Here is a 55545-nt window from a genome sequence, read left to right on the forward strand (position 1 = left end):
TTTTCTGAAATTGAATGGGAGTAGCAGGCGCGCTACCCTCGTTTGCCTGACACTGCTTCGACCGCGCGAGACCACGACCATGATGGGATGCACACGCCGCCTGCCCCTGATCGCCGCGCTGCTCGGCATCGCCTTCGCCGCGCCTGTGAGCGCCGAAGAGGCTTACGATCCCTGGCCGGGCCTGGTGCAGGATATCCTCAACAACCGTCCGATGAACGACGGCGCTGACGTCATCGCCATCGAGATGCCCTATCGCGCCGAGGACGCGGCGATCGTGCCGGTCACCCTGCGCAGCAAGCTCTCGCCCGCCGACGCCAGGCGCATCCGGTCGATCACGCTGGTGATCGACCGCAATCCGGCGCCGATGGCGGCGAAGTTCGAGCTTGGCGCGGATGCCAATGTCAGCGAGATCTCCACGCGCGTGCGCGTCAACAATTATACCGATGTGCATGCGGTCGCCGAGCTCAGCGACGGCCAGCTCTACGTCGCCAAGACCTATGTGAAAGCGTCAGGCGGCTGCTCGGCGCCGGCCGGCAAGAATGCCGAAGAGGCGCAGAACCGGCTCGGCCAGATGCGCTACCGGCAATTCGCGCGCGAGGACGCGCCTGCGAGCCGCATCCGCGAGGCGCAGATCATGATCGGCCATCCCAACAATTCCGGCCTGCAGATGGATCAGGTCACGCAGCTCTATATTCCCGCCTTCTTCATCAACCAGCTGAAGCTGACGCAGGACGACAGCCCCGTACTGTCGATGGAAGGCGGCATCTCGATCTCGGAAGATCCTAATCTGCGCTTCACCTACGTCTCCAACGGCGCCAAGCGTTTCCGCGCCGAGGCGAAGGATACGGACGGCCATGTGTTCCGGAACGAGTGGGACGTGGAGAAACCGGGGACGTAGCTAGGGCTCGCGCTGCTTTCCCTCTTCCCTTGTGGGCGAGGGTGGATCGCCGCGTAGCGGCGAGACGGGTGAGGGGTGGGTCTCCGCAACGCCTCTCACGCTTGAATGCTCGGATAGATACCCCTCATCCGGCGCTTCGCGCCACCTTCTCCCACAAGGGGAGAAGGGACGAGACACTAGAAACACCTCACCTCGGCTTCGGCCTGCGCCCGTCTCAAATCATTCACCGCCGAATTCGCCTGCTCCGACGTCCTGAACTGGGTGCCGAGATTGCCGCGGACCTGGGACATGCTGAGCGCGGTCTCTGCCGTGACATATCTTTCATAGGGCACGATCGAGGCGACCACGTCGATCGAGCAGGAGCATTGCTCGATCGCCTGCCGCGTCTCGCCATTGGCCTTCATGCAGCCATAGACATATTCTGCACGCGCCGAGGTCGGATAATCATTGGCCTCCTCCGCCCGCGCTGCGATCACGGTCGCTGCGAGCACGACCAGGGCGGCGACACCAGGTCGTACCTGTCCCGCAAAGCTCATGAGATCCTCCCGCTGGTTGCGATGGAAGCTATGCTATGCCTATTGTCCTGAAAAGCACTCTGTCAGAGGAAATGGCTCACAAGTGATGCGAGTTTTGGCACGAATATCGGCGCTTGCCATGGTGCTGGCACTGGGCACGCCGGCCCATGCTGCGGACACCATACGCCTCGCAGTGCAGAAGACCGGAACGTTCTCCTGGGAACTGGCGACGATTCGCGAGGCCGGGCTCGACAAGGAAGCCAATCTGTCGCTGGAGGTCACCGAGCTTGCGAGCCCCGAGGCCGGCAAGATCGCGCTCCGCGCCGGCAATGCCGACATCATGCTGTCGGATTGGCTCTGGGTGTCGCGCGAGCGCGCGCTCGGCGCCAAGCTGATCTTCTACCCCTATTCCAGTGCGCTCGGCGCGGTGATGGTGCCGGCGGCATCGCCGATCAAGACGCTGGCCGATCTGAAGGGCCGCAAGCTCGGCATCGGTGGCGGCCCGATCGACAAGAGCTGGCTGCTGCTGCAAGCACGGATGAAGCAGGACGGCATCGACCTGAAGTCGGAGGCGACGATCGTCTATGGCGCGCCGCCCCTGATCGCCGCCAAGGCGCTCGACGGCGAGATGGATGCGAGCCTGAATTTCTGGAATTTCTGCGCGCAGCTCGAAGCCAAGGGCTTCAGGCGCCTTGCCGGAATCGAGGAGATTTTGCCCAAGCTCGGCGCCAAGGGCGCAGTGTCCGCGGTCGGCTATGTCTTCGATGAGGGCTGGGCCGCAAACCATCGCGACACCGTGGCGCGGTTCATCGCCATGACCCGCAAGGCCAAGCAATTGCTGGTCACATCGGATGCGGCCTGGGACAAGATCGCGCCACTCACAGGCGCGAACGATCCGGCCATGCTCAAGACCTATCGCGACCGTTATCGCGATGGCATTCCGCGCCGGAGCATCAGTGACGAGGAGGCCGATGCACGCGTGCTCTACCGCGTGCTCGCCGAGATCGGCGGGCGTGACCTGGTCGGCCCGGCGGCCGAGCTCGATCCCGGCACCTTCTATCACGCCGCCCCCGGAGACTGAGGTGCTGCGCCTTCTCTCCTTTGCTCTCTTCCTCGCGATCTGGTGGACCGCCGCGCTGTTCGTCGGCGGCGCGAAGCTGCCCTCCCCGCCCGCGGTGCTCAACGTCATCATCGCGGAAGCCGCATCCGGCGCGCTGTTCCTGCATCTCGGCGCGACACTGGCGCGCGTCGCGCTCGCCTTCGTGCTGGCGATGTCGGTCGGCAGCGCCATCGGCTATCTGATGGGACGGGTGAAACTCGCCGACCGGCTCGGCGATCCCTGGCTGATCCTGCTGCTCAATTTGCCGGCCCTTGTGGTGATCGTGCTCGCCTATATCTGGGCCGGGCTCACCGAGGCCGCCGCGATTGCGGCGATCGCCATCAACAAGCTGCCGACCGCGGTGGTGACGTTGCGCGAAGGCACCCGCGCGCTCGACCGTTCGCTCGACGAGATGGCAACGGTGTTCGCGATGCCGCGCTGGCGCGCCTTCCGCCACGTCGTGCTGCCGCAGCTGGCGCCCTATATCGCGGCCTCCGCCCGTTCCGGCCTGTCGCTGGTGTGGAAGATCGTGCTGGTCGCCGAGCTGTTGGGGCGGCCGAACGGCGTCGGCTTCGAGATCGGCATCGCCTTCCAGCTGTTCGATACGCCGCGCCTGCTCGCCTATTCCCTGACATTCGCCGCGGTCGTGCTCGTGATCGAGACTGTTCTGGTGCAGCCGTTCGAGGCCCGCGCAACGCGGTGGCGGCCCCGTGCGGCTTGAGGTCGAGATCACGGGCAAGACCTACAGGAGCGCCGCGGGCGAAACGCACGCGGTGCTGGCGCCGCTGACATTCGCGCTGCAATCCGGCGAGGTCGGCGTGCTGATCGGCCCGTCCGGCTGCGGCAAGAGCACGATGCTGCGCATCATCCTCGGGCTCGACCACGATTTCGACGGCCACGTCGCGCGGCCGCCGGAGGCGCGGATCGGCATGGTGTTTCAAGAACCACGGCTGTTGCCGTGGCGCTCCGTCGAGCAGAATGTGCGGCTGGCTGCACCTGACGTCACGGATGCGAAGCTGTCCGAGCTGTTCAAGATCCTCGAGCTGGAAGCGCATCGCAGCCATTTTCCCGGCGAATTGTCGCTGGGCCTCGCCCGCCGGGTCGCGCTCGCTCGCGCCTTTGCGGTCGAGCCCGATCTGCTCGTGCTCGACGAGCCGCTCGCCTCGCTCGATGACGCCCTCGCCGGCCGTCTGCGCGACGAGATCGCGACGCTGGTGGCAAGCCGCCCGGTCATGACGCTGCTCGTCACGCACAGCCTCGACGATGCCATCCGTCTCGGTGACCGCCTGTTCTTCCTGTCGCCGCGCCCGGCGCGCATCGTGCAGGAGGTGCCGATCGCTACTCCGCGCAGCGAGCGCAACGAGGCTGAGCTTGCCCGGATCAGAGCCGAGCTTGCGGCGTTGCAGCTTGAATCGAAATGACAACTCGTGATCAACTGCGCCATCAGAATTGTTTTGGGCAGAATTGTTTTGGGGAGGTCATCATGCGCCGTCAGCTGATCGCGATCGGCATCCTGTTGGTTGCGATGCCGGGCGCAGCCCTCGCGCAGACCAAGGGCAAGGGCATCCGGCTCTGGAATTTGACGAGCGAGACGATCTCCGGATTCCAGCTCGCACCATCAGGCAAGACCGACTGGGGCCCGAACCAGTGCCTGAACGACAAGGACAAGGAGGTCGACCACGACGAGCGGCTGCGCATCACCGGCGTCGAGCCGGGCCGCTACGATGCCAAGGTCAGCTATCCCAGCTCACGGCAATGCATCGTCCGCGACATCGAGATCAAGGCCGATGCGGTGTTCTCGATCGCCGACAAGGATTTGAAGGAGTGCACCAAGTAGCTGATCACGCCTTGTCGTTCGGGTGCGGATATTCGCAGCGCCAGCGCACCGCCTGCCATTTCGGATGCTCGCCGACCCATTGCGCGATATAGGGCGGCGCGGCCATGGAGCACTGCGCCGGCGAGCCGCCAAAGTTGAACACCAGATGCTGCTCCTCGCAGGTTGCAGGCGAGAGCACCGCACACACTGTCACCACCAGGTCGATCGGGTTCATGCCGGGATCCTCTCGCGGGAACGATTGAGACTAGCACACAGGGCTACGTTTCCGGCAGCGAGAAGTTTCAATCCGGTGTGAGAGATGGGCGGGGAACCCGCTTTGCTAGAAGTTGATGCCAAACACCAGCCGCGCCTGGTGGCGTTCGAAATTGACAAGATCGAGATTAGCCCCCGATCCGGCCGGACGGCCCCAGGCCTGCATGCTCCAGCTCAAGGTGAGCCGCGATTGCTCCGACAGCTGGAAATAGGCGGTCGGTCCGACGAACAGGGCTTGTCCTGAGAACGCGCCGAGACCGATGCCCTCATATTGGCGGAAGTAGCGCATCTCGCCGCCGAGCAGCACGTTTGGGCTCATGCGCACCATGCCGGCGAAGGCCGCGCCGATGGTCGAGCTTTTCTCGGACAGCCCGCTCACCTCGAAGCGCGCCCATTCCGGCTGGTAGATCAGATTGAGCGCGCCGATCGCGAAGTTCGGCACCAGCTCGCGATCGAAGGCGAGCGTGAAGTCGGTGCCGTACATCCGCCCCTTGGCGCCGCTGACCTCGTCGATGCGATCGCCATGGGTTTCGGCGGCAATCGTCATGCCGAACGGGGCGCTCTCGCGCTCGAGCAGGCGATAGCGCAAATCGAGCGATGCGCCCTGGAAGTTGACCTGGCGGCGATCGTCGATGTCAGGAACGCCGGTGATGTCGTGCAGCGTGGTCGCAGCGCCGATCTCGATGCGAAAATTCGGCAGCGGCACGATTTCGATTTCGACCTCGTGCGCGAGCGTCCGATAGGTGCCGCCGCCCTTGCCGAACCGCCCCGTCGTCTGGGTCTGGAATTCGCGCTCGCCGCGATTGCCGACATCGCTGCCGATCATGAAACCGAAGATGTGCTCGGTGTCGAACCCCTCTTCGGCGCTCGCACTTGCCGACGCGAGCGCGGCAAGGCACACAACCATCGTCCTGAATGTAGGGGCCCCCAAGCGCATGCGGAACACTACCACGGCTTCGAGGGCATCCGCCATCGAAGCCGCGGCAGGTCGCAGGTCTTACTTGCGCGCAGCGCAGGCGTACATGTTGATTTCCATGCCGACCGGCACTTCCACGATCTTCGGAGCTTTCCAGGCCATTCGGGGTCTCCCCAATTATTGAGCGCGACATCGCGCCGGGCAAAACCTAGGGCGGCGCCCAATACAGTTCAAGCCTCGATTCGAACGCCGCACGAGTCCGTGCCGATTCTTCGCGGCTGCATTTCGCTCTCGGGCAAGACCAGTTCTCTCGTGGTCAAACGCGACCCGCGCGGGAGCGCCTTGCGCGATGCCGCTGATGTCTCGCCGCGGCTCCGCTTCGCTGTCAGCAGCCCTTGTCGGCGGCCATCGTATTCGGCTTGGCACCTTCGGCGCTCTGAGCCGCCGTGGGCTGGCTCTGCATCTGACGCTGTGCATCCTCCGACGATGCAGCCGTTTCGCCGCTGGCGCGATTCATCGTGCTGGTCGGGGGATGCTGACCGGTGTTGCTCGTCGCGTCGGATGAATGGGATTGCGCCGATCCCACCGTGACAGGACCAGAGCCGGCGTCCTTGTCGCTGGCAGTGCTGCCGGTGTTGCAGGGACCGGCCATCGCCGTGCCGGCGCTCAGCGCCAGGATCGCGCACGCAACAAGAATGGATCGTTTCGTGGTCATCTGCTTCCTCTCCTCGTCTTTCCGCCGCACGACCCGGCGTCGCGCGGATGTCGAGGAGAACAGGTCGAATCGGCCGATGTTCCGATTGCGGGGCAGAATTCCGGCGGCCCGCTTATCGCAGGAGCCGCAGCAATGCGCGGCCGGCCCGCGACTTCAGCTCCTTTGCATCCAGCGTTCCGTCCGCGTCCGGATTCGCTGCGTTGAAGCGCTGCTCCACCACGGCAAGATATTCATCGAGGGTGAGGGTCCCGTCGTGGTCAGGGTCTGCAGCTGCGAGCTCCTTTGCCGTTAGCCGTCCGCGCAACTCACGCGCGTCGAGCGTCCCGTCATGGTCGGGATCGAGCCTGGCGAACAGCGCGGCGGCGGCCTTCTTCACCTCGGCCAGATCGAGCGTCCCGTCATTGTCGGTGTCGTACATCTTGACCGCCCCGCCGGATGCCGACCAGGCCGGACCGGACAGCATTGCGATCGTGAGTGCAAGCGCAACAGAGCGACGCGACATCATGACAACCTCCCTGATCAAAAGCCCCGATTCGCGCGGGATCGAACACGAGATAAGTCCACAAGCCTGCCCCGGTTCAAGCCCCGAATTGCAATCTGCGCACTGCACAACTGACGGAACGGATGCCCGCGATTGCAGCATGGACGCCGCACAACTTCACGCCACGGAATTTTTCCAGCGCCTGCACACAAGTGACTCATCGATCGTCAGGTTTCCGTCAAGTGACCGGCACCGAGATCCAACATATCGGCAAGCCACTTTCGACTTTCGTATTGACGCGTTTTGGTTTCCGACCGAGTGTTGCGATCGCAGCGTCAAAAGGCGCGCATATTGGGAGGAACGGATGAAACGTTTTGCGATGGCCGCGAGCCTCGTCATATCCGCATGCTCGGTTGTGAGCGCCCAGACGACCGATCAACTGGTCAAGGGTGCAACCGATACGTCGAACGTTCTCAACTACGGGATGGGCTACAATCTCCAGCGCTTCTCGACGCTGAACCAGATCAACAAGGACACCGTCAAGAACCTCGTCCCGGTCTGGAATTACTCCTTCAACGACGATCGCAGCGAGGAATCGCAGCCGCTGGTGTACCAGGGCGTGATCTACGTGACCTCTCACAACGCGACCATGGCGGTCGACGCCAAGACCGGCAAGCAGATCTGGAAATCCAAGATCGAATATCCGGCGGAAACGCCGCGCATCGTCTGCTGCGGCATCATCAACCGCGGCGCCGCCCTCTATGACGGCAAGCTGTTCCGCACCACGCTCGATGCCAACGTGATCGCGCTCGACGCCAAGGACGGCAAGGAGCTGTGGCGGCAGAAGGCGGCCGACATCAAGGAAGGCTATTCGATGACGGTGGCTCCGCTGGTCGCGGACGGCGTCGTCATCACCGGCATCTCCGGCGCCGAGTTCGGCACGCGCGGCTTCATCGACGGCTGGGATCCGGCAACAGGCAAGCATCTCTGGCGCACCCATTCGATCCCTTCGCCGGACGAGCCCGGCGGCGACACCTGGAAGGGCGACACCTGGAAGCTCGGCGGCGGCTCGACCTGGATCACCGGGTCCTATGATCCCGAGCTGAACACGGTGTATTGGGGCATCGGCAACCCCGGCCCGTTCAACGCGGCCGTGCGTCCCGGCGACAATCTCTACACCTGCTCCGTGCTGGCGATGGATCCCAAGACCGGCAAGATCAAATGGCACTACCAGTTCTCGCCGAACAATCCGTTCGACTATGACTCGGTGGCCGAGATGGTCCTCGCCGACATGAATGTCGAGGGCAAGCCGACTAAGGTGCTGATGGATGCCAACCGCAACGGCTTCTTCTACGTGCTCGATCGCACCAACGGCAAGGTGCTCGCCGCCAATCCCTACGTGAAGGTCAATTGGGCCAGCGGCGTCGATCTGAAGAGCGGCCGCCCGATCGAGACTGACGTCGTCAAGGATGCGCGCGACGGCAAGAAGGTCACGGTCTATCCGTCGATCCTCGGCGGCAAGAACTGGGAGCCGATGTCGTTCAATCCGCAGACGGGCCTTGCCTACGCCAACACGCTCGCCTTCGGCGGCAGGTACAAGTCGGAGCCGGCCACCTTCAAGCAGGGCGAATGGTATCTCGGCATGGACCTGACCGATCCCTGGGAATGGGGTGACGGCGCGCGCGGCCATCTGAAGGCGATCGATCCGATGACCGGCAAGGCGAAATGGGAAGCGCCCAGCGACATTCCGCGCTTCTCCGGCGTGCTGTCGACCGCGGGCGGCGTCGTGTTCACCGGCGCCTTGACCGGCGAGTTCGAGGCCTTCGATGCCGACAGCGGCAAGAAGCTCTGGCAGTTCCAGACCGGCTCCGGCATCGAGGGACAGCCGGTAACCTGGCAGCAGGACGGCGTGCAGTACGTCGCCGTCACCTCTGGCTATGGCGGCGTCTACTCGCTGTTCTCCGGCGACGAACGGCTGGCCAAGGTGCCGCCCGGCGGTTCGCTGTGGGTGTTTGCGGTGAAGCAGTAACGGCGAGAGACGTTGAGAGACACATCGCACAAGACGGTGGCGGTCATCGCCACCGTCGCGGTTCTGACGGTCGCGCTTGCGGCGACCGTCCGTGCCGCGGATGATTCGAACGGCAATCCGCTGCAGGCGCAGATCGACCACGGCAAGTCGACCTATGCCGAAAAATGCTCGCACTGCCACGGCCCCAATCTGATGAACTCCGGCACCATCACCCCGGATCTGCGCGCCTTTCCCGACGACAAGACCCGCTTCGTCACGACGGTGAAGAACGGCAAGAACAACAGGATGCCGCCTTGGGGCGACATTCTCGACGACGACCAGATCGGCGATCTCTGGGCCTTCATCTCGAGCCGGAGGAAGCCGTGAAGAACTGGCTGGCAACACTTGGTCTCGCCATGATGCTCGCTGCGCCGGCGACCGCGGCGTGGGCGGCTGATCCCCTCAGCATCTGCCTCGACGAGGACCGCCCACCGCTCTCGGCGCACCACAAGGGCAAGCCGGATTCAGGCTTCGACGTCCTTTTGGCGCAGGCGGTCGCGGACCGGATGGGACGGTCGCTCAGGATCCAATGGTTCGAGAGCAAGCTGGATGAGGATTCGAGCCCGCAGCTCGAGGCCAATGCGCTGCTTTCCGACGGGCGCTGCGCGCTGATCGGCGGCTATGCGCTGACGACGGACTCGCTGGTCAAGCCCGGCATGAAGACGGCGCGCCTGCCGGATTTCACCGGGGCCACGCGCGATGACCGGCGTCGCCGCGTTGCGCTCGGCGAACTCGCGCCGACCAGGCCTTACGTCTATTCGCCGATGACCATTGTGCTCGGGGCGAAGGCGCGCGACCGCAAGATCGGCGACATCGGCGATCTCGCCGGGCTTCGCCTCGCAATCGAGAGCGGCTCATTGGGTGATGCCATCCTGATGACTTTCGACAAGGGGCGCCTGATCGACAACATCACCCATCTCGTCCCCGGCCGCGACGACCTCCTTGGCGCGCTCGATCGCGGCGACTACGACGCGACCTTGATCGACCTTGCCCGCTTCGACGCCCACCGCGCCGCGCATCCCGAGACGGCGATCACGGCGTCCGGCTATTATTATCCAATCGGCGCCAATCGCGGCTATGTCGGGCTTGGCAGCGACCCTGCCCTGATCGAGGCCGTCAACAAGGCGCTGAGGGATCTTGCGGCCGAAGGCAGGATCGCCGAGTTCGGCAAGCAGGCCGGCCTGACCTATCTGCCGCCGCGCGAGCCCGCCATCCTTGGGGATGTCTGGACGAAAATCATTCAGCGATAAGGTGGCCGCGCGTGCCGACTGATCGCAACTGCCACTTCGCATCCGACCAAAGCCTAGTGTCGCAACCGTTGTGACCGGCTATGATTGCGGCGAGCGCCGGGCGGCGCCTCACTCCGCCCGGGCAAGAGAGGCCGAGCGCATGAGACCCGATGCCGTCGCGGTGGCCGCCCTGGTCATCCTGCTTTTTCCGATGGGCTATTTCCTGCTGGCCTCGCCTGCATTCCTGCTGGTGAAGCTCGACCTTCCGCCCGTCACGCAGTTGCTGCGCGGGATGTTCGACATCCAATTCAGAATGATCGGCGTGACCGGCGTCTTGGCGACCGTGGCTTTCGTCATCGCCGGTCGACCGCTCTTTGCCATGGCGATCGGCGCGATGGCGGGCCTCGCAATCTGGGGACGCGGTCGGTTCATGCGGCGGATGGATGATGAGCTCAGCGCCCGGGATGCCGGCGATACTGAGGCCGTGCGCCGACTACGCCGGTTGCACTGGAGCGGAATGCTCTGCAACGCAACCCTGGTCGCGGCGCTCGTGACCAGCATTCCCTACGTCGCCATGTCGGCGCAGGCAGGGCCGGCCTAGTTCTCGTCCGCGGCGACGGCGCCTTGCTGCGCCTTGTGGATCGAGGACGGCACCACGCCGAAATATTTCCGGAACACGCGGCTGAAATGCGACGAGCTGGAGAAGCCCCAGGAGAACGCGACATCGGTGATGGTCTTGCCGGCGTGGGCCTCGAGCTCCTGACGGCAGTTCTGCAGGCGCGCCTGCCAGATATAGTCGCTCACCGTGGTGCCGCGCTCCGAGAACAGCATGTGCAGGTAGCGCTTGGAGCAGCCGAGCTCGGCCGAGATCTGGTCGATGCACAGATCGGGATCACGCAGGTGCTCGCGGATGAAGAATTGGGCCCGCACATACATCGCCTCGGGCCCGACACGATCGAACATCGTGTCGGCTTCGCGCAGCGGCAGCAGCAACAGGTCGATCAGCGAATCAGCAACGCCGACCGCACTGTTGGCCGAAAGCTTCGCCGCCTCATCGAAGGTGGCATGGACGAAATCGTGGGCGATCCGCCCTGTCCCTGTCTTGGCCGACAGCTTGCAGGCGGGCATGCGCTGAGACGGGAAGCCACGATCGCGCAGCAGCGCCTTCGGCACGATCACGACGTCGTGGCGCGTGAAGGCGGGGCTCACGATCAAATGCGGGCATGAGACGTCATAGGCGATGATGTCGCCCGGGTTCAATTCGATGTGGCGGCCTTCCTGCTCGAAATAGGACACGCCGTAGGTCTGGAAGTGGATCTTGATGTACGGGTGTTCATTGGCCTTGGCGCGCGCCAGCGTGTGCGCGATGCGGTGCTGGCTCACCTCGATCTGGCAGAGCTTGAGGCGTGAGACGCTGGTGTAGTCGATGCGCCCTTCGAGCGAAGACGCCTCCAGCGGATCGACATCGAAGTGACCACACAGACTCGTCAGCCCGTCGATCCAGCTCTGGATCTGGCGCTTCGGCGTCAGTCCGGTCGTCGAGAGCGTATGAATTGTGTCGGACATTAATCCAGCCACTGATGTGTTCCGGGATTCGACGCGAATCGCAGCCAGCGCCTGCTGAGCCCCTCGGCCATGATTGCGTGACGTTTACCTCGAATTTGAGCGGTCTTTTGAAACGAGCGCCATCGTTCCATTGCCACCCTTGAAAGTTAATCCTCCGCCTTAGTTGCAGCGCCGTCAAGGGGAACCTGAGCGCCGAGCTTGGCGCCGCACCGCACGGAAGCCGCTGAATTCGCTACTGCAAAATCAAAATGTTTGCCCCCGTGCGCTGTCGAGCAAAGCGCCTTCACTCTTGGGCAAGTTTCCCGTTGGCGAAGTCGTTAGGGATTGCAGCAGGAACAAAAAGAACGGGCTGCTCCTGCACGCGGACCCGTAGCTCTCATCCGGAGGAGGAAACAGCACAGCATCGTTTCTGGTCCCCAACATGACCGCCCTGCACGAGCAGACGCCGGACGAGTAGCCCGGCGATTAAGCAATGCTTCGGAAACAATAAACGAGTCCAACGGAGGAATGACTATGCGCAAGGTGCTACTGGCGACCTTTCTCGGCTCCGCGGCGGCTCTCGCCGTCGCGAGCGCGTCAGCCAATGACGAGCTGAACAAAATGTCGCAGAACCCGAAAGACTGGGTGATGCCGACGGGTGATTATGCCAACAACCGCTATTCCAAGCTGAACCAGATCAACGCGCAAAATGTCGGTAAGCTCCAGGTCGCCTGGACTTTCTCAACCGGCGTGCTGCGCGGCCATGAAGGTGGCCCGCTGATCATCGGCAACATGATGTACGTCCATACGCCGTTCCCGAACAAGGTCTACGCGATTGACCTTTCCAACGAGAACAAGATCGTCTGGAAGTACGAGCCGAAGCAGGATCCGAACGTCATCCCGGTGATGTGCTGCGACACCGTTAACCGCGGCCTCGCCTTCGGCGACGGCAAGATCTTCCTGCATCAGGCCGACACGACCCTGGTCGCGCTCGACGCCAAGACCGGTCAGGTCGCATGGACCGCGAAGAACGGCGATCCCAGCAAGGGCGAGACCGGCACTTCGGCGCCGATGGTCGTCAAGGACAAGGTGCTGATCGGCATCTCCGGTGGCGAGTTCGGCGTGCAGGCTCACATGAGCGCCTACGACATCAAGACCGGCAAGCTGGCCTGGCGCGGCTATTCGGAAGGTCCCGACGACCAGATCCTGGTCGACGACAAGACCACTGCACTCGGCAAGCCGATCGGCAAGGATTCGAGCCTCAAGACCTGGCAGGGCGATCAGTGGAAGATCGGCGGCGGCGCCACCTGGGGCTGGATCTCGTACGATCCCGAGCTGAACCTGATCTACTACGGCTCGGGTAATCCTTCGACCTGGAATCCGAAGCAGCGTCCCGGCGACAACAAATGGTCGATGACGATCTGGGCACGCAATCCGGATACGGGCGTCGCCAAGTGGGTCTATCAGATGACGCCCCACGACGAATGGGACTATGACGGCGTCAACGAGATGATCCTGTCGGACCAGTCGATCAACGGCCAGGCCCGCAAGCTGCTGACGCATTTCGACCGTAACGGCCTCGGCTATACGCTCGATCGCGGCACTGGTGAGCTGCTGGTCGCCGAAAAATACGACCCGAAGGTGAACTGGACCTCCGGCGTCGACATGGACAAGAACTCCGCCACCTATGGCCGTCCGAAGGTGCTCGACGCAGCTTCGACCGACAAGGCCGGCGAAGATCACAACGTGAAGGGCATCTGCCCGGCCGCGCTCGGCACCAAGGACGAGCAGCCGGCGGCCTACTCGCCGGACACGCAGCTGTTCTACGTTCCGACCAACCACGTCTGCATGGACTACGAACCGTTCAAGGTGAGCTACACCGCGGGCCAGCCCTATGTCGGTGCGACACTGTCGATGTATCCGCCGCAGGGCGATACCAACATGGGTAACTTCATCGCCTGGGACGGCAAGACCGGCAAGATCGTCTGGTCGAACAAGGAGCAGTTCTCGGTCTGGTCGGGTGCGCTCGCAACCGCCGGCGGCGTGGTCTTCTACGGCACGCTCGAAGGCTACCTGAAGGCGGTCGACGCCAAGACCGGCAAGGAGCTCTACAAGTTCAAGACTCCCTCCGGCATCATCGGCAACGTCACCACCTATGAGAACAATGGCAAGCAGTACGTTGCCGTGCTCTCCGGCGTCGGCGGCTGGGCCGGCATTGGTCTGGCAGCGGGCCTGACCGATCCGACCGCAGGCCTCGGTGCCGTCGGTGGCTACGCGGCCCTCAGCAACTACACGGCGCTCGGCGGCACGCTGACCGTGTTCTCGCTGCCGTCGAACTAGCCTCGTTCCCGTATCGCTCCGGCGCGTGGATCACCTCCACGCGCCGGCTCGCCTCCACTTGATGCTTCGAGGAACACCTCTTGCGTAGAACCTGCTCTGTCATTGCTGCGATGATCTTTGTTGCGTCCGGAGGAATTGCTGTTGCGGACGGCTCGGGCGATCCGACCGCCGTCAAGCAGAACGAAACTGGCGAATGGATGGATAAGGATGGTAACCCGACCTACAAGGTCAATGGCGACTCCGTCGACTGGTACACCTATTCCGGATATCGCCGCTATCACTCCGACTGCCACGTGTGTCATGGCCCCGATGGCATGGGCTCGACCTATGCGCCGGCGCTGAAGGATTCGCTCAAGACCATGAGCTATGCCGATTTTCTCGGCGTCGTGGCCTCGGGCCGCAAGAACATCTCGACCGCCTCGGAGAACGTGATGCCGGCGTTCGGCGATAATCCGAACGTCGCCTGCTACATGGACGATCTCTACGTCTATCTGCGCGCCCGCTCCAACGAGGCCTGGGGCCGCGCCCGACCAGGCAAGCATCAGGACAAGAACGACGCCTATACCAAGAACGAAGACTCGTGCATGGGCAAGAAGTGAACGTTTGCAGCCCGGCCGAGACTTAACTCTTGGCATCCTGCGAGAATTTGAGGAGTTACCGATGAAGACACGTGCCGCCGTCGCTTTCGAAGCCAAGAAACCGCTCGAAATCGTCGAAGTCGATCTGGAAGGGCCGAAGGCCGGCGAAGTCCTGGTCGAGATCAAGGCGACGGGCATCTGCCACACCGACGCCTATACCCTCGACGGGTTCGACAGCGAAGGAATCTTTCCTTCGATCCTCGGGCACGAGGGCGCCGGCATCATCCGCGAGATCGGCGCGGGCGTGACCTCGGTGAAGCCGGGCGATCACGTCATTCCGCTCTACACGCCGGAATGCCGGCAGTGCAAAAGCTGCCTGAGCCAGAAGACCAACCTCTGCACCGCGATCCGCGCGACGCAGGGCAAGGGCGTGATGCCCGACGGCACCAGCCGCTTCTCGTACAAGGGCAAGCCGATCTACCACTATATGGGCTGCTCGACCTTCTCCAACTTCACGGTGCTGCCGGAGATCGCGGTGGCGAAGATTCGCGAGGACGCCCCCTTCGACAAGAGCTGCTACATCGGCTGCGGCGTCACCACCGGCGTCGGCGCCGTCGTCAACACCGCGAAGGTCACGCCCGGCTCCAACGTGGTGGTGTTCGGCCTTGGCGGCATCGGGCTGAACGTGATCCAGGGCGCCAAGATGGCGGGCGCCGACAAGATCATCGGCGTCGACATCAACGACTCCAAGGAGGAATGGGGCCGCCGCTTCGGCATGACCGACTTCGTCAACCCCAAGAAGATCACCGGCGACATCGTTCCGCATCTCGTCACCCTGACCGACGGCGGCGCCGACTATACCTTCGACTGCACCGGCAACACCAATGTGATGCGCCAGGCGCTGGAAGCCTGCCATCGCGGCTGGGGCACCTCGATCATCATCGGCGTTGCCGAAGCCGGCAAGGAGATCGCCACCCGCCCGTTCCAGCTCGTCACCGGCCGCAACTGGCGCGGCACCGCCTTCGGCGGCGCCCGCGGCCGCACCGACGTGCCGAAGATCGTCGACTGGTACATGAACGGAAAGATCCAGATCGACCCGATGATCACCCACACGCTCAAGCTCGAAGACATCAACAAGGGTTTTGACCTCATGCATGAGGGCAAATCCATCCGTTCCGTCGTCGTGTACTAGCCCAAGGACATCACACCCAGGAGGATCGACCCATGACTGTTGCACTCCACCCCTCGATCGACAACGGCGTCAAACAGGGCAGCGGGCACTTCGCCGGCGGCACCCTCGTCTGCAAATGCAAGGACCATCAGGTCAAGGTCGGCGTCAAGGGCGACGTGGCGCACAATCACGCCTGCGGCTGCACCAAGTGCTGGAAGCCGCAGGGCGCAACGTTCTCTGTCGTTGCCGTAGTGCCGCGTCAGAACGTCACCGTGCTCGAGAACGGCGACAAGCTCCAGATCGTGGATCCCTCCGCGGTGATCCAGCGCCACGCCTGCAAGGCCTGCGGCACGCACATGTATGGCCGCATCGAGAACAAGAACCATCCATTCTACGGTCTCGACTTCATCCATCCCGAGCTGTTCCAGGAGCAGGGCTCGCAGGCGCCGCAATTTGCCGCCTTCGTCTCCTCGGTCATCGAGTCGGGCGTCAAGCCTGAGCAGATGGCCGGCATCCGGGCGCGGCTGAAGGAAATCGGGCTCGAGCCCTATGACTGCCTGTCGCCGGCGCTAATGGACGCGATCGCGACTCATGTGGCGAAGGCCAAGGCTGCTTAGGAAGGCTGCTTAGGAAGGCTGCCTGATTAGGAAGGCTGCCTGAGAAGGCCGTCCGAGAAGGTCGCCTGACAAGCCCGTCGGAAATGAGCCCGCCCCCTGCTGGCCGCCAGCGAGGGGGCGGGGGCTCTCAATGACCGCGGCGAGTTCGCCGCCTGCGCACTTTGCGTAAGCGAGCGTGTTCCGCTCCCTCAGTCCTGGTCTCTGAATGACTGCGCAGTGCCGCCCTCTTCCTGCTCGAAGTCAGCGCGCCCTGCGATTCTCCCTCCCTCGACTGAGGATTACTGCTTCGTCCGCGCAGTCCCTCTGGCGGACGAAGCTTTTTTCTTCGCCTCAGATTTGCGGCCGCGCAAGACGCATCGTCGCGCCCTGCTTTTGACAAATCCCGGATGCAATCTCTTCACGTCGAGAACACCCGGCTGTGAATGCCGGCGCGGCGCGAACTCTGCTACGGTCGCGTCGTCACGATGCCGCACGAATTCAATCAATCAAGAACAAACGGGAGGTATCGAGCACATCCGGACATTGCGATTCGCATTGCAGCTTCCTGCCGGGGCCTGCCCGCGCAGGGCAACGGGCCGGAATGCGGTCGCACGACGCAGCGGACATTGCGCCGAGCTGAATCGGCAATGTTGAAATCAGCAAGCTTATGAAGAGCGAGGGACGATCATGATCAAGGTGAAGATCAACGGCCAGGAACAGAGCTGGGACGGCGACCCGGATCTCCCGCTACTCTGGTTCCTGCGCGACGAAGCCGGCCTGACCGGCACGAAATTCGGTTGCGGCAAGGCGCTCTGCGGCGCCTGCACTGTCATCGTCGATAAGGAAGCGGTGCGGTCCTGCATCACATCGATCAACGACGTGGCGGGGCGCGAAGTTACCACGATCGAAGGATTGCATCCGGATGGCGATCATCCCGTCCAGAAAGCCTGGCGCCAGGTCAATGTTCCCCAATGCGGCTTCTGCCAGGCCGGCCAGATCATGCAGGCCGCGGCGCTCCTGATGGACAATCCAAAACCGTCGCATGACCAGATCCGCGAGGCGATGTCCGGCAACATCTGCCGCTGCGGCTGCTACCAGCGCATCGAAAACGCCGTCCATCTCGCATCGACGGGAGTGTGACATGAATTTCATCGACAATCCCGGCAAGCTCCATAACTTCCAAAAACGTGGCTTCGAAAAGAACATCAAGGTCGAGAAGATCTCGCGCCGCAACATCCTGAAGGGGCTCGGCATCACCGGCGGCTTCGTACTTGCCGCACCCGTGATGACGCGCCAGGCCTTTGCCTATGAGACCGGCGCCGGCAAAATGCCCCATGGCGTCGTGGTCGATCCTCGCGTGTTCGTCGCGGTCGCGCCCGACGGCATCGTGACCATCCTCGCCCATCGCTCCGAGATGGGCACCGGCGTGCGCACCAGCCTGCCCCTGATCGTGGCCGAGGAGATGGAGGCCGACTGGTCCAAGGTCAAGGTCCAGCAGGCTCATGGCGACGAGGTCAAGTTCGGCAACCAGGACACCGACGGCTCGCGCAGCACGCGACACTATCTGGTCCCGATGCGCCAGATCGGCGCCTCGGCCCGCACCATGCTGGAGCAGGCCGCCGCCAAGCGCTGGGGCGTGCCTGCAACGGAGGTGAAGGCGGTCAATCACGAGGTCGTCCACAGCGCGAGCGGACGCAAGCTCGGCTTCGGCGAGCTCGCGGCCGACGCCGCCAAGGAATCGGTGCCTGCTGTCGAAGGCCTCAAGCTGAAGGACCCGAAGGACTTCCGCTATCTCGGCAAGGGCGAGGTCGGCATCGTCGATCTCCACGACATCACCACCGGCAAGGCGCGCTACGGTGCCGACGTGCGCCTGCCGGGCATGAAATACGCCGTGATCGCGCGGCCGCCGGTGACCGGCGGCAAGCTCACATCATTCGATCCGGACGCGGCGCTCAAGGTGCCCGGCGTCGAGAAGGTGATGAAGGTTCAGGGTTGGCCGTGGCCATCGAAATTCCAGCCGCTCGGCGGTGTCGCGGTGATCGCACGCAATACCGGCGCCGCGATCAAGGGCCGCGACGCGCTGAAATTGGTCTGGGATGATGGCGCCAACGCCAAATACGACTCGGTCGCCTACCGCAAGGAGCTCGAGGAGGCGTCGCGCAAGCCGGGACTCGTCCTGCGCAAGGAGGGCGATGCGGATGTCGCCCTGAAGAGCGCCGACAAGGTCGTGGTCGGCGAGTACTACATCCCTCATCTCGCCCATGTCAGCATGGAGCCGCCGGTCGCAGTGGCCGACGTCAAGGGCGACAAGGCCGAGATCTGGGCACCGGTGCAGAGCCCCGGCGGCACGCGCGAGGACGTCGCCAAGACGCTCGGCATTCCCGAGGGTAACGTCACCGTCAACGTGACGCTGCTCGGCGGCGGTTTCGGCCGGAAGTCGAAATGCGACTACGCGCTCGAGGCCGCCCTGCTGTCGAAGGAGCTCGGCGCGCCGGTCAAGGTGCAATGGACGCGCGAGGACGACATCCATAACGGCTTCCTCCACACCGTCTCGGTGGAACGGATCGAAGCGGGCCTCGACAAGGATGGCAAGGTGATCGCCTGGCGCCACCGCAGCGTGGCGCCCAGCATCGCCTCGACTTTCGCCGCCGGTACGGTCCACCAGGCCTCCTTCGAGATCGGCATGGGCCTCGTCGACATGCCGTTCGAGATCGCCAACATCTCCTGCGAGAATCCGGAAGCCGCCGCGCACACCCGCATCGGCTGGTTCCGCTCGGTCTCGAACATCCCTCGCGCCTTCGCGGTGCAGTCGATGGTCGGCGAGATCGCGAACGCGACAGGACGCGACCAGAAAGAGACGCTCCTGGCGTTGATTGGAAGCCCCCGCATCGTCAAGCCCGCGGTGAAGGACCTCTGGAACTACGGCGAGCCCTATGACAGCTACCCGATCGACACCGCGCGCCTGCGCAGGGTGGTCGAGCTGGTCGCCGACAAGGGCGAATGGGGCCGCCAGGTGCCGAAAGGCCACGGGCTCGGCATCGCCGTGCACCGCAGCTTCGTCAGCTACATCGCAACCATCGTCGAGGTCGCGGTCGACGAGAAGGGCAAGCTGACGGTGCCGCGGGTCGATACCGCGATCGACTGCGGTACTTATGTCAACCCGGAGCGGGTTGCTTCGCAGATCGAGGGCGCGGCGATCATGGGCCTGAGCCTCGCCAAATATGGCGCGATCACCTTCAAGGACGGCAAGGTGGAGCAGAACAATTTTGACGACTTCCAAGTCGTCAGGATCGACGAAGCACCGCTGGTGACCAACGTCCACATCGTCCCGCCGGGCCCGGACACGCCGCCGAGCGGCGTCGGCGAACCCGGCGTGCCGCCCTTCGCCCCGGCGCTGATCAACGCCATCTTCGCGGCGACCGGCAAGCGCATCCGCACGCTTCCGATCGGCAAGCAATTGGAGGCATAACGGAACACAAGCGGCCTCGCGCCGTTTCCCATCGATCTGACAGGAGCAGATCGATGACCAACAACCTAAGGGCGCTCGCAGTCTCGCTGCTGTCGAGCGCCTTTCTTTTGACCAATGCGGCCGCATTCGCGCAGAACAGCAGCACCACGCCGCCGACCACGGCGACGCGCCCTACCGCGCCGGAGCAGAGCTCCCTTCCCAACGCCAGCGCCCCGCCGGCCTCGACCACCCAGACCACCGGGCAGCACAATCCGGATCCGAAGGTTCGCGAGATGAACCAGGCGGAGAAGGACAAGGTCGAGCGCGAGGGGAAGTAGTTGCTGACGATTGCACGTTGATGTGCCCTCTCCCCTTGTGGGAGAGGGCTGCGATGCCGGTCGCTACAATCTCACTTGGGTGAGGGGTTTCTCTCCGCGCATTCATCTCGCGATTGAATTCGTGAAGAGAACCCCTCATCCGGCGCTTCGCGCCACCTTCTCCCACAAGGGGAGAAGGAAAATCCCATCGCCACACGCAAAAGGCGGCGGACGTTGCCGTCCGCCGCCTTTGCCCCCTGTCGCTCCGCTACCCTCGATCCGCCTGCGGAGCTTATTTCTTCAGCGCGAACACCCAGATCACGCCGCCTTGCGGCACGTTGGACTCGATGCCGATGTTGTTGGTCGCGAGCGCGTCCTGGATGCGCTGCGCGTCCACGCCCCAGCCAGACTGGATCGCGATGTATTGCGTGCCGTCGATCTCATAGGACATCGGCATGCCCATGATGCCGGAGTTGGTCTTCTGCTCCCAGAGCAGCTCGCCGGTCTTGGCGTTGAAGGCGCGGAAGTTGCGATCGTTGGTGCCGCCGGCAAAGACGAGGTCGCCTGCGGTGGCCGTGACCGAGCCGAACATCTGCGACTTCGGGAAGTTGTGCTGCCACACCTTCTTGCCGGTCGCGGGATCCCAGGCCTGGATCTCGCCGAAATGGTCGGCGCCCGGCTTGGTCTTCAGCCCGATATCCTCCGGCTTGGTGCCGAGCCAGAGCTCGCCGGGCTTGAGCGCGATCTTTTCGCCGGTGAAGCCGCCGCAGAAATTCTCGTTGGCGGGCACGTAGACGAGGCCGGTCTTCTGACTGTAGGCCGCCGACGGCCAGTCCTTGCCGCCCCATAGCGACGGGCAGAACTCCACGCGCTTGCCGACGACAGGCTTGTGCGCGGGATCGAGGATCGGCTTGCCGTTCTCGTCGACGCCCTTCCAGACGTCGGTCGAGACGAACGGCCAGCCGGCGACGTAGTTGATCTTGGTCGGTGTGCGCTCGAGCACCCAGAAGATCGCATCGCGGCCTGGGTGGATCAGGCTCTTGATGCTGCGGCCGTCGCGTTGCAGATCAACGAGCATCGGCGCGTCGACCTCGTCCCAGTCCCAGGAATCGTTCTGATGGTACTGGTGGTAGGTCTTGATCTTGCCGCTGGCCGGATCGAGCGCGAGCACCGACGAGGTGTAGAGATTGTCGCCGGGATGCATCTCGCCGGGCCACGGGGCGGCGTTGCCGACGCCCCAATAGATGGTCTTGGTGTCCTTGTCATAGGTGCCGGTCATCCAGGCCGAGCCGCCGCCGTTCTTCCAGTCGTCGCCCTGCCAGGTGTCATGACCTGGCTCGCCTTCGCCCGGAATGGTGAAGGTACGCCACAGCTCCTTGCCGTCCTTGGCATCGAAGGCGGCGACATAGCCGCGCACGCCGAACTCGCCGCCGGAGCCGCCGACGATGACCTTGCCGTCGACGATCAGCGGCATCAGGGTCATGTACTGACCCTTCTTGTAATCCTGCACCTTGGTGTCCCACACCACCTTGCCGGTCTTGGCATCGAGCGCGACGACGTGGTCGTCGGTGGTTGCGAGATAGAGCTTGTCTTCCCACAGGCCGACGCCGCGGCTGGTCGGATGGAGCTGGAACAGATCGTCGGGAAGCTGCCGCTTGTAGCGCCAATATTCGTCGCCGGTCTTCGCATTCAGCGCGATCACCTGCCCCATCGGCGTTGCCACGAACATCACGCCATTGTTGACGATCGGCGGCGCCTCGTGGCCCTCGACCACGCCGGTGGCAAACGTCCAGACCGGCGTGAGGTTTTTCACATTCGAGGTGTTGATCTGGTCGAGCGGGCTATAGCCCTGCCCGTCATAGGTGCGCCGATAGAGCATCCAATTGCCCGGCTCCGGATTCTCCAGGCGTTGCTGGGTGACGGGCGCGTAGCTTTCGATCGGGCCGGCGATCGCGGCGGTTGAGACAATGCAGGTGAAGGCAACGAAGCCGGACAAAAACCATTGCTTTGTGGTCATGGACGTTTCCCCTTTGAATTCTTGCGAGTTGAATTCTTGTCGTTCGTCTCGTCGCCCGCTCGTTGGCGGACGCGACCTGTTGTGGCGCGCGGGCGCGGCCCGCGGCGTGTCATCCGGGCTGCGAGCCACCTACCTTTCCAACGAAAGGACCGGCGACCGTGAGCGAACCTTCGCTCAACGACAGCGGCAGGGCCGCGAGCCGTCGCGGCGCGGGCCCGAACACGACCTGTGCGCCCTGGCGTGGATCGTATTCGGAGTTGTGGCAGGGACATTTGAAGACGGTCATGTCGCCTCCCTGATCCGCCTTCACCCATTCCGAAACCGGACAAGCGGCATGAGCGCAGACCGCCGAATAGGCGACGATGCCGTCGGCTGCACGCGTCCGCGTGGTCTCATCGAGCTCGTTCGGATCGAGCTTCACGACCAGAATCTCGTTCAGGCGCGAGCCGCTGCGAACGACAGAGGTTTTGGGATCCTTGGGCCAGGCGCGAACCGGCGGGCCGCCCAGCTTGAGGTCATCAGGCTTGACGAGTTGACCTTCGTTATCGCCCTCGGACAGGACCAGCAAATCGCCTTTTTGCGGCCGCTCGTCGGCACCCGGCTGATCGTCATCGGCCCTTGCCGGTGCGCAACAACCAAGACAGGCGGTGGTGGCAAGCGCCCCGAGCAGCAGATCTCGCCGCGTTTGCTCCGCGCTCACACCGGCTGTGGGTTCCGCAGTGTCGGAGGATGATGAAGCGATACTGAAGGATGTGCGCGACATGCACACTAGCAGGCGCTGGAACTCTGCCGAAATGAAGGCAAAGAATTGGCGCCGCAGTGCATCAATATGGCTTTGCTCGCATTGAGCGAACGCGATTGCACGCGTTCAAACACGTTTTTGCCTTTGCAACGTCATCTCGCGCGATCGGCATGATGATTTTGCAGATCAGACCGATGATGCGGGAATTGGTGCGCCGCGCTCTGAGTGATGTGAACCAATCTCAACGCGATTCAACTTGCACGTTTCGCATGCACGAGGGTCTTACTCACGACCTCAATAGGTGACGCGGCGCGGCAATCCGGCCGGCGATCGTTGCCGATGCCATCTCAAAGCTATCGGCGATGCGGCGGGCCTTGTCGATGAAGAGGTTCGCCGCCGATGGCGGGCAGACTTCACGCGCGGTCTGTTCGAACAGATCGAGCCAGCGGTCGAAATGATCGCCGATCAGGCCGAGCGGCACATGGGCGCGCATCGGCGAGCCGTGATAGCGGCCGCTCATCAGCACGACCGACGACCAGAAATCCCTGAGCTTGGCGAGATGCTCGTCCCAATTCTGGACGATCGCGAACACAGGCCCGAGCAGCGGGTCTTCACGCACGCGGCCATAGAAGCGCGTGACGAGTTCCCCAATCATCTCCTCCGTGATCCCGGTGCGCTCGATCGCATCCTGGGTCAGCAGGTTCCGCCGCGCGGCCGCTGCCTCGCGCTCGGCCTTCAGTCGATCCGACATATCCATTGCGTTCCGCTTGTTGTTCCCGCGGGGCCGCCCATTCGACATTGTCGGGCCAATTGCGCGCGACGTCTTTGTCGTAGCGCAAATCGCAGGCTCGGGCGGCGGACACCAAGGCCCGCCGCCCGCGCCGTGGTCAGGCGCCGTAGCTGTAAAATCCCTGCCCGGTCTTGCGACCGAGATGGCCGGCATCGACCATTTCCTTGAGCAGCGGGGCCGGACGGTATTTGGGGTCGTTGAAGCCCTTATAGAAGACCTCCATCACCGACAGCATGGTGTCGAGGCCGACGAGATCGGCCAGCGCCAGCGGCCCGATCGGATGGTTGCAGCCGAGCTTCATGCCGGCGTCGATTTCCTCGGCGGTGGCAATGCCCTCCTGGAGCGCGAAGATCGCCTCGTTGATCATCGGGCACAGGATGCGGTTGACCGCGAAGCCCGGGCTGTTCTTGGCGGTGATCGCCACCTTGCCGACGCGCTGGGCGAAATCGAGCGCCTTGGCGTGAGTGTCGTCAGAGGTCTGCAGGCCGCGAATGAGCTCCAGCAGCTGCATGACCGGAACGGGATTGAAGAAATGCATGCCGATGAAACGATCGGGGCGATCGGTGGCGGCAGCAAGCTTGGTGATCGAGATCGACGAGGTGTTGGTCGCAACCAGCGTGCGCGGCGACAGCGTGGCGCAGAGGTCCTTCAGGATCTTGACCTTCAGTTCTTCATTCTCCGTTGCGGCCTCGATGACGAGATCGCAATCGGCAAGCTTGGCCCGATCAGTGGTGCCGGTGATGCGCTTGAGCGTCGCCTCGCGATCGGCCGCCGAGATCTTCTCCTTCTTGACCAGGCGCTCGAGGCTGCCGCCGACGGTCGAGATGCCGCGGTTCACCGCCGCATCGGAGATATCGACCATCACGACCGAAAGCCCAGCCGCGGCGCTGACCTGGGCGATGCCGTTGCCCATGGTTCCGGCTCCGATGATGCCAACGGTATTGATCATAGCCTGAAGTCCTTCTCGTTGGGCGGGCGCGGCCTTGAGCGGCAACCTGCCCGGTTTGACCTGAATTTCGAGCCGCGGCGCCCCACGTGCTGCACCGCATCCAGGCTCATCCTTAGCGCATCCGTGGCGAGAATAAAGCCGCCTTTCCCCATCGACGAGGCATGATTTGGCGATCTCGGGGCCCGATCGGCCCCAGTCTTGCGGCAGGTCGCCCCTGGAATCACCGAGGGCGCCGGCCGGCACCCGCGGCGATGGACCCGCCTAGAATTTCAACGTGGTCCGCAGTCCGAACACCGAGGCGTTTCCGAGCGGCTTACCGGCAAGCGGGCCGGACGGCAGCGTTGCGCCGCCGCCGGGATGAATGATGTATTGAAAATTCGGCTGAACCGTCCAGCCATCCCGGATTTGATATTGGTAGACCGCGGTGAGCAATCCCTCGAAACTCCGCACCGGCCAATTCGGCGCGACCAGAGCCCGGTAGTCCGCATCGAGCGCCTGGGCGCGCTTCGACACATGGGCGTAGCCGGCGGCGATCCCGAACTTGTCGTCCGGCCGATGCTCGTCCAGACCGACGAACTCGATGCCGCCATCGGCATAGAGATCAATCAAATTGCGATCGGCCGGCGCGCCGGAGGCGCGGGCAAAGACGCCGATGCCGCGGTCGTCGCTGTGCGGCACGCGATAGACCTGCTGCTCGAACACGGCCCAACCGCCGATATCGCCTGACAGCAACATCGGCGCCCCGCTGCTGGTGGGTGCAGCGAGCGATACGCCGTTGGATGCAAACCGTTGATCGGCGAATGCGCCCAAATGACGCCAGCCGCCGAACTTAATCTGGCCGGCAAGATTCGGGTCGCCCTTCTTGTTGTTCCAGGCATATTGAATCTGGCCGAGCAGAAGCGGCGGATCGTTGACGCGGAAGTTGACGCCGTATCGGTCGCGCTCTTGGGGATCGCCGGGACCGGGCCCCGCCTGATCGCCATCGAAGATCCCGCCGAGGACGGTGAGCTGGTCAGTGACGTTGACCAGAAGCCTCGCGCCCATCGCAGCCAGCGGTGGCGATGGGCCACCGCTCGGCAGGTCGAGCGAGGTGATCGCCGGCCAGCCCATCGAGGCGTTGGTGAAAACGTCGGTGTATTTGGTGTTGAAGAACTCGCTGTCGGCCGCGAGCTGGCCGAGCTTCAGCGAGACTTTCTTCTCGCCCCACTGCTTCTCGAAATAAGCCTCGTAGAGCCGCGTCGACGGCAGTGCCTCGATCCCGCTCACGACGAAGAAATTCTGCAGATTGTCACGCGACAGGCCGCCGCCGTGAATCTGAAACATGTTGGCGTGGAAAGTCAGCTTGTCGAGGCCGGCGAGCTTGTCCAGATCGACATCGATGGCAAGATTCAAGCGGCCCTCATAGATCGCGCCCTGCTTGACGCCGCCGGTCGCGTTGCCCAGCACCTCTCCGATGTACGTCGCCGCGAACTTCACCCCATATTTCTGCAGGGGGTTCGGCAGCAGGCCGAGCGTCTTCTCCTCAATTGTGCTTTCGCCCGTATCCGGATCGGCCGGCTTGTCGTCGTCCGTCTTCTTGTCTTCCTGGGCTATGGCCTGAACGCTGGCCAGCAGATATCCGCCGAGCACGATGGCTGCCATAAGCCGCAAAGCTGTATTGGATACCGACCGCGATCCGCTCATCTCGTGGGGAATGGGACACGTCCGAGATACGGATTCAAGCGCAAACTGCGGATGGAACCGAGTGATGCTCAAGTGTACAATTCAGCACAGACGCTGCTCCTCTTCCATCAAGGCGGCATTCGGCTCCCCCTCCGAGCTGCTGCTGGATCTCCTGCCCGCACCGCACCATCCGGAATGAACGATTTCACACGCTCCGTCCTCGCCGCGTTTGCTCTGATTGGCGAAGCCGATCCCGAGTTGCTCGGCATTGTCGGCCTGTCGGTCCGCGTCAGCCTGACCGCCAGCATCATCGCGCTGTTGATCGGTGCCCCGTTCGGAGCCTTGCTCGCGATCACGCGCTTTCGCGGGCGCCAGGTCATCATCGTGCTGACCAATGCGCTGCTCGGCCTGCCGCCAGTCGTTGTCGGGCTTGCGCTCTATCTTCTGCTGTCGCGTTCCGGTCCCCTCGGCGCGGCCGGCCTGTTGTTCACGCCGACGGCGATGGTGATCGCGCAGACCCTGCTGGCGACGCCGATCGTGGTCGCGCTGGTGCACCGGCCGGCGAGCCTGCTGTGGGCCGAATATGGCGACCTCGCACGGATCGACGGTCTCTCGACATTGCGCAGCATCGGCCTCTTGTTCGCGCTCGGCAGGACCTCGCTGCTGACGGCCTTCCTCGCCGCGTTCGGACGCACCATCGCCGAGGTCGGCGCCATCATCATCGTCGGCGGCAACATCCGTGGCTTCACCCGCACCATGACGACGGCGATCGCGCTGGAAACCAGCAAGGGCGATCTGCCGCTGGCGCTGGGACTCGGGCTGATCCTGCTCGCGCTCAGCGTTGCGGTCTCGACCGTCGCCTTCCTGCTAGTGGGACGCGTTGGGGAAAAATAACTGCTCGCCGCCGACCTTGTAGCCGGCAATTGCATCCTGCCCCTTTGGCGAGATCAACCAGTCGATGAAGGCCTGGCCGTCCCTCGCCTTGACGTTCGGATGCTTGTCCGGATTGACCAGCATCACTCCGTACTGGTTGAACAGGCGCTTGTCGCCCTCGGTCAGGATCGCAAGCTCGCCCCGGTTCTTGAACGACAGCCAGGTGCCGCGGTCGGACAGCAGATACGCGTTCGACGACGACGCCATGTTGAGCGCCGGGCCCATGCCCTGGCCGATCTCGCGGTACCAGCTGTCCTTGCCGGCAGCGGGATCGATGCCCGCCTCCTTCCACAATCTGAGTTCGGCGGCATGGGTGCCGGACTTGTCGCCGCGCGAGATGAACGGCGCCTTGGCCGCCGAGATCTTGCGCAGCGCATCCGCGACGTCCTTGCCGCCGGCGATCTTGGCGGGGTCGCTGTTCGGTCCCACGATGACGAAGTCGTTGTACATGACGTCGAACCGCTTCACGCCCTGCCCTTCGGACATGAACTTGTCCTCGGCCTGCCTGTCATGCACGAACACGACGTCGGCATCGCCGCGCCGTCCGATATCGAGGGCCTGGCCGGTGCCGACGGCAACCACCTTCACCGCGATGCCCGCGTCCCTGGAGAACAGCGGCAACACATAATCGAACAGGCCGGACTGCTCCGTCGACGTCGTCGAAGCCACGGTGATGGAGCGGTCCTGCGCCATTGCGCACGTCGACCAAAGCAGGACTGCTGCGATGGCGGCAAGCTTCTTCATGACGTCGTCCTCATTTCCAACTGCTTCAACCTCGCGTGAACCGCCGCGCGATCAGGTGAGTGGCGCGGAATATCGCACGTTCCAACCGATCTCTGGGATAGAAACGTTGGGAGCCCGTCATGATAAAGACGAACATCATTGCCGCCGTGCGGATCATGTTGTCGATTGCGATGGCCGGTCCGGCGCAGGCCTGGCCCGGACCATCCTCGAGCGTCGACTGCGCTTCGGACGGCGAACCCGGGACCTGCGAAGCACTCACCCTCCTCGTCCGCAGGCATGCGCTGGCGCATCACCATAGCCGCAAACTGGAGCACGCCGTCCTGCCGTTTACTTCGTCGCATCAGCCCGATCACGAGCAGGATCCGCTTGCATCGATGCATTTCGAATGAACGCCGCGGCGCGCGGGCTGTGCAGATGTTCTGCAATTGGTCCCGCCTCAATTGACAGGGATGTGACGGCCGGGGCAGTTTTTCACACTGCTGGCGAATCAGCTGAAGCCCACGGCCCTGAGTACCTCTTGGACAACTCCCAGTGCTTTCGAGACTGATATCGTTGCTGAGCCGCATTCCTGCGGTGAAATGGGCGTTCAACCGGCTACGGCCTGCGCCGCACAGCGGCAGCATCGACCTGACGCCGACCGCTGCGGACGAGGCGGCTGCCGTCATCGCTACGGCAGAAGCTGCTCCGATCGCCGATACTTTCAGCGCAGAGCCGGTCCATCGCGAAGCCGATGTCGAAGTCGCGCCTCCGGCGGGAGAAGACAACGCCACTGTCCCTGTCATCGCGGAGACCTCATTCGCAGTCACGACCGATATCAGCAGCGAGGGCGATTCATCGCCGGAGACGCCGGCAGAGGTCGAGCCTGTCGTCGCCGACGAGATGTCAGCTCCGTCGGTCGAGGTTGCGGGCGAGCCGGTCGAAACGCCTGAAATCATCAGCAGCCATCCGCTTGTGGAACTTGTGGCGGATGCTGAGCCCGAGGTCGCAGACGAGGCACCTGCTGCGTTGGTCGAGGTCGAAACGATCGACACTGCCGAGCCTGTCTTGTGCAGCGACCTCCCCGTAGAACTTCCTGCGGACGTCGAACCCAGGATTGTGGAAGAGGTTCCGGTCTCTGCTGCCGAGATCGAAGCTGTCGATGCGCCTGAGCCCGTCGTCAGCAGCGATGCATCTTCGGAACCCGCTGACGACGTCGATCCTGACGAGGCGGAGCCGATTGGTGTCGCCGCTGCCGAGCCGGACGCAAAGCCGATCGAGACCTCCGAACCCGTGGTCGTCATCGAACCCGCCTCCGCCGTTGCCGTGGAGGCCGAGCCGGCCTCCTTGAACGAAACGCCCGCGGTCGTGATCAACGCTGAGATCGCCACGCCTCTCGTCGCCGACATCAGCATCGACAGCGAGCCCGCGCCCAGTGTTGCCGCCGAGATCGAACCCGACGTCACGGACGATCTTCCACCTGTCCCGGCTGACGCCGCCGAAGAGACCGCGACCCACGCGCCGGTTGCTGCCGCGCAGGTCGAGCCGGCGCCGGCGACCGTGTCGCCCGCTCCGAAGAGCCCGAGTGCACCGAAGGCTCGCCCAAAGCTCGTGGAGCCCGCCGATCGCGCTACACTGATCCGGCAGCGCTGGGCCGAGACCGGCATCAGGATGTGGAATCCGCGGCTGCACGGCACCGGCGAGGCCACGCTGAACATCCAGGGACGCATCGGGCTGCTGCCGCCCGAGCCCGGCGAGACCATGCCGCGCTACGACAAGCTCGAATTCAAGCTGCTCGGCGGCCAGATCGTCTGCGAAGGCGTGATCGTCGAGCCGCCGGTGCATGCCGGCCAGCGCAGCTTTACCAGGCTCGCCGAGCCGCGCGGCGCCGATCGCAGCCGCGAGCCGGTGCGGGACCGCCAGGCCGCCCTCGCCTGATTCTTTTCCGCCGCGACGATGCACCCCATATGTCAGGCTGTCGCCCTGGATATCGGAGCTCGCATGTCCGCAAGATGGCAAAGCCTGATCGTGATCGTCGCCCTCTGCGTTTCGCAGGGCGCGCTTGCCGCATCCCCCAAGCGGCCACAGCGCCTGCATGCGGCGGCGCACGCCACCGATCCTGTTGCGCCCTACAAGGCCGGAAGGCTCTCCACCTCGCGTGGCGAGACTATTCTCGACACGCCCGGGCAGACCACCGTGCTGACACGGCAGGTGCTGGACGACATGAACGCGACGAGCTTGCGCGACGCCATGCGCTCGACCGCGGGAGTGACGATCGGGCGCTAGAGCATCGCGCCATGTGGACTCACGGAATGGGATAGCCTTTCCAGAGCCATTCCAGCGCGGATGGCAGCGTTTGCGCGATGGTCGGACGATCGACGTGCTTGGCGTTGCGCACGAACAGGAACTGGTAGTGATAGCCCTTCTCCGCGAGGACCTTCGCCATCAGCTCGTTCGACAAGGTCCAGTCGTGCATGCCGTCCGGAATGGTGGGATTGGGATAGTACAGATCCTGGTCGCCGCCGAAATACCAGAAGCGGATCGGCTTGGCCGGCGCAGCGACGATCAGCGGCACGCCGGGCGGATCGGCCGGCGTCAGCGCGCCCGCCTTCGCGATGAGGTTGGGCGTGGCGGGCCCGGTCCAGGCGCTGTGATATTCCCAGGCTCCGCCGCGCAGTGATGGATCATGCGGCCATTGCTGGTTGACCATGGTCGGCGAGAACGCCAGCACGCGGTGATAGCGATCGGGATAGAACCAGGCCATGGTGAAGGCCGCGGCGCCGCTCGAGCTCAGGCCCATGGTGGCGCGACCCTCGGGATCTTTCGTCAGCTTGACCTGCGCATTCTTCTCGACCAGCGGCAGCACCTCGCGCTCGATGAAATCCGTGTAGACCCCCGACACCGCGTCATATTCTCGGCCACGCTGGCTGCCCTGAGCATCCTGTCCGCCATTGCCGACCTGGATCGCGATCATCGGCGGCACGCGGCGCTGCGCGATCAGGTTGTCGAGCGTGGTGGCGAGATCCTTATAAGCATTGGAACCGCCGTCGCCGACCACGATGAACGGCGCTTCGGTGCCGCTGACATATTGCGCCGGCACATAGACATCGATCGTGCGTGACCAGACGCCCGGATGGCTGGTGGTCACGATCATGTTCGACCTGTCGTCGGGCGCCGTCACGGTCGTCATGATCGAGGAATTGGAGCAGCCGGTAACATCGTCGCGGATCAGGCCAGGATTGTAGATCGTGCTGTCCTTCGAGGAGAGCGTGAAGGATTTCGTCGTGCCGCGTGGGACGCCCTCCTTCGCAATCGTCTCGGGCGCGGGATTATGGGTGGGGCCGATGATGAAATTGCCCTCTGCACCCGGCGGCGGCAGCGTGCCGTCGGGCAGCTCGGTTGCGCGCGGATAGTTGGGGTTGGAGGGATCGCGCGTCGGCGGCGTCGTCTTGAAGTCGAGGCCGGTCGTGTCGATGAAGAACGGCGCCGCCTTGTCGGTGGTGTTGGCGCCCGGCGGCACGCCCATGTTCTGGGTCACGCAGGCCGGCTGCGCGTACGCGGCCGATGCGAGCGCGACTGATATCAGCGTGCCCGCGAGGATGGACAGTGAATGGGTCATTTCAGCTCCCGATGTTGACGGGTCTTGCTGGCCCGCCTTGGCGCAAAGTATGGCGAGCGGATCGTGTGCGGTCAAACGAACCGAGCGCATTGCGGCGATCGCCGCCATGCTCAAATCGGACAGCGACCGTTATTCCGCGCATGGCGCGCAATCTTTCGAAGCTGAGGCGGTTGCTGCCGCATCGCGCAACAACTAGCCTGAGGCTGGTCGATCCGCGCGGAGCCGCGGTCGCAACAACAACATCAGGGAGGACAATCCATGAGAAAGCTCACGGCCGCGCTATGTGCGCTGGCGCTGTTCGCGCCGGCTGCGCAGGCACAAACCATCAAGGATTTTCTTGCGCAGGTCATGGCGAAATGGACCGCGCCGTTCGAGCCGTTCCGTCTGATCGACAACATCTATTATGTCGGCACCGACGGCATCGCCGTCTACATCATCAAGACGTCACAGGGCCTGATCCTGATCGACACTGCGATGGCGCAGTCGACCGGCATGATCAAGGACAACATCGCCAAGCTCGGCTTCAAGGTCGCCGACATCAAATACATCCTCAACAGCCACGCCCATCTCGACCACACCGGCGGCTTTGCCGAAATCAAGCAGGAGAGCGGCGCACAGCTCGTCGCCGGCGAGCGCGACAAGCCGCTGCTCGAAGGCGGCTATTATCCGGGCGACGAGACAAACGCGGATCTGGCCTTTTCTCCCGCGAAGGTCGACCGCGCGGTGAAGGAAGGCGACAAGGTCACGCTCGGCGACACCACGCTGACGGCGCACGCAACGCCCGGCCATTCGCCGGGCTGCACGAGTTGGGAAATGACGGTGAAGGACGCCGGCCAGGACCGCGAGGTGCTGTTCTTCTGCAGCGGCACCGTGGCGCTGAACCGCCTGGTGGGACAGCCGACCTATCCCGGCATCGTCGACGACTACCGCGCCACCTTTGCCAAGGCGAAGGCGATGAAGATCGACGTGCTGCTCGGACCGCATCCCGAGGTCTACGGCATGCAGGCCAAGCGCGCCGAGCAGATCAAGAGCGAAACGCCGAATCCGTTCGTGAAGCCGGGCGAGCTTGCGACTTACGCCACAGGTCTGTCGGAGGATTTCGACAAAGCGCTCGCCAAGCAGACGGCCGCGCTCCAGGCCGCAAAATAGACGCCATCGTGCCAGGCGCGCGGCGGTCGTCAACGGCGGCCGCCGTGTCGTCAGAGCGCATCGCGCGGCCGAGGCCGACCATGGTTAGCAGAGCGTAGCCACGATCGTGTGGGACGATCTGCCGCGCGAGAGACGGCGCGCTTCCACCTCGCATCCTTAACATCCTCTCACCAATGCACGCGCACGGAAAATCCTGCGGTAGAGTGCAACCATGACTGGCGCGTCCGGCGCGAGCGCGTCTAACGTGGTCTTTACCCCCGCTGTGCAAGATCGTCTTCGTTTTGAAGGGATTTGGGGCGCGTATTGCCATGCCTGCCATCGATTTGAGAGCTCACCTCGCCGCTGCGATACAGTTGTTTCGCGTGCCGGAGGATCCGGATCTGTCGCGCGCGCAGTTCGACGCCTTCTCCAAGCAGATCCCGCTGCTCTATTTCATCCTGATCAGCAACACGCTCGCGGTCGCCTATACCTACGTCAACGTCGCCCCCGACTGGCTGACGATGATCGTCCCGAGCGTGCTGACGCTGCTGGCCGCGCTTCGGACGTTCTGGTGGCTGCGCCAGCGCCATCTCGCCCGCAGTGATGCCGACATCCTGCGCAATCTACGCGCCACCAACTGGATGACGCTGCCGATCGGCGCCGGCTTCACCGCCTGGTCCTTCGCGCTCTACCCCTACGGCGATCCCTTCGCCAAGAGCCAGGTCGCCTTCTACATGGCGGTGACCGTGATCGGCTGCATCTTCTCGCTGATGCATCTGCGTTCGGCGGCGCTGATCGTGACGCTGGTCGTCGACGTGCCCTATGTGCTGTTCTTCTGGGCCACCGGCGAGCCGACGCTGAAGGCGATCGCGATCAACAATCTCCTGGTCTCCGCCGCGATGGTGACGGTGCTGTTCATCTACTATCGCGACTTCGCCGATCTCGTCGGCAGCCGCAAATCGCTGCTCGCGCAGCAGGCGGCAACGCAGGCACTGTCGGACGAAAACTTCCGCCTCGCCAATCTGGATTCCCTCACCGAGCTGCCGAACCGCCGCCGCTTCTTCGCCGAGCTGACGAGCGCCTTCAGCGACGCCGAGCGCCGACATGTCTGCGTCGCGGTGGGCATCATCGATCTCGACGGCTTCAAGCCGATCAACGACAATTACGGCCACTCGGTCGGTGACCGCGTGCTGATCGAGGCCGGGCGGCGCATCCGTGACGTCTGCGAGGGTTTTGGGCCGCAACGGGTGGAGTTCGCGCGCCTCGGCGGCGATGAATTCGGTCTCGTCGTATGCGGCGGCCCCGAAGAGGCGGACCTCGCGCGACTCGGCGAGCGCATCGGCGAAAAGGTCAAGCTGCCCTACCAGCTCGACACCGCCCACACCGGCCTGTCCTGCTCGATCGGCTTTGCGATGTACCCGCGCTCGGCGACGACCGCCGAAGCGCTGTATGAATGCGCGGATTATTCGCTCTACCACGCCAAGCGGCATCAGCGCGGGCGCACGGTGATCTTCTCCAGCGAGCTGGAAGCCGAGATCCGCAGCCGCGGCGTGATCGAGAACATGCTGCGCAGCGCCGATTTCGACACCGAAATGGAGCTGGTGTTCCAGCCGATCGTGGACGCCATGGGCGAACGCACCGTGGGCTTCGAAACGCTGGCGCGCTGGAACAGTCCGCGTCTCGGCCGGGTTTCGCCGGCCGACTTCATCCCGGCTGCGGAGCGCATCGGCCTGATCCGTCCGTTGACGCAGGCGTTGCTGACGCGGGCGCTGGCGACGGCCAAGTCCTGGCCCGACGAGATCCGCCTCTCGTTCAACCTGTCCGCCCACGACGTCTGCGCGGCCGAAGGCATCCTGCCGCTGATCGCCATCATCGAGAAGGGCGGCGTGCCGCCGCGCCGGATCGATTTCGAGATCACCGAGACCGCCGTGACCTTCGACTTCGCGCGGGCGGAGCAATCGATAGGGGCATTGAAGGCGATGGGCTGCGGTATCTCGCTGGACGATTTCGGCACCGGCTACTCGTCGCTCACCCACGTGCACCGGCTGCCGCTCGACAAGATCAAGGTCGACCGCAGCTTCGTTGCCGACATCAATGACAATCCGGTCAGCCACAAGATCATCAAATCGCTCGCGGGCCTCTGCGACGACATGGAGATCGCCTGCGTGGTCGAGGGCGTCGAGACCCACGCGCAGCTTGACAGTCTGCGCCGGCTCGGATGCGAATTGATCCAGGGCTATTACTTCTCGAAACCGATGCCGGGCGCAGCGATCGAGGACTATCTCGCCAAGGAGCGCGAGCGCCTCGACCAAGGCGCCGCCAAGGTCGTGGCCTGAGGCTGCGTTACGTCACCAGGCTCGGCAGATCGAGCCCCTTGTTGCGCGCGCAGTCGATCGCGATGTCGTAGCCGGCGTCCGCGTGGCGCATGACGCCGCTGGCGGGGTCGTTCCAGAGCACGCGTTCGATCCGCCTGGCGGCTTCCGGCGTGCCGTCGGCGACGATCACCATGCCGGCGTGCTGGGAATAGCCGATGCCGACGCCGCCGCCATGATGCAGTGAGACCCAGGTCGCGCCGCTGGCGCAATTGAGCAGCGCATTGAGCAGCGGCCAATCGGACACGGCGTCCGAGCCGTCCTTCATCGCCTCGGTCTCGCGGTTCGGGCTTGCCACCGAGCCGCTGTCGAGATGATCGCGGCCGATCACGACAGGCGCCTTCAATTCGCCGCGCGCCACCATCTCGTTGAAGGCAAGGCCGAGGCGATGCCGATCGCCAAGGCCAACCCAGCAGATCCGCGCCGGCAGGCCCTGGAACTTGATGCGCGCTTTGGCCATGTCGAGCCAATTGTGAAGGTGCTTGTCATCAGGCATCAGCTCCTTGACCTTGGCGTCGGTCTTGAAGATGTCTTCAGGGTCGCCCGACAGCGCGGCCCAGCGGAATGGCCCGACGCCGCGGCAGAACAGCGGGCGGATATAGGCCGGCACGAAGCCGGGGAAATCGAAGGCGTTCTTCAAGCCCATGTCCTGCGCCATCTGGCGAATGTTGTTGCCGTAGTCGAGCGTCGGAATGCCCTGGGCATGGAAATCGAGCATGGCCTGGACATGCTCGACCATCGACATCTTCGAGGCGCGCTCCACACCCTTCGGATCGGAGGCGCGCCTGGTCTCCCAATCGGCCAGCGTCCAGCCCTTGGGCAAATAGCCGTTGATCGGGTCATGCGCGCTGGTCTGGTCGGTGACGATGTCGGGTTTGACGCCGCGGCGCACCAGCTCGGGGAAAATCTCGGCGGCATTGCCGAGAAGGCCAACCGAGACCGCCTTCCCGGTCTTTGCAGACTCTGCCATGATCGCGAGCGCCTCGTCGAGCGTTGCGGCCTGGCGATCGAGATAGCCGGTGCGCAGGCGCATCTCGATCCGGCTCGGCTGGCATTCGACCGCGAGCATCGAGGCGCCCGCCATGGTCGCCGCCAGCGGCTGCGCGCCGCCCATGCCGCCGAGGCCGGCGGTGAGGATCCATTTGCCGGCGAGGCTCCCGCCGTAGTGGCGACGGCCGACCTCGACGAAGGTCTCGTAGGTGCCCTGCACGATGCCCTGGCTGCCGATATAGATCCAGGAGCCTGCGGTCATCTGGCCGTACATCATCAGGCCCTGCCGATCGAGCTCGTTGAAATGATCGAGCGTCGCCCAATGCGGCACGATGTTGGAGTTCGCGATCAGCACGCGCGGCGCATCTTCATGGGTGCGGAAGATGCCGACCGGCTTGCCCGATTGCACCAGCAGGGTCTGGTCGGCCTCGAGCTTGCGCAACGCGTTGGTGATCCGGTCAAAGCTCTCCCAGTCGCGCGCGGCGCGGCCGATGCCACCATAGACGACGAGCTCGCTCGGCCGCTCCGCAACGTCAGGATCGAGATTGTTCATGAGCATGCGCAAGGGGGCCTCCGTCAGCCAGCTCTTGGCGCTGATCTCGCTGCCGCGGGGAGCGCGGATGGTGCGGTCATTGTCCAGTCGGCGGTTCATGCGGAAACCTCTTCAGACGAGTCTTGGAAACGGATCGGATGAAAGCGCCGCGAGCGCGGCGGCCGGCAGAGCATCGGCCTCGATCAGAGCTGCAGCCTTGGCGAGATCGCCAGCCATGTAGCGATCATTACCGAGCGCGGGAACCTGATCGCGAAGCGCGGCAATGACGGCGACCAGCGGCGCGCTGGTCGCATGCGGCGCGCGCAGCGTGATGCCTTGCGCGGCAACCAGAAGCTCGATGCCCAAGATCGCGGCGAGATTGTCCACCATGTCCGCGAGGCGCCGGGCGGCATGCGCGGCCATGGAGACGTGATCTTCCTGATTGGCGCTGGTCGGCGTCGAATCGATCGAGCAGGCCGCGGCACGCTGCTTGTTCTCGGAGTAGAGCGCAGCCGCCGTCACCTCGGCGATCATGAAGCCGGAGTTGATGCCGGGATCAGGAGTGAGGAACGGCGGCAGGCCGAAATTGAGCGCAGGATCGACCAGCGTCGCGATGCGGCGCTCGCTGATCGCCCCGATCTCCGACAGCGCCAATGCGATCGTATCGGCGGCAAAGGCGACCGGTTCTGCGTGAAAATTTCCGCCGGAGACGATCTCGCCGCTCTCGACCAGCACCAGTGGATTGTCGGTGACCGCATTGGCCTCGACGATCAGCGTGCGCGCGGCCTGCGTGATCAGATCGAGCGCGGCGCCGGTGACCTGCGGCTGGCAGCGCAGGCAATAGGGATCCTGCACGCGCTCGTCGCCCTCCAGATGCGACAGGCGGATATCGCTGCCGTCGAGCAGCGCGGTCAGCGCCGCAGCCGCAGCAACCTGCCCGGGTTGACCGCGCAGCGCCTGGATTTCGGGGCGGAATGGCGCGGTCGACGCCATCGCAGCATCAACCGACAGCGCACCGGTGACCAGCGCGGCGCGGACCAGACGAAATGCGCGCAGCACGCCGGAAATGGCATAGGCGGTCGAGAACTGCGTGCCATTGATCAGCGCGAGCCCCTCCTTGGGGCCAAGCGTCAATGGCGTGAGCCCGGCGGCGGCGAGCGCCGCGTTGCCGGGCACAGTCTTGCCATCGACGATCGCCTGCCCCTCGCCGATCATCACCGCGGTCATATGCGCGAGCGGCGCGAGATCACCGGAGGCGCCGACCGAGCCCTGCTGCGGCACCAGCGGATAGACGTTCCGCGCCAGCATGCCCTGCAGCTGCTCGATCACCTCGCGGCGTACGCCGGACGCGCCGCGCCCGAGCGAAACAATCTTCAGCGCCATCATCAGGCGGACAATCGGCTCCGGCGTTGCCGCACCGACGCCGCAGCAATGCGAGACGATGAGATTGCGCTGGAGCAGCGCCGTCTGGTCGGGCGGAATGCGCTTGGACGCCAGCTTGCCGAACCCGGTATTGATCCCATAAACCGGAGCATCGGCTCGCGCGGCCTTCGCGACGATCTCCGCCGCCGCATCGACGCGCGGCCAGAACGAAGGATCGAGCACGATGGGCGCGCCTTCCAGCACGCGCGCGAGTTCGTCGAGGCTCACCTTGCCCGGCGTGACGACGATGGCGGCAGCCTGCTCCGTCACTGCCCCCTCCAGACGCGGCGGTGCAGCGGATTGAAGCCGATGCGGTAGACCAGTTCGGCGGGACGCTCGATATCCCAGATCGCGAGGTCGCACCATTTGCCGGCTTCCAAGGTCCCGGTCTCGTCGAGCACGCCGAGCGCCCGTGCGCCCTCGCGGGTGATGCCGGCGAGGCATTCGGCGACGGTCATCCGGAACAGCGTCGCGCCCATGTTCATCGTGAGCAGCAGCGAGGTGAGCGGCGAGCTGCCGGGATTGCAGTCGGTCGCGAGCGCCATGGCAACGCCGTGCTTGCGGAACGCCTCGACCGGCGGCTTCTGCGTCTCGCGGATGAAATAAAACGCGCCAGGCAACAGCACGGCCACCGTTCCCGCTTTGGCCATGGCCGCGGCACCGGCTTCATCCGTGTGCTCGAGATGATCGGCCGAAAGCGCCGAGAATGTCGCGGCCAGCGCGGCGCCGCCGAGGTTCGAGAGCTGGTCGGCGTGAAGCTTGACCGGGAGCCCGAGCGCCCTCGCCGCCTCGAACACGCGCGCCGTCTGCTCGGCCGAGAACGCGATGCCCTCCATGAAGGCGTCGACCGCGTCGGCGAGGCCCGCCTCGGCGACGGCCGGGAGCATCTCCTTGCAGACGAGATCGATATAGCGGTCCTTGTCGCCATCGGCTTCCACCGGCAGCGCATGCGCGCCGAGGAAGGAGGTACGAATCGTCACCCTCCGCTGCCGGCCGAGGCTGCGCGCCGCGGCGAGCTGGCGCATCTCTGTCTCGGCATCGAGGCCATAGCCGGACTTGATCTCGACCGTGGTGGCGCCCTCGCCGATCAGCGCGTCCAAGCGCGGCAGCGCGCTTGCGATCAGTTCGGCCTCACTCGCCTTGCGCGTCGCGGCCACAGTGGAAACGATCCCGCCGCCGGCGCGTGCGATCTCCTCGTAGCTCGCGCCCTTGAGGCCCAGCTCGAACTCGTGGGCGCGGTTGCCGCCATAGACGAGATGGGTGTGGCAATCAACGAGGCCTGGCGTGATCCAGCGTCCCTCGCAGTCGATCCGCTGGATGGCATCGGCGTCAACAGGGAAATCGGCTGCCGCACCGGCATAAACGATGCGGCCATCACGTATGGCGACCACGCCCTGCTCGATCTCGCCGAGATCGGGGCGGTCGACCCGCATGGTGGCGAGCCGGGCGTTATGCCAGATCCGGTCGAAACGCTCTGCCATGCCATTGTCCCTTCGCGAAGTCCCTGCGCCCTGGGATGCTTGACTTATATGTCTAGACATATAATCGTAAGACGGTTCTGTCCAGCCGGCGTGTCATCAATCATGTCCCGACTGCATTTCGCCTCCGCGCTCCTGCCTTCGGGCTGGGCCAATGACGTGCAGGTGGTGATCACCGCCGGCGCGATCGCGGCGGTGACGCCTGATGTTGCGCCTGCTGCCGCCGACGAGCGCCACGCCGTCGCGCTACCGGGACTTTCGAGCCTGCACAGCCACGCGTTTCAACGCGGCATGGCGGGGCTCGCGGAATTGCGTGGCGACAGGGCCGACACGTTCTGGACCTGGCGCGAGACGATGTATCGCTTCGCGCTGACGATGACGCCGGAGGACGTCGCTGATGTCGCGACGCTGCTCTATGTCGAGATGCTGGAGCAAGGTTTTACCCGTGTCGGCGAATTCCACTATCTGCACCACGATCGCGACGGCTCGCACTATGCTGATCCTGCCGAGATGGCCGCGCGCATTGCGCAGGCCGCCGGGGCATCGGGAATCGCCCTGACGCTGCTGCCGAGCTTTTATGCGCACGGCTCCTTCGGCGGTGCAGCGCCGCATGCCGGCCAGCGCCGCTTCATCTGCTCGGTCGATCAGTTCGCGAGGCTGATGGCTGCCTCGCGCAAGGCGATCGCAACCCTGCCGGGCGCCAATATCGGCATCGCACCGCACAGCCTGCGCGCGGTGGCGCCGGACGAACTCAGGGCGATCATCCCTCTTGCCGAGGGCGGGCCGGTGCACATCCATGCGGCCGAACAGGTGAAGGAAGTCGAAGACTGCCTGGCCTGGTCAGGCCGGCGTCCGGTGCAATGGCTGCTTGAGCACGCCCCGCTCGATCAGCGCTGGTGCCTCATTCATGCGACCCACACGACGGATGATGAAGTCAGCGCGTTCGCAAAGACCGGTGCTGTGGCGGGTCTCTGCCCCGTGACCGAAGCGAGTCTCGGCGACGGCATTTTTCCGGCGCGCGAGTTTCTCGACGCCGGCGGCAGGTTCGGCGTCGGCACCGATTCCAACGTGCTGGTCGGCGTCACCGATGAGCTGCGCCAGCTCGAATACGGCCAGCGGCTCAAGCATCGCGCGCGCAACGTGCTGTCGGGCGGCGCGGGCCGCTCGACCGGTCGCACGCTGTTCGACGACGCGCTTGCGGGCGGCGCGCGGGCGCTGGCGCAACCGACCGTCGGCCTGACCCCGGGCGCGCGTGCCGACATCGTCACCCTCGATGCCACGCATCCGTCGCTGGCGGGACGTGCGCGCGACGCCATCATCGACGGCTGGATCTTTGCGGCTGGCAATGGCGCGATTGATTGCGTCTGGGCCGGCGGCGACAAGGTTGTCGAAGGCGGACAGCATAAACTGCGCCGATCCGCGCGCGAGCGGTTTAACGCGGCAGTGCGGAGGCTCGTCGCATGAGCCTTGCCACGGATGGCGCCGATAAGCCGACGCTCTACAAGCGCATCCGCGCCGACATCGAGAAGCGCATCCTGACCGGCGAATGGCCGCCGGGCCACCGCATTCCGTTCGAGCACGAGCTGGTGGCGCGCTACGGCTGCTCGCGCATGACGGTGAACAAGGCGCTGTCAGAGCTTGCCCAGGCCGACCTAATCGAGCGAAGACGACGGGCCGGTTCCTTCGTGCGCCGGCCGCAGCATCAGTCGGCGGTGCTCAAGATCGCCGATATCCGCGCCGAGATCACCGCGCTGGGCCGCGCCTATGGCTATGAGCTGATCAGCCGCAAGCTGCGCGCGGCGACCGCTGCCGACCGCGAACGGCTCGGCGTCAGGAAGGCCGGCAAGGTGATCGCGATCTCCTGCCGGCATAGCGCCGACAACGTGCCGTTCGCCGTCGAGGACCGGCTGATCGATCTTGCTTCTGTGCCATCTGCGGCGACTGCGGATTTCTCGCGCGAGCCGCCCGGCTCGTGGCTGCTTCATCATGTGCCCTGGACAGAAGCCGAGCACACGATCAGCGCCATTGTTGCGGATGATCGCACGGCTGAGGCGCTCGACATCGCCGTCGGCGCGCCATGCCTGGTGATCGACCGCTATACCTGGCGCAGCGCACGCACGATCACGGCGGTGCGCCTGCTCTATCCCGGCGAGTCTCACCGCCTTGTCGCGCGATTCAAGGGAGGCTGAGCGAACGATGTCGGCACAAATCGTGCAACGCTTCGGCAAAGGGTCCACAGCGACCGACAGAGATCATCTGGACATCAATCCAACTGGGCAAGAGGACGACAATCATGCGTAGTTCGACAGTTTTTGCGGCCATCATTGCACTCGCCGCCACTCCCGCGCTCGCCGACGACGTCAAGGTCGGTATCGGCATCTCCGGCTGGACCGGTTTCGCGCCGCTGACGCTGGCGAAGGAAGCCGGCATCTTCAAAAAGAACGGCCTCGACGTCACCATCAAGAAGATCCCGCAGAAGGATCGCCACCTCGCCATCGCCTCCGGCGACGTGCAGTGCGCGGCAACGACGGTCGAGACCTGGATCTCCTGGAACGCCAACGGCGTCGCCACCAAGCAGATCTTCCAGCTCGACAAGAGCTACGGCGCCGACGGCATGGCCGTGCGCAACGACGTCGCCTCGATCAAGGAGCTGAAGGGCAAGACGGTCGCGGCCTCCGCGCCCGGCACCTCGCCCTATTTCGCGCTGGCCTGGATGCTGAAGAAGAACGGCCTCACCGTGAAGGACGTCACCGTCGTCAACCTCGAGCCGGCTGCGGCCGCACAGGCCTTCGTCTCCGGCCAGAACGACGCCGCGATGACCTATGAGCCTTATCTGTCGACTGTTCGCGCCGCGCCGGACAAGGGCAAGATCATCGCGACCACACTGGACTATCCGATCGTGATGGACACGTTCGGCTGCACGCCGAAGTTTCTCAGCGAGAGCCCAAAGGCAGCGCAGGCGCTGGCCGACAGCTATTTCGAAGCGCTCGACCTGATCGCCAAGGACCAGGCCAAGTCCTATGAGATCATGGGCGCCGACGTGAAGCAGACCGGCGAGCAGTTCGGCAACTCGGCAAAATACCTGCGCTGGCAGGACAAGGCCGCGAACCAGAAGTTCTTCGCCGGCGACTTCCTCGCCTTCAACAAGGATGCGGCCGAGCTCCTGCTCGAGATCGGCATCATCAAGTCAGCGCCGAAGGTCGAGGACCTCTACGACGCGAGCTTCATCAAGTAAGACACGCCTCGCTGCGGTCCCGCCAAGTGGCGGGACCGCAGCGAGATCGACGATACGGATCAACCATCGATGCGTCCCCTGGATTCCGTGACATCGAAACAGCGCGTGGCCTATGGCCTCGCGTTCTTAGTGCTGTTCGTCGCCCTCTGGTCGTGGGCGACCTTCGGCGGCCATGTCTCGAAGACGTTCCTGGCCAACCCGCTGACCATGGTGCAGGAGGGTTACGACCTCCTGGCCAAGCAGGGTTTTGTTTTCGACATCGGCATGACCATCTGGCGCGTCGTCGGCGGTTTTGCGCTGGCCGCGATCATCGCGGTGCCGCTCGGTGTGCTGATGGGCGCCTACAAGCCCGTCGAGGCGTTCCTCGAACCTTTCGTTTCCTTCGCCCGTTACCTGCCCGCCTCGGCCTTCATTCCGCTGTTGATCCTGTGGGCCGGCATCGGCGAATTGCAGAAGCTGCTGGTGATCTTCATCGGTTCGGTTTTCCAGGTCATCCTGATGGTCGCCGTCACCGTCGGCACCACCCGGCGCGATCTGGTGGAAGCCGCCTATACGCTCGGCGCCAGCGACCGCGGCATCATCCGCCGCGTGCTGCTGCCTTCCTCCGCGCCCGAGATCGCCGAGATCCTGCGGCTGGTGCTGGGCTGGGCCTGGACCTATGTCATCGTCGCCGAGCTGATCGGCTCCTCCTCAGGCATCGGCCACATGATCACCGACAGCCAGGCACTGCTCAATACCGGGCAGATCATCTTCGGCATCATCGTGATCGGTCTGATCGGCCTGCTCTCGGACTTCATGTTCAAGGCGTTCAATGCCTGGCTGTTCCCGTGGAAGCTCGCATGACCACGCTGAAGATCGAGCAGGTCTCGCGGACTTTCCCGGCGCGGCACGGCCATGCGCCGACGAGGGCGCTGGAGCCGACCGACCTCACCATCGGCAACAACGACTTCGTCACCATTCTCGGCCCCTCCGGCTGCGGCAAGTCCACGCTGCTGCGCATCGTCGCCGGCCTGGATCGTCCAACCAGCGGGCGCGTCACACTCGACGGCAGCGAGGTCACCGGTCCCGGCGCCGATCGCGGCATGGTGTTCCAGTCCTACACGCTGTTTCCCTGGCTCACGGTGCGTGAGAACATCGCCTTCGGCCTGCGCGAGCGCGGCGTGCCGGAGGCTGAGCGCAACAAGGTGGCCGACGCCTTCATTCGCCGGGTTGGACTATCAGGCTTCGAGAACCACTGGCCCAAGCAGCTCTCCGGCGGCATGCAGCAGCGCACCGCGATCGCGCGGGCGCTCGCCAATGATCCCAAGATCCTGCTGCTCGACGAACCCTTCGGCGCGCTCGATAACCAGACCCGCGCCCTGATGCAGGAAATGCTGCTGGGCATCTGGGAGCGCGACCAGAAGACCGTGCTGTTCGTGACCCATGACATCGAGGAGGCGATCTTCCTCGGCAGCCGCGTCATCGTCATGAGCGCGCGTCCCGGCCACATCAAGGCCGAGATCGCCGTGGACCTGCCGCATCCGCGTTCCTACAAGATCAAGACCACGCCCGAATTCGTCCAGCTCAAGGAACGGCTGGTCGAGGAGATCCGCACCGAGGCGCTCAAGGTTGCCGAACATGCCTGACACTCACCCCACCGCCAATGGCGAGCGCGTGCTCGCCGATCTCAACGCGCTCCGGGCGCTGGGCACCTACAAGACCGGCGTGCACAAGCCGACCTTTTCCGAGCCGCACAAGCAGTCGCTGGAGTGGCTGGTGCGGAAGCTGCCCGAGGCCGGACTCACCGGTGCGATCGACGGCATCGGCAACATCCTCGGCACCGGCGCCAAGCCAGGACCAAAGCTGCTCGCGGGCTCGCATCTGGAGAGCCAGAACTACGCCGGATGGCTCGATGGCCCGCTCGGCGTCGTCTACGCGCTCGAGGCGGCGCGTGTGCTCAATGCCGATCCCTCCGTGACAGGCGCGGTCGAAGTCGCCGCCTGGTGTGACGAAGAGGGACATTTCGGCAGCTTCCTCGGCTCGCGCTCTTACGTGGGCCAAGTCACCGAGGCCGAGATCGACGCCGCACGCAATCGCACCAGCGGCCGCAGCATGCGCGATGCGCTTGTTGACATGGGGCTCGCGGGACGGCCGCGCTTCGCGGCTCAGCCGGGACGCCATGTCGGCTATCTCGAGGCTCATATCGAGCAGGGCGACACGCTCGAAAGCGGCAAGCTCGCGATCGGCGTCGTGACCTCCATCGTCGGCATCTGGCAATACCGTATCACCTTCGACGGCGAGCAGAACCACGCCGGCACCACGCGCATGGCCGTGCGCAGGGACGCAGGGCTGGCGCTGGCCAAATTCTGCGTGGCCGTCGACGAGCGCTTCCCGGCCGCGTGTGGTCCGCGCACGGTCTGGACCACCGGCCGCATCACGCTCGATCCGGGCGCGCCCAGCATCATCCCCGGCGGCGCGGAGATGCTGTTCCAGATCCGCGACGACGATCCTTCGGTGATCGCGCGACTGGAGCAGCTGCTGCAGACCATGGCTGCCGAGACCACCGCGAAAGGCCCCTGCACCGTCACCGTGGAAAAAATCCGCACCGGCGCGCCGGCCATGATGAACGCCGGCATTCAGGATGCAATCGAGGCCGCGAGCAAGGCGTTTGCCGGTGGACGATCGCTGCGCATGCCGAGCGGTGCCGGCCACGACGCCCAGATGCTCGCGACCATCATGCCCGCGGGCATGCTGTTCGTGCCGTCGATCGGCGGCATCAGCCATCACTGGACCGAGAACACTGCGGATGTCGACATCGTCACCGGTGCGCAGGTGTTCGTCGACGCTTGTCGCCGCATCCTCGGCGGCTAAACGGCCGCCTGAGCCGCCACGGCTTCGTAGATGTCCTCCTCCTGGGCCGTGTGCATACGCACCAGCGTTTCGATCGCCTCGATCACGCGTTGAGCATCCCGGACAAGATAACGATCGACCTTCTCTGACGGCAGATCCTCCACGATCCGATCGAGCAGCCGCGTGAGGTGGAGAATCTCCCGGTGGGCACGGCTCATGGCAGAAAGGCCGTGGCGTTCGCGGAGCACCTTGGCAAGCCTCGGATAGACGCTGTCCTCATCTTCGCGCTCGTGGATCACAACGCTGCCCTGGACAAGGTGCCGAGCATCCACGATCAACGCCGCGGCGGACTCGGGCGTCGCATCGTCCAACGCATCGACGATCCTGCGCAAGCGGTCGAGATCCCTGAAGAGGGTCTGATGATCGTGGTGCAATGCGACCCCCTGCTCCTCAGTTATGTGTGCACCGCGCCTGGCAAGAGGCGCAGTGAGCGCCCGCAATGCGTTCAGGATGACTGCGACGTCGATCACCTCCTGGACGATGGCTGCGGGCACGGGATCAAGCCAGCCGACGGCCGCAGCCACCATGGCCACCAACGACAGCCCCATGCCGACGACGATGCTTTGCAGGGCGATGCGCCGTGCCCGCTGCGCGATCATGATGGCCTCGCCAACGCGATCGAGCCGGTCGGCCAAGATCACCACATCGGCCGCCTCGGACGATGCGGTCGCCCCGCGCGCACCAAGCGCGACCCCGATATCGGCGACCGCCAGCGCCGGCGCGTCATTGATGCCATCGCCGACCATGATGGTCGGATGCAGCCGCTGTTCGCTGCGCACCGCCTCGACCTTGTCCGAGGGAACGCGCTCGGCCAGCACGGCATCGAGGTCGAGCGCTGCACCGATGGCCTGCGCTGCCGCGGCGCGATCGCCCGTGACCATCACCATCCGCGCGATGCCGGCATCGCGCAGCAGCCGGATCGCTCGCGGCGTATCAGCCCGCAACTCGTCGGCCAGCAGCAGCGCACCGATGGGACGGCCGTCCACGGCGACAAAGACGATCAGCGCCGAACGCCATGAGGCGCGCCGGATCGCCCGCAGTTCCCAAGGCGACAGCTCGGCATGCAAGCGAAGCAGCTCTCGCGAGCCAGCGATGACCTGGCGCCCGTCGACCAACCCGCTCAGGCCGGTGCCCATGGTCTCCTTGACCCGTTCGGGTGCCTTCAGCCTGAGGCCGCGATCGAGGGCCGCGGCGACCACGGTCTTGGCAAGCACATGATGCGAGGCCTGCTCGAGCGATGCCGCGAGCCTGAGGACCTCGTCTGGATCCTCTCCCGGAGCGACCTCGATCGAGAGCAACCGCGCCCCGCCGACCGTCAGGGTGCCGGTCTTGTCAAACAGCACCGTGTGCGCGCGGGCGAGCGCTTCCAGCGCCCCCCCGCCCTTGGCGAGAATGCCGCGCCGGGCTGCTCGCGCCACGCCGGCAATGAAGGCGACCGGTGCGGCCAGGATCAGGGGACAAGGTGTCGCGGCCACCAGCACGGCAAGGCTGCGCGTCAGATCACCGGAAATCCGCCATGCCAGGAAGGCAACGACGAGCGTCACCGGCAAGAGAATCAGCGCAAAGCGATCGGCTATCCGCACAAAGGGAGCCTTCGCCGTTTGCGCCGCCGTCACCATGCGCACGATGCCGGCGTAGGTGCTCTCGCCGGCCGGCGCGGTCACGGTCAACTCGAAGGTCTCGCCCGCATTCAGCGAACCGGAAAGGACCGCGCTGCCGCGCGTCTTCTCGGCCGGGATCGGCTCGCCCGTCACCGCGGACTCATCGATGGTGGCCGAGGCCGAGCCGACGATACCGTCGACCGGCACGATCTCACCCGCCCTGACCAGCAACTCTTCGCCCACTGACACGGCCTCGATCGGGACCTCCTCGATCCCTCCGTCGCTCTTGCGGTGTGCCTGCCGCGGCGCCCGGTCAACCAGGGAGCGCAGGTCACGCTCCGCCCGTGCGATCGCGATATCCTCAAGCACGTTGCCGCCGGAATACATCAGCGCAACCACGGCGCCGGCAAGCGGCTGGCCCAGCGCCAACGCCGCGCTCATCGACAGCAGCGCAATCGCGTCCACTCCGAAGCGACCGCTCAGAAGATCCCTGACGATTGAGACCGCCAGTCCAACGATCACGGGCGCGGTGCCGACCTCCCATGCCAAATCCGCCAGATCAGGCCGGCCCATCACGCGTGCGAGAATGCCCCCGGTCAATCCTGCGATTGCAATCCCAACGAGGCCCCATCGCAGGGCCCGCTCAAACGACATGGCTTCGTTCCATAGCTACACCGAAACGGTCGCGATCGTCATCGGCATTGCTCCGCCCCGCTGACACACTCTCCTTCTTGGCACCTCCCGCGTGCGTTCGATTGACCCAAATCAAGAGCCTGGAAGTGAGGCTCGCCGAGATGTCATCTCAGCCGCTTGTCGTGATGATCAATGGAAGCAGTGACACCAGACCAGGCTGTGCCTCTATCAGCCTTGCGGCGGCCTTGTTGCCCGCGTCAGTGCCCTAAAACCCAGCTTGGGATGGTGCAAGGTCGAGCCGGACCGCGACACCGCTGAGGTCCGGGCTTGGTGCCGGATAGAGCTTCATCACCAGCGGATCATGACCGGGAACAATGTGATCCGCATCCGGCGCGGCAGCCCGCAGCTTGTCGAAACCCGCCAGCATGTCGCCGACATGAAAGGCGGTCGTGAACGGGCGCTCGCTGGCCATGTTCTCGTAGAAGTGGCTGACGTCGGAGGCCAGCACGACGTAGCCCCGGCGGGTCCTGACGCGGACGAACTGAAGACCGGCCGAATGCCCGCCCGCCGCATGGACCGTCAATCCCGGCGCAATTTCGGCATCGCCATCGTAGAACAGGACACGGCGCGCATAGTTGAGGCGCACGATCCCACAGACATCCTCGACCTCGAAGGAATGCGACAGCCTCGGATATTGCATGTAGCGGCCGGTCGCATACGCCAGTTCACGCTCCTGCAGATGAAATCGCGCGTTCGGAAACCGGTCGAAATTGCCGGCGTGGTCGTAGTGCAGATGCGTCAGGATCACGTCCCCGACGTCGGCGGCGTCGATATCGAAGGCGCGAAGCGTCTCAACCGGGCAGCGCAGGAAGGTCCGCCTGCGCTGCTTGGCGATCGCGGCGTTGAAGCCGGTGTCGATGACGAAGACGCGTCCGCCTCCCCGCGCCAGCCAGATGAAATAGTCCATCGGCATCGGCCCGTCGTGCGGGTCGCCGCCGATGAAATGCTCGCTCCGCTGCGCATCCCGCGTTGCGTAGCGGATCGCAAAAAGCTCGTATTCCGGCTCGCTCATCGCTTCCACCAGCGCAATGCGGTGCTTCAGGATCCCGCGTCGACCTCGTTGAACGCCTCGCGCGCATTGCGAAACGCATCGATGCCGGCGGGCACGCCGCAATAGACGGCGACCTGCAGCAGGATCTCCTTGATCTCCTCCTTGGTCAGCCCGTTCTTCAGCGCGCCCTTGACATGCAGCTTCAATTCGTGCGGCCGGTTCAGTGCGCCGAGCATCGCCAGATTGACGATCGAGCGCGTGCGCCGGTCGACCCCGGGCCGCGTCCACAGCGCGCCCCAGCAGAATTCGGTCGACCATTCCGCCATGGTCCGCGTGAACTCGTCGGCACCGGCGATCGACTTGTTGACATAGTCCTCGCCAAGCACCTCCTTGCGAACCTTGAGGCCTTTTTCGAACAGTTCGGTCTTGCTCATGATCGTCCCTTTCAGGTCTTGAGAGAGTCTAGTTGGAAGTTGTTTGACCAGATGGCGCCCGCAACGATTGCAGGAGATTGCCGACGTCATCGACGGCATCGAGCCGCCAGACCGCGTCGATGACGCGATCCGCATTCCAGTCGCTTCGGCCGGACCGCATGCATTCGCGCAGCTTCTCCTCGATGTCGCGGTCCGACAGCGGCGCAGTCTGGCTGCCGCGCGGCGACGTCACGGTCTCGGTGAGCTCTTCGCCGGACAACAGCCGCAAGCTGACGCGTGCGGCACCGTCGGGCATCCGGGCATCGAGCTCCGCCCTGACCTTCTGCCGCAACTGCGCCATATCGGGCCGGAGCACGATCTCACGGGCGAACTCGGCGACGCCCGCCTTGCCGAGCAACAATCCACAGGCGACGCAATGATGAATGCTGACGCGCGCATCGCGCTCATTGTTGACGGCGCGGTCGCCGCGCGCGAGCAGCAGGGCTGAGCCGTGCACGGTCACCGAGGCGACCTGTTCGACCTTGCGGCCGATCCGTTCGCGCAGCAGCAGGCAGGCATCGATGACCGAATGGAAGACGATGCCCGCGGGATAGGGCTTGTAGGTGTTTTTCGCGATTTCCCAGCTCTTGCCGAGACCGTCGAGAAGCCGGGCAATATCGGGCTCGTCGCCCATGGTGCGCGCCCAGCCGAGCGGGCCTTCGATCGCGCGTGGCGCGGCTTCATAGCCCTGTTGTGCGAGCAAGGCCGCGAACAGGCCGTTGCGCGCGGCGTTGCCGACGCTGACATTCTTGGCCGCGCTCGGCAGGTTTTCGACATTGCCGGCCGACTGGCTCGCCGCCACTCCGATCGCGTTCGCAATGCCTTCGGCCGGCAGACCCAGGAGCTTCGCACAGGCCGCGGCGGCGCCAAAAATTCCGCAGGTCGAGGTGATGTGCCAGCCGCGCGCATAATGCCGCGGCGAGACCGAACTGCCGATGCGGCACTCGACATCGACGCCGAGAATGAACGCCGTCAGCACCTCGCGCCCGGATAGTTTTCGCGTCTCGGAAAGCGCGAATATCGCGGCGGCGACCGGAGCCGCCGGATGAATGATCGTCTCGGGATGGGTATCGTCGAAGTCGAGCAAATTCGCCGAGATGGCATTGAGGAACGCGGCGCAGAGTGCGTCCATCGGCTGCGTGTGGCCGATGATCGTCGATGTCGCGGCGCCGCTGAACGGCGCCAGCGTGCGCATGGCGGCGGCGACCACGGGATCGCGGGCGGAGCCGAGCGCGGTCGCAAAGAAATTGAGGATCGAGCGCCGCGCCTCATGGCTCTGCGCCTGCACGTCCGCCCATGACGACGCCGCGACGAAATCAGCGAGCGTCCTGCTCACACTCGTTATGGAATCTTGCGGCACGCGGGGCGTCTTCCTCGTTTTCCCGGACCATAGGACGATCCGCGTCAAACTGTCGACCCCAAATGTTATGCTTGACAGCTTGTCTGACAATCATAACAATCCATCCGCTGGTGCGGGAATCCCGCCGCCACGACGACGGCGGCCGACAAGGCTGGCCGGCGACAACGATTGACCAACGAGATCAAGAAGGCGCGCCCGTCACGGGATCGCGCGACAGGGAGTGGACGATGGCGGGAGAGATCCTCGGCGTAATCGGCACGGGCCGCATGGGCGGCCCCATGGCAGGGCGATTGATCGACGCGGGCTATTCGCTCGTCGTCTACGACACGCAGGCCGAGGCGATGCAGCCACTGGTCAAGCGCGGCGCGCAACTGGCGAAGTCGCCGGCCGACGTCGCCTCGCGCGCCGACATCGTGCTCGTCAGCCTGCCGACGCCCGACATCGTCAAGGCCGTCACGCTCGGCCAGGATGGCATCAGCAGCGGCAACCGCACCAAGATCGTCGTCGATCTCTCGACCTCCGGTCCTGGCGCGGCGAAGCTGGTTGCGGAAGGCCTGAAGGCCAAGGGCATGACGCTGGTCGACGCACCCGTCAGCGGCGGCATCAAGGGCGCCGTCAACGGCACGCTGGCCGTGATGGTGTCGTGTCCGCAGGCGACCTTCGAGACCGTGCAGCCGATCCTGAAGAACTTCGGCAAGCTGTTCTACACCGGCGACAAGCCCGGCGTAGCGCAGACGGCCAAGCTCGCCAACAATCTGATGGCGGCGGCGGCACTCGTCATCACCTCGGAAGCGGTGGCGATGGGCGTCAAGGGCGGTGTCAATGCCAAGGTGCTGATCGACATCATCAATGCCAGCAGCGGCCGCAACAGCGCCTCCGAGGACAAATTCCCGCGCGCCGTGCTGCCCGGCACGTTCGATTTCGGCTTCGCCACCGGCCTCTCCTACAAGGACGTTCGCCTCTGCGTCGACGAGGCGGAAGCGATGGGCGTGCCGATGGTCTGTGGCGCGGTGGTGCGGCAGATGCTCGCGATCACCAACGCCAAATATGGCGCCTCGTCCGACTTCACCTCGATCGCAAAGGTGCTCGAGGAGTGGGCCGGCGTCGAGATGCGCGGCTGAGCACACACATTCAGGGAGAGCGATTACGATGACGATCGGCCCGACCGGATCAGGCAAGGTCTCGCTCGCGCGCCAGATGGCGCGGAGCGTGCTCGCGCTCGATCTCGGTGATTTCGGGCCTGACATCGTCGCCAAGACAAAGCTCTGCCTGCTCGACTTCCTCTCCTGCGCCTTCGAGGCCGGCCAGCATCCCTGGAGCCGCCAGGCCGTTGCCATCGCGCAAGCCGGCGGCCGCGCGACCATCATCGGAACGTCGCAGCTCTCGTCCTCAGCAGACGCTGCCTTTGCCAATGCGGTGATGGGGCACGGCCTCGTGCGCGAAGACATGCATGCGGCCAGCATCGCGCATCATGGCGTCGTGATCTGGCCGGCGCTGCTTGCATTGTCGGAACAGGCGTCGCTGCACGGCGCTAGGCTGCTCGTATCCGCCATCATCGGCTATGAGACCGGCGCGCGGATCGGCCGCGCGCTGCTGAATTCCGATCTCGCCCGGCTCTATCGCCCGACCGGGCTCGTGGCCCCTCCGGGCGCGGCGCTCGCGGGGAGTTTTGCGCTCGGACTGTCCGAGGACCAGGCGACCAGCGCCATCGCGATCGCGGCCAATACATCGAGCGGGCTGAACGAGTGGCCGCATGCCGGCGGCTCCGACATGTACTTCCATCCGGGCTTTGCCGCCAGCAACGCGATCAAGGCGGTCGGCTTGGCCGCAGCCGGCGCGTTCGGATCGGAAACGATCCTCGAGGGCGAGGCCGGCCTGTTCGCCGCCTATCGCCGCCAGGCCGCACCCGACAGCATCGTGCTGTTCCCGAACGGCGAATGCGAAATCATGGCCGTCTACAACAAGCCGGTCCCGGCCTGCAATTTCGCGCAGACCGCCGCGCAAGCCGCGCTTCGCGTCTCGCACGAGCTCGCCGGCACCGAGGAGATCGACCGCGTCGTCATCCGCGCGCCCGATGCCGCCGTGCGCTATCCCGGCTGCGACTCCATGGGCCCCTATCGCAACGCGCTGCAGGCCAAGATGAGCATTCCGTTCAGCGTCGCGGCGACGCTGGCGCGGGGTGAGATCGAGGAGGACAATTACAGCGAGCTCGATGATGCCGACATCATTCGCCTGGTTGCAGTCACCGACCTCAAGGCCGATGCCGGCTTCACCGCCGCCTTTCCCGGCAAGCAGGGTGCGGACGTGACCGTGCATCTGCGCAGCGGCCGGGCGATCCGGCATGCGTTGCCCGACGTCATCGCGGCAGCGCCATCAGAAATTCGTGCACGCTTTCGCGCTGCTGCGGCCCGCGTGCTCGGCGAGGACCGTGCGTCCCGGCTTGAGCAGTTGGTCGACGATTGCGAGCGGCTCGGCCATGCCGGCGCCATCGCCGCGCAATGCCGCCTGGACACGACGGAACGGGTTTTACGATCGGCATCATAAGAAGTGCCGAAAGAGTACGGGGGAAACATGGTCGACCTGGAGACCAGCCTAGATTCGTCAGCCGCGCGGAGGCGAGGCTGATGGAGGGATTTCTGCAAGCGCTGGCAGCGGGCCTGCTGATCGGTGCCGTCTACGGGCTGATGTGCGTCGGGCTCGGCCTGATCTTCGGCGTCATGCGCGTCATCAACTTCGCTCACGGCGACTTCATGATGCTCGGCATGTATACCGCCTTCTATCTCTTCACCGCCGCCGGCGTGCAGGCGGTGTTCGGCAACACGGTCGGGCCGTTCGTCGCCATCCTGCTGGCCGGGCCCGTGCTCGCGGTGTTCGGCTATTTCGTCCACCGCACGCTGATCTCGCACGTATCGGGCACGCGCACCGCTTCGCTCGAAGGCGAAGGCCATTACGCTCAGCTGATCCTCACGCTCGGCATCGCGTTGATCCTGCAGAACGGCGGCCTGATCGTGTTCGGCTCGGTGCTGGCCTCGATCCGCACGCCGCTGTCGAGTTCAGCCTGGGAGCTCGGCCCGTTCTTCGACATGAGCATCTTCCTCAACAAGGCCCGCAGCATCGACATGCTGGTCTCGCTGGCGATGATGATCCTGCTCTCGCTGCTGATCACGCGCACCCGGATCGGAAAGTCGCTGCGCGCCGCCGCGGACAATCCGACCGCGGCGACCTATATGGGCATCGACGTCGACCGCGCGCACCGCACCGCTTTCGCGCTCGGCTGCGGCATCACCGCGATTGCCGGCGGCCTGCTCGCCACCAACTATCCGTTCCATCCCTTCGTCGGCCTGGAATACGTCATCGTCATGTATGCCGGCGTCGTGCTCGGCGGCATGGGCAGCATCATCGGTGCGTTCTGGGGCGGCATGACGATCGGCCTCGTGCAGCAAATGTCGACGCTGATCCTGCCGACGCAGCTGCAGAACGCGGCGATCTTCGCCGTCTTCCTCCTCATCATCTTCTTCCGTCCGCAAGGTTTCTTCGGGCGCATGGTCGAGAGGACGTGACCATGCTCCGGATGCGCTCGTTTCTGCCGCCGCTGCTGTTCACGCTCGCTTATGCCGGCATCTCGCTCAGCGTCACCAACTCGTACTACCAGTTGATCCTGACGCTGGTGCCGGTGTGGGCGGTGTTCGGCCTGTCCTGGAATCTGCTCAGCGGCTACACCGGACTGATCTCGTTCGGCCATGCCGCCTTCTTCGGCATCGGCGCCTATGCGACAGCGCTCGGGCAGATCTATTTCAACATCTCGCCCTGGCTGCTGATCCCGATCGCTGCCATGCTCGGCGGCATCGCTGGCCTGCTGATCGGCTTCCCCACATTCCGCCTGCAGGGCCACTACTTCGCGCTGGCGATGCTGGCCTATCCGCTCGCCATTCTCTACGTGTTCGAGTGGCTCGGCTTCCAGGAGGTGACCCTTCCGATCAAGCGCGACGCGCCGATCGCCTACATGCAGTTCTCCGACCCCCATATCTACACGCTGCTCGGGCTCGCGATCATGCTGGCCACCATCGTGCTGTCGCAGGTGATCGAGCGCTCGCGCTTCGGCATGGCGCTGCTCGCGATCAAGCAGAACGAAGCCGCGGCGGAAGCTGCCGGTATCAACACGCTGGCCTGGAAACTGCGCGCGATCACGCTGAGCGGCGCCATCGCCGCCGCGATCGGTGGCTTCTATGCGCAGGTGCTGCTGGTCGTGACCCCGCAATCGGTGTTCGGCATGCTGGTGTCGGCGCAGGCGCTGACGGTGGCGATGTTCGGCGGCGTCGGCACAGTCTGGGGACCTGTCATCGGCTCGGTAATCCTGATCCCGCTCGCCGAGATCCTGCACGCCGAGGCCGGCGCGCGCATCCCCGGTATTCAGGGCGTCATCTTCGGCATTGCCATCGTGTCCGTGATCCTGCTCGCGCCGGAAGGCCTGTTCTGGAGATTGCGCGACGTCCTGCGCCGGCGGACCGGATCCAAGGCGACCGCTGGCGCGACGCCGGAAGCAGCCGCTGCCAACGTCACGACGTTGAAGCCGGCCGCGCGGCAGCGCGCTGCCCCCGGCGATGTCGTGCTCGAGGTTCGCAATCTCTCGCGCTCCTTTGGCGGCCTCAAGGCCTTGCAGGATGTCAGCTTCAGGCTGCACCAGAACGAAATCCTCGGCATCATCGGCCCCAACGGCGCCGGCAAGACCACGTTGTTCAATCTCCTCAACGGTTTTCTGAAGCCGAGCCAGGGCGAGGTCCTGATCGACGGGCGCAACATGTCCGGTCAGCGGCCGCACGTCATCTGCGAGGCCGGCATTGGCCGCACCTTCCAGGTAATGCGGCCATTCCTGCGTATGTCGATCCTCGACAATGTCGTGGTCGGCGCCTATGTGCGCGCCGGCTCCGACGACCAGGCGCGCCA

At 64.7% G+C, this 55545-nt stretch carries 53 protein-coding genes (1 of these 53 only partly in view); 32 read left to right on the forward strand and 21 right to left on the reverse strand.

The window, feature by feature from the left end; genetic code table 11:
* Nucleotides 1–79 precede the first annotated feature (79 nt).
* Nucleotides 80–898, forward strand: coding sequence for a quinoprotein dehydrogenase-associated SoxYZ-like carrier (locus G8O24_RS27470; RefSeq protein ID WP_188104806.1), 819 nt, complete (start codon nt 80–82; stop codon nt 896–898).
* A 176-nt stretch (nt 899–1074) separates the two neighbouring features.
* On the opposite strand, the gene G8O24_RS27475 is transcribed toward G8O24_RS27470, so the two are convergent.
* Nucleotides 1075–1434 carry a hypothetical protein gene (locus G8O24_RS27475; protein WP_188104808.1) on the reverse strand — a complete coding sequence of 120 codons (360 nt, stop codon included), beginning with the start codon at nt 1432–1434 and terminating at the stop codon, nt 1075–1077.
* Between the two features lie 118 nt (nt 1435–1552).
* On the opposite strand from G8O24_RS27475, the gene G8O24_RS27480 reads away from it, so the two are divergent.
* From G8O24_RS27480 to G8O24_RS27495, 4 genes are all read left to right on the forward strand, one after another.
* Nucleotides 1553–2494 (forward strand): ABC transporter substrate-binding protein, encoded by a 942-nt coding sequence (locus tag G8O24_RS27480; RefSeq protein ID WP_188104809.1) that lies wholly within the window; start codon nt 1553–1555, stop codon nt 2492–2494.
* A 1-nt stretch (nt 2495) separates the two neighbouring features.
* A complete protein-coding gene (locus G8O24_RS27485) occupies nt 2496–3233 on the forward strand; it encodes an ABC transporter permease (RefSeq protein ID WP_188104811.1) in 738 nt (245 codons plus the stop codon).
* On the forward strand, nt 3223–3933 hold the full coding sequence (locus G8O24_RS27490) for an ABC transporter ATP-binding protein (protein ID WP_188104812.1): 711 nt from the start codon (nt 3223–3225) through the stop codon (nt 3931–3933). Before G8O24_RS27485 ends, G8O24_RS27490 begins: the two co-directional genes overlap by 11 nt.
* Nucleotides 3934–3995: 62 nt before the next feature.
* Nucleotides 3996–4349, forward strand: a complete 354-nt coding sequence (locus tag G8O24_RS27495; protein ID WP_188104814.1) for a hypothetical protein — start codon at nt 3996–3998, stop codon at nt 4347–4349.
* A gap of 4 nt (nt 4350–4353) precedes the next feature.
* Here G8O24_RS27495 and G8O24_RS27500 read toward each other — a convergent pair whose 3' ends face one another.
* The 5 genes from G8O24_RS27500 to lanM form a co-directional block, all read right to left on the reverse strand.
* Entirely contained in the window at nt 4354–4563 is a 210-nt protein-coding gene (locus tag G8O24_RS27500; RefSeq protein ID WP_188104815.1) for a hypothetical protein, read from the reverse strand.
* Between the two features lie 105 nt (nt 4564–4668).
* On the reverse strand, nt 4669–5574 hold the full coding sequence (locus tag G8O24_RS27505; protein ID WP_188104817.1) for a DUF6662 family protein: 906 nt from the start codon (nt 5572–5574) through the stop codon (nt 4669–4671).
* A gap of 24 nt (nt 5575–5598) precedes the next feature.
* The gene (pqqA, locus tag G8O24_RS27510) at nt 5599–5679 is read right to left on the reverse strand and encodes a pyrroloquinoline quinone precursor peptide PqqA (protein ID WP_012029362.1); all 81 of its coding nucleotides are present in this window, start codon (nt 5677–5679) and stop codon (nt 5599–5601) included.
* A gap of 223 nt (nt 5680–5902) precedes the next feature.
* Entirely contained in the window at nt 5903–6232 is a 330-nt protein-coding gene (locus G8O24_RS27515; protein WP_188104818.1) for a hypothetical protein, read from the reverse strand.
* A gap of 112 nt (nt 6233–6344) precedes the next feature.
* Nucleotides 6345–6737, reverse strand: coding sequence for a lanmodulin LanM (lanM, locus tag G8O24_RS27520; protein WP_188104820.1), 393 nt, complete (start codon nt 6735–6737; stop codon nt 6345–6347).
* A gap of 340 nt (nt 6738–7077) precedes the next feature.
* Here lanM and G8O24_RS27525 point away from each other — a divergent pair, with 340 nt between their 5' ends.
* The 4 genes from G8O24_RS27525 (at nt 7078) to G8O24_RS27540 (ending at nt 10611) form a co-directional block, all read left to right on the forward strand.
* On the forward strand, nt 7078–8742 hold the full coding sequence (locus tag G8O24_RS27525) for a methanol/ethanol family PQQ-dependent dehydrogenase (RefSeq protein WP_188104821.1): 1665 nt from the start codon (nt 7078–7080) through the stop codon (nt 8740–8742).
* A gap of 12 nt (nt 8743–8754) precedes the next feature.
* Nucleotides 8755–9108: a c-type cytochrome gene (locus G8O24_RS27530; protein WP_188104823.1), complete on the forward strand. Its 354-nt coding sequence runs from the start codon at nt 8755–8757 to the stop codon at nt 9106–9108.
* Nucleotides 9105–10031, forward strand: coding sequence for a substrate-binding periplasmic protein (locus tag G8O24_RS27535; RefSeq protein WP_188104825.1), 927 nt, complete (start codon nt 9105–9107; stop codon nt 10029–10031). Before G8O24_RS27530 ends, G8O24_RS27535 begins: the two co-directional genes overlap by 4 nt.
* Before the next feature lie 139 nt (nt 10032–10170).
* Entirely contained in the window at nt 10171–10611 is a 441-nt protein-coding gene (locus G8O24_RS27540) for a hypothetical protein (protein WP_188104827.1), read from the forward strand.
* Here the strand turns inward: G8O24_RS27540 and G8O24_RS27545 are convergent.
* Entirely contained in the window at nt 10608–11576 is a 969-nt protein-coding gene (locus tag G8O24_RS27545) for a helix-turn-helix domain-containing protein (protein ID WP_188104829.1), read from the reverse strand. The genes G8O24_RS27540 and G8O24_RS27545 overlap by 4 nt on opposite strands.
* Nucleotides 11577–12089: 513 nt before the next feature.
* Here G8O24_RS27545 and xoxF5 point away from each other — a divergent pair.
* The 7 genes from xoxF5 (at nt 12090) to G8O24_RS27580 (ending at nt 20026) form a co-directional block, all read left to right on the forward strand.
* On the forward strand, nt 12090–13895 hold the full coding sequence (gene xoxF5 / locus G8O24_RS27550; protein ID WP_188104831.1) for a lanthanide-dependent methanol dehydrogenase XoxF5: 1806 nt from the start codon (nt 12090–12092) through the stop codon (nt 13893–13895).
* 110 nt (nt 13896–14005) lie between these two features.
* Nucleotides 14006–14494 carry a c-type cytochrome, methanol metabolism-related gene (locus G8O24_RS27555; protein ID WP_188104936.1) on the forward strand — a complete coding sequence of 163 codons (489 nt, stop codon included), beginning with the start codon at nt 14006–14008 and terminating at the stop codon, nt 14492–14494.
* 61 nt (nt 14495–14555) lie between these two features.
* The gene (locus tag G8O24_RS27560) at nt 14556–15665 is read left to right on the forward strand and encodes an S-(hydroxymethyl)glutathione dehydrogenase/class III alcohol dehydrogenase (RefSeq protein ID WP_188104833.1); all 1110 of its coding nucleotides are present in this window, start codon (nt 14556–14558) and stop codon (nt 15663–15665) included.
* 32 nt (nt 15666–15697) lie between these two features.
* Complete coding sequence (gene gfa / locus G8O24_RS27565; RefSeq protein ID WP_188104835.1) at nt 15698–16261, forward strand: S-(hydroxymethyl)glutathione synthase; 564 nt, start codon at nt 15698–15700, stop codon at nt 16259–16261.
* Between the two features lie 666 nt (nt 16262–16927).
* The gene (locus tag G8O24_RS27570) at nt 16928–17380 is read left to right on the forward strand and encodes a (2Fe-2S)-binding protein (protein ID WP_188104837.1); all 453 of its coding nucleotides are present in this window, start codon (nt 16928–16930) and stop codon (nt 17378–17380) included.
* Nucleotide 17381: 1 nt separating this feature from the next.
* Nucleotides 17382–19709, forward strand: coding sequence for a xanthine dehydrogenase family protein molybdopterin-binding subunit (locus tag G8O24_RS27575; protein WP_188104839.1), 2328 nt, complete (start codon nt 17382–17384; stop codon nt 19707–19709).
* Between the two features lie 53 nt (nt 19710–19762).
* The gene (locus G8O24_RS27580; RefSeq protein WP_188104841.1) at nt 19763–20026 is read left to right on the forward strand and encodes a hypothetical protein; all 264 of its coding nucleotides are present in this window, start codon (nt 19763–19765) and stop codon (nt 20024–20026) included.
* 271 nt (nt 20027–20297) lie between these two features.
* Here the strand turns inward: G8O24_RS27580 and G8O24_RS27585 are convergent, their stop codons facing one another.
* From G8O24_RS27585 to G8O24_RS27605, 5 genes are all read right to left on the reverse strand, one after another.
* Complete coding sequence (locus G8O24_RS27585) at nt 20298–22022, reverse strand: methanol/ethanol family PQQ-dependent dehydrogenase (protein ID WP_188104843.1); 1725 nt, start codon at nt 22020–22022, stop codon at nt 20298–20300.
* A gap of 109 nt (nt 22023–22131) precedes the next feature.
* On the reverse strand, nt 22132–22785 hold the full coding sequence (locus tag G8O24_RS27590) for a QcrA and Rieske domain-containing protein (protein WP_188104845.1): 654 nt from the start codon (nt 22783–22785) through the stop codon (nt 22132–22134).
* 265 nt (nt 22786–23050) lie between these two features.
* Nucleotides 23051–23515: a group III truncated hemoglobin gene (locus G8O24_RS27595; protein ID WP_188104846.1), complete on the reverse strand. Its 465-nt coding sequence runs from the start codon at nt 23513–23515 to the stop codon at nt 23051–23053.
* A gap of 136 nt (nt 23516–23651) precedes the next feature.
* On the reverse strand, nt 23652–24503 hold the full coding sequence (locus G8O24_RS27600; protein WP_188104848.1) for a 3-hydroxybutyryl-CoA dehydrogenase: 852 nt from the start codon (nt 24501–24503) through the stop codon (nt 23652–23654).
* A gap of 261 nt (nt 24504–24764) precedes the next feature.
* Nucleotides 24765–26144, reverse strand: a complete 1380-nt coding sequence (locus G8O24_RS27605; RefSeq protein WP_188104850.1) for a carbohydrate porin — start codon at nt 26142–26144, stop codon at nt 24765–24767.
* Nucleotides 26145–26360: 216 nt separating this feature from the next.
* On the opposite strand from G8O24_RS27605, the gene G8O24_RS27610 reads away from it, so the two are divergent.
* Nucleotides 26361–27059 carry an ABC transporter permease gene (locus G8O24_RS27610; RefSeq protein WP_188104852.1) on the forward strand — a complete coding sequence of 233 codons (699 nt, stop codon included), beginning with the start codon at nt 26361–26363 and terminating at the stop codon, nt 27057–27059.
* On the opposite strand, the gene G8O24_RS27615 is transcribed toward G8O24_RS27610, so the two are convergent.
* The gene (locus G8O24_RS27615; protein ID WP_188104854.1) at nt 27033–27842 is read right to left on the reverse strand and encodes an ABC transporter substrate-binding protein; all 810 of its coding nucleotides are present in this window, start codon (nt 27840–27842) and stop codon (nt 27033–27035) included. The genes G8O24_RS27610 and G8O24_RS27615 overlap by 27 nt on opposite strands.
* A 119-nt stretch (nt 27843–27961) precedes the next feature.
* Between G8O24_RS27615 and G8O24_RS27620 the strand changes: the two genes are divergently transcribed.
* The 3 genes from G8O24_RS27620 (at nt 27962) to G8O24_RS27630 (ending at nt 30104) form a co-directional block, all read left to right on the forward strand.
* Nucleotides 27962–28231 carry a hypothetical protein gene (locus G8O24_RS27620; RefSeq protein ID WP_188104856.1) on the forward strand — a complete coding sequence of 90 codons (270 nt, stop codon included), beginning with the start codon at nt 27962–27964 and terminating at the stop codon, nt 28229–28231.
* 142 nt (nt 28232–28373) lie between these two features.
* Nucleotides 28374–29756 carry a hypothetical protein gene (locus tag G8O24_RS27625; protein WP_311972282.1) on the forward strand — a complete coding sequence of 461 codons (1383 nt, stop codon included), beginning with the start codon at nt 28374–28376 and terminating at the stop codon, nt 29754–29756.
* Between the two features lie 63 nt (nt 29757–29819).
* A complete protein-coding gene (locus tag G8O24_RS27630; RefSeq protein WP_188104857.1) occupies nt 29820–30104 on the forward strand; it encodes a TonB-dependent receptor plug domain-containing protein in 285 nt (94 codons plus the stop codon).
* 19 nt (nt 30105–30123) lie between these two features.
* Here G8O24_RS27630 and G8O24_RS27635 read toward each other — a convergent pair whose 3' ends face one another.
* Nucleotides 30124–31437, reverse strand: a complete 1314-nt coding sequence (locus tag G8O24_RS27635) for an alpha/beta hydrolase (protein WP_188104859.1) — start codon at nt 31435–31437, stop codon at nt 30124–30126.
* Between the two features lie 258 nt (nt 31438–31695).
* Between G8O24_RS27635 and blaBJP the strand changes: the two genes are divergently transcribed.
* Entirely contained in the window at nt 31696–32586 is an 891-nt protein-coding gene (gene blaBJP, locus G8O24_RS27640) for a BJP family subclass B3 metallo-beta-lactamase (protein ID WP_188104861.1), read from the forward strand.
* 308 nt (nt 32587–32894) lie between these two features.
* The gene (locus G8O24_RS27645; RefSeq protein ID WP_188104863.1) at nt 32895–34901 is read left to right on the forward strand and encodes a putative bifunctional diguanylate cyclase/phosphodiesterase; all 2007 of its coding nucleotides are present in this window, start codon (nt 32895–32897) and stop codon (nt 34899–34901) included.
* Between the two features lie 7 nt (nt 34902–34908).
* Here the strand turns inward: G8O24_RS27645 and hutU are convergent, their stop codons facing one another.
* The 3 genes from hutU to hutI are packed head-to-tail and all read right to left on the reverse strand — an operon-like array spanning nt 34909 to nt 39362.
* Complete coding sequence (hutU, locus tag G8O24_RS27650) at nt 34909–36579, reverse strand: urocanate hydratase (RefSeq protein ID WP_188104865.1); 1671 nt, start codon at nt 36577–36579, stop codon at nt 34909–34911.
* A 12-nt stretch (nt 36580–36591) separates the two neighbouring features.
* Nucleotides 36592–38151, reverse strand: coding sequence for a histidine ammonia-lyase (hutH, locus tag G8O24_RS27655; protein ID WP_188104867.1), 1560 nt, complete (start codon nt 38149–38151; stop codon nt 36592–36594).
* Nucleotides 38148–39362 (reverse strand): imidazolonepropionase, encoded by a 1215-nt coding sequence (hutI, locus tag G8O24_RS27660; RefSeq protein ID WP_188104869.1) that lies wholly within the window; start codon nt 39360–39362, stop codon nt 38148–38150. Before hutI ends, hutH begins: the two co-directional genes overlap by 4 nt.
* Before the next feature lie 102 nt (nt 39363–39464).
* Here hutI and G8O24_RS27665 point away from each other — a divergent pair, with 102 nt between their 5' ends.
* The 6 genes from G8O24_RS27665 (at nt 39465) to G8O24_RS27690 (ending at nt 45444) form a co-directional block, all read left to right on the forward strand.
* Nucleotides 39465–40823, forward strand: coding sequence for a formimidoylglutamate deiminase (locus G8O24_RS27665; protein WP_188104871.1), 1359 nt, complete (start codon nt 39465–39467; stop codon nt 40821–40823).
* Nucleotides 40820–41548 carry a histidine utilization transcriptional repressor HutC gene (gene hutC, locus G8O24_RS27670; protein WP_188104872.1) on the forward strand — a complete coding sequence of 243 codons (729 nt, stop codon included), beginning with the start codon at nt 40820–40822 and terminating at the stop codon, nt 41546–41548. The genes G8O24_RS27665 and hutC overlap by 4 nt, the downstream gene beginning before the upstream one ends.
* Before the next feature lie 104 nt (nt 41549–41652).
* Nucleotides 41653–42594: an ABC transporter substrate-binding protein gene (locus G8O24_RS27675; RefSeq protein WP_188104874.1), complete on the forward strand. Its 942-nt coding sequence runs from the start codon at nt 41653–41655 to the stop codon at nt 42592–42594.
* Between the two features lie 69 nt (nt 42595–42663).
* Nucleotides 42664–43437 (forward strand): ABC transporter permease, encoded by a 774-nt coding sequence (locus tag G8O24_RS27680; RefSeq protein WP_188104876.1) that lies wholly within the window; start codon nt 42664–42666, stop codon nt 43435–43437.
* A complete protein-coding gene (locus tag G8O24_RS27685; protein ID WP_188104878.1) occupies nt 43434–44219 on the forward strand; it encodes an ABC transporter ATP-binding protein in 786 nt (261 codons plus the stop codon). The genes G8O24_RS27680 and G8O24_RS27685 overlap by 4 nt, the downstream gene beginning before the upstream one ends.
* Complete coding sequence (locus G8O24_RS27690; protein WP_188104880.1) at nt 44212–45444, forward strand: Zn-dependent hydrolase; 1233 nt, start codon at nt 44212–44214, stop codon at nt 45442–45444. Before G8O24_RS27685 ends, G8O24_RS27690 begins: the two co-directional genes overlap by 8 nt.
* On the opposite strand, the gene G8O24_RS27695 is transcribed toward G8O24_RS27690, so the two are convergent.
* From G8O24_RS27695 to G8O24_RS27710, 4 genes are all read right to left on the reverse strand, one after another.
* Nucleotides 45441–47738: a heavy metal translocating P-type ATPase gene (locus G8O24_RS27695; protein WP_188104882.1), complete on the reverse strand. Its 2298-nt coding sequence runs from the start codon at nt 47736–47738 to the stop codon at nt 45441–45443. The genes G8O24_RS27690 and G8O24_RS27695 overlap by 4 nt on opposite strands.
* A 244-nt stretch (nt 47739–47982) precedes the next feature.
* Nucleotides 47983–48789 (reverse strand): N-acyl homoserine lactonase family protein, encoded by an 807-nt coding sequence (locus G8O24_RS27700; protein ID WP_188104884.1) that lies wholly within the window; start codon nt 48787–48789, stop codon nt 47983–47985.
* A gap of 26 nt (nt 48790–48815) precedes the next feature.
* Nucleotides 48816–49202: a carboxymuconolactone decarboxylase family protein gene (locus tag G8O24_RS27705; RefSeq protein ID WP_027575101.1), complete on the reverse strand. Its 387-nt coding sequence runs from the start codon at nt 49200–49202 to the stop codon at nt 48816–48818.
* A gap of 28 nt (nt 49203–49230) precedes the next feature.
* Entirely contained in the window at nt 49231–50577 is a 1347-nt protein-coding gene (locus tag G8O24_RS27710; RefSeq protein ID WP_311972283.1) for an MmgE/PrpD family protein, read from the reverse strand.
* Nucleotides 50578–50663: 86 nt separating this feature from the next.
* On the opposite strand from G8O24_RS27710, the gene G8O24_RS27715 reads away from it, so the two are divergent.
* The 4 genes from G8O24_RS27715 to G8O24_RS27730 form a co-directional block, all read left to right on the forward strand.
* Nucleotides 50664–51722: an NAD(P)-dependent oxidoreductase gene (locus G8O24_RS27715; protein WP_283815589.1), complete on the forward strand. Its 1059-nt coding sequence runs from the start codon at nt 50664–50666 to the stop codon at nt 51720–51722.
* A 28-nt stretch (nt 51723–51750) separates the two neighbouring features.
* Entirely contained in the window at nt 51751–53145 is a 1395-nt protein-coding gene (locus G8O24_RS27720) for an MmgE/PrpD family protein (RefSeq protein WP_188104889.1), read from the forward strand.
* A gap of 80 nt (nt 53146–53225) precedes the next feature.
* Nucleotides 53226–54161, forward strand: a complete 936-nt coding sequence (locus G8O24_RS27725; RefSeq protein ID WP_188104891.1) for a branched-chain amino acid ABC transporter permease — start codon at nt 53226–53228, stop codon at nt 54159–54161.
* Nucleotides 54162–54163: 2 nt separating this feature from the next.
* Nucleotides 54164–55545 carry the 5' portion of a branched-chain amino acid ABC transporter ATP-binding protein/permease gene (locus G8O24_RS27730; protein ID WP_188104893.1) on the forward strand. The gene runs 391 nt beyond the window's last position, so only the first 1382 of its 1773 coding nucleotides appear in the window; the start codon lies at nt 54164–54166; its stop codon lies off the right edge, out of view.

It is taken from the genome of Bradyrhizobium campsiandrae (assembly GCF_014529705.1).
Taxonomy (GTDB): domain Bacteria; phylum Pseudomonadota; class Alphaproteobacteria; order Rhizobiales; family Xanthobacteraceae; genus Bradyrhizobium; species Bradyrhizobium campsiandrae.

What these genes read in the sequence shown, in the direction of transcription:
- G8O24_RS27470 (WP_188104806.1), top strand. Translation starts at nt 80, where the DNA reads ATGATGGGATGCACACGCCGCCTGCCCCTGATCGCCGCGCTGCTCGGC.
- G8O24_RS27475 (WP_188104808.1), bottom strand. Translation starts at nt 1,434, where the DNA reads ATGAGCTTTGCGGGACAGGTACGACCTGGTGTCGCCGCCCTGGTCGTG.
- G8O24_RS27480 (WP_188104809.1), top strand. Translation starts at nt 1,553, where the DNA reads ATGGTGCTGGCACTGGGCACGCCGGCCCATGCTGCGGACACCATACGC.
- G8O24_RS27495 (WP_188104814.1), top strand. Translation starts at nt 3,996, where the DNA reads ATGCGCCGTCAGCTGATCGCGATCGGCATCCTGTTGGTTGCGATGCCG.
- G8O24_RS27500 (WP_188104815.1), bottom strand. Translation starts at nt 4,563, where the DNA reads ATGAACCCGATCGACCTGGTGGTGACAGTGTGTGCGGTGCTCTCGCCT.
- G8O24_RS27505 (WP_188104817.1), bottom strand. Translation starts at nt 5,574, where the DNA reads ATGGCGGATGCCCTCGAAGCCGTGGTAGTGTTCCGCATGCGCTTGGGG.
- pqqA (WP_012029362.1), bottom strand. Translation starts at nt 5,679, where the DNA reads ATGGCCTGGAAAGCTCCGAAGATCGTGGAAGTGCCGGTCGGCATGGAA.
- G8O24_RS27515 (WP_188104818.1), bottom strand. Translation starts at nt 6,232, where the DNA reads ATGACCACGAAACGATCCATTCTTGTTGCGTGCGCGATCCTGGCGCTG.
- lanM (WP_188104820.1), bottom strand. Translation starts at nt 6,737, where the DNA reads ATGATGTCGCGTCGCTCTGTTGCGCTTGCACTCACGATCGCAATGCTG.
- G8O24_RS27525 (WP_188104821.1), top strand. Translation starts at nt 7,078, where the DNA reads ATGAAACGTTTTGCGATGGCCGCGAGCCTCGTCATATCCGCATGCTCG.
- G8O24_RS27540 (WP_188104827.1), top strand. Translation starts at nt 10,171, where the DNA reads ATGAGACCCGATGCCGTCGCGGTGGCCGCCCTGGTCATCCTGCTTTTT.
- G8O24_RS27545 (WP_188104829.1), bottom strand. Translation starts at nt 11,576, where the DNA reads ATGTCCGACACAATTCATACGCTCTCGACGACCGGACTGACGCCGAAG.
- xoxF5 (WP_188104831.1), top strand. Translation starts at nt 12,090, where the DNA reads ATGCGCAAGGTGCTACTGGCGACCTTTCTCGGCTCCGCGGCGGCTCTC.
- G8O24_RS27555 (WP_188104936.1), top strand. Translation starts at nt 14,006, where the DNA reads ATGATCTTTGTTGCGTCCGGAGGAATTGCTGTTGCGGACGGCTCGGGC.
- G8O24_RS27560 (WP_188104833.1), top strand. Translation starts at nt 14,556, where the DNA reads ATGAAGACACGTGCCGCCGTCGCTTTCGAAGCCAAGAAACCGCTCGAA.
- gfa (WP_188104835.1), top strand. Translation starts at nt 15,698, where the DNA reads ATGACTGTTGCACTCCACCCCTCGATCGACAACGGCGTCAAACAGGGC.
- G8O24_RS27570 (WP_188104837.1), top strand. Translation starts at nt 16,928, where the DNA reads ATGATCAAGGTGAAGATCAACGGCCAGGAACAGAGCTGGGACGGCGAC.
- G8O24_RS27575 (WP_188104839.1), top strand. Translation starts at nt 17,382, where the DNA reads ATGAATTTCATCGACAATCCCGGCAAGCTCCATAACTTCCAAAAACGT.
- G8O24_RS27580 (WP_188104841.1), top strand. Translation starts at nt 19,763, where the DNA reads ATGACCAACAACCTAAGGGCGCTCGCAGTCTCGCTGCTGTCGAGCGCC.
- G8O24_RS27585 (WP_188104843.1), bottom strand. Translation starts at nt 22,022, where the DNA reads ATGACCACAAAGCAATGGTTTTTGTCCGGCTTCGTTGCCTTCACCTGC.
- G8O24_RS27590 (WP_188104845.1), bottom strand. Translation starts at nt 22,785, where the DNA reads ATGTCGCGCACATCCTTCAGTATCGCTTCATCATCCTCCGACACTGCG.
- G8O24_RS27595 (WP_188104846.1), bottom strand. Translation starts at nt 23,515, where the DNA reads ATGTCGGATCGACTGAAGGCCGAGCGCGAGGCAGCGGCCGCGCGGCGG.
- G8O24_RS27600 (WP_188104848.1), bottom strand. Translation starts at nt 24,503, where the DNA reads ATGATCAATACCGTTGGCATCATCGGAGCCGGAACCATGGGCAACGGC.
- G8O24_RS27605 (WP_188104850.1), bottom strand. Translation starts at nt 26,144, where the DNA reads ATGGCAGCCATCGTGCTCGGCGGATATCTGCTGGCCAGCGTTCAGGCC.
- G8O24_RS27610 (WP_188104852.1), top strand. Translation starts at nt 26,361, where the DNA reads ATGAACGATTTCACACGCTCCGTCCTCGCCGCGTTTGCTCTGATTGGC.
- G8O24_RS27615 (WP_188104854.1), bottom strand. Translation starts at nt 27,842, where the DNA reads ATGAAGAAGCTTGCCGCCATCGCAGCAGTCCTGCTTTGGTCGACGTGC.
- G8O24_RS27620 (WP_188104856.1), top strand. Translation starts at nt 27,962, where the DNA reads ATGATAAAGACGAACATCATTGCCGCCGTGCGGATCATGTTGTCGATT.
- G8O24_RS27630 (WP_188104857.1), top strand. Translation starts at nt 29,820, where the DNA reads ATGTCCGCAAGATGGCAAAGCCTGATCGTGATCGTCGCCCTCTGCGTT.
- G8O24_RS27635 (WP_188104859.1), bottom strand. Translation starts at nt 31,437, where the DNA reads ATGACCCATTCACTGTCCATCCTCGCGGGCACGCTGATATCAGTCGCG.
- blaBJP (WP_188104861.1), top strand. Translation starts at nt 31,696, where the DNA reads ATGAGAAAGCTCACGGCCGCGCTATGTGCGCTGGCGCTGTTCGCGCCG.
- G8O24_RS27645 (WP_188104863.1), top strand. Translation starts at nt 32,895, where the DNA reads ATGCCTGCCATCGATTTGAGAGCTCACCTCGCCGCTGCGATACAGTTG.
- hutU (WP_188104865.1), bottom strand. Translation starts at nt 36,579, where the DNA reads ATGAACCGCCGACTGGACAATGACCGCACCATCCGCGCTCCCCGCGGC.
- hutI (WP_188104869.1), bottom strand. Translation starts at nt 39,362, where the DNA reads ATGGCAGAGCGTTTCGACCGGATCTGGCATAACGCCCGGCTCGCCACC.
- G8O24_RS27665 (WP_188104871.1), top strand. Translation starts at nt 39,465, where the DNA reads ATGTCCCGACTGCATTTCGCCTCCGCGCTCCTGCCTTCGGGCTGGGCC.
- hutC (WP_188104872.1), top strand. Translation starts at nt 40,820, where the DNA reads ATGAGCCTTGCCACGGATGGCGCCGATAAGCCGACGCTCTACAAGCGC.
- G8O24_RS27675 (WP_188104874.1), top strand. Translation starts at nt 41,653, where the DNA reads ATGCGTAGTTCGACAGTTTTTGCGGCCATCATTGCACTCGCCGCCACT.
- G8O24_RS27680 (WP_188104876.1), top strand. Translation starts at nt 42,664, where the DNA reads ATGCGTCCCCTGGATTCCGTGACATCGAAACAGCGCGTGGCCTATGGC.
- G8O24_RS27685 (WP_188104878.1), top strand. Translation starts at nt 43,434, where the DNA reads ATGACCACGCTGAAGATCGAGCAGGTCTCGCGGACTTTCCCGGCGCGG.
- G8O24_RS27690 (WP_188104880.1), top strand. Translation starts at nt 44,212, where the DNA reads ATGCCTGACACTCACCCCACCGCCAATGGCGAGCGCGTGCTCGCCGAT.
- G8O24_RS27695 (WP_188104882.1), bottom strand. Translation starts at nt 47,738, where the DNA reads ATGTCGTTTGAGCGGGCCCTGCGATGGGGCCTCGTTGGGATTGCAATC.
- G8O24_RS27700 (WP_188104884.1), bottom strand. Translation starts at nt 48,789, where the DNA reads ATGAGCGAGCCGGAATACGAGCTTTTTGCGATCCGCTACGCAACGCGG.
- G8O24_RS27705 (WP_027575101.1), bottom strand. Translation starts at nt 49,202, where the DNA reads ATGAGCAAGACCGAACTGTTCGAAAAAGGCCTCAAGGTTCGCAAGGAG.
- G8O24_RS27715 (WP_283815589.1), top strand. Translation starts at nt 50,664, where the DNA reads ATGTTATGCTTGACAGCTTGTCTGACAATCATAACAATCCATCCGCTG.
- G8O24_RS27720 (WP_188104889.1), top strand. Translation starts at nt 51,751, where the DNA reads ATGACGATCGGCCCGACCGGATCAGGCAAGGTCTCGCTCGCGCGCCAG.
- G8O24_RS27725 (WP_188104891.1), top strand. Translation starts at nt 53,226, where the DNA reads ATGGAGGGATTTCTGCAAGCGCTGGCAGCGGGCCTGCTGATCGGTGCC.